General features: G+C 72.1%; 51 protein-coding genes (2 of these 51 running past the window's edge). 24 read left to right on the forward strand and 27 right to left on the reverse strand.

The genetic code is table 11. The features are described 5' to 3' along the window. On the reverse strand, positions 1-151 hold the 5' end (the start) of the coding sequence (locus B0I31_RS13515) for a LacI family DNA-binding transcriptional regulator (protein WP_106615695.1). It extends 842 nt beyond the left edge of the window; 151 of the gene's 993 nt are visible here — the first part of the coding sequence; its start codon is at positions 149-151; its stop codon lies beyond the left edge, outside the window. Positions 152-257: 106 nt separating this feature from the next. Between B0I31_RS13515 and B0I31_RS13520 the strand changes: the two genes are divergently transcribed. Then, complete coding sequence (locus B0I31_RS13520) at positions 258-2,174, forward strand: discoidin domain-containing protein (RefSeq protein ID WP_106615696.1); 1,917 nt, start codon at positions 258-260, stop codon at positions 2,172-2,174. A 247-nt stretch (positions 2,175-2,421) separates the two neighbouring features. Further along, a complete protein-coding gene (locus tag B0I31_RS13525) occupies positions 2,422-3,870 on the forward strand; it encodes a protein adenylyltransferase SelO (RefSeq protein WP_106615697.1) in 1,449 nt (482 codons plus the stop codon). Here the strand turns inward: B0I31_RS13525 and B0I31_RS13530 are convergent. The 5 genes from B0I31_RS13530 to B0I31_RS13550 form a co-directional block, all read right to left on the reverse strand. Beyond that, a complete protein-coding gene (locus tag B0I31_RS13530) occupies positions 3,846-4,085 on the reverse strand; it encodes a hypothetical protein (RefSeq protein ID WP_146173835.1) in 240 nt (79 codons plus the stop codon). The genes B0I31_RS13525 and B0I31_RS13530 overlap by 25 nt on opposite strands. 109 nt (positions 4,086-4,194) lie before the next feature. Further along, positions 4,195-4,995 carry a cyclase family protein gene (locus tag B0I31_RS13535; protein WP_245949867.1) on the reverse strand — a complete coding sequence of 267 codons (801 nt, stop codon included), beginning with the start codon at positions 4,993-4,995 and terminating at the stop codon, positions 4,195-4,197. Between the two features lie 86 nt (positions 4,996-5,081). Beyond that, positions 5,082-6,182 (reverse strand): zinc-binding dehydrogenase, encoded by a 1,101-nt coding sequence (locus B0I31_RS13540; protein WP_106615700.1) that lies wholly within the window; start codon positions 6,180-6,182, stop codon positions 5,082-5,084. Beyond that, positions 6,179-6,595, reverse strand: coding sequence for an acyl-CoA thioesterase (locus B0I31_RS13545; protein ID WP_106615701.1), 417 nt, complete (start codon positions 6,593-6,595; stop codon positions 6,179-6,181). Before B0I31_RS13545 ends, B0I31_RS13540 begins: the two co-directional genes overlap by 4 nt. A gap of 13 nt (positions 6,596-6,608) precedes the next feature. Continuing rightward, the gene (locus B0I31_RS13550) at positions 6,609-9,101 is read right to left on the reverse strand and encodes a LuxR family transcriptional regulator (RefSeq protein WP_106615702.1); all 2,493 of its coding nucleotides are present in this window, start codon (positions 9,099-9,101) and stop codon (positions 6,609-6,611) included. 170 nt (positions 9,102-9,271) lie between these two features. Between B0I31_RS13550 and bdeA the strand changes: the two genes are divergently transcribed. The 5 genes from bdeA to ispH all read left to right on the forward strand — a co-directional run bounded on the left by bdeA (position 9,272) and on the right by ispH (position 16,239). Then, positions 9,272-10,138, forward strand: a complete 867-nt coding sequence (gene bdeA, locus B0I31_RS13555; protein WP_219910696.1) for a bis(hydroxyethyl) terephthalate hydrolase — start codon at positions 9,272-9,274, stop codon at positions 10,136-10,138. Between the two features lie 430 nt (positions 10,139-10,568). Next, a complete protein-coding gene (locus B0I31_RS13560; RefSeq protein ID WP_106615703.1) occupies positions 10,569-11,975 on the forward strand; it encodes a family 2B encapsulin nanocompartment shell protein in 1,407 nt (468 codons plus the stop codon). 30 nt (positions 11,976-12,005) lie between these two features. Further along, positions 12,006-13,415 carry a family 2B encapsulin nanocompartment shell protein gene (locus B0I31_RS13565; protein WP_106615704.1) on the forward strand — a complete coding sequence of 470 codons (1,410 nt, stop codon included), beginning with the start codon at positions 12,006-12,008 and terminating at the stop codon, positions 13,413-13,415. Positions 13,416-13,623: 208 nt separating this feature from the next. Next, entirely contained in the window at positions 13,624-14,664 is a 1,041-nt protein-coding gene (locus B0I31_RS13570; protein ID WP_106615705.1) for a family 2 encapsulin nanocompartment cargo protein polyprenyl transferase, read from the forward strand. A gap of 570 nt (positions 14,665-15,234) precedes the next feature. Continuing rightward, positions 15,235-16,239 carry a 4-hydroxy-3-methylbut-2-enyl diphosphate reductase gene (gene ispH, locus B0I31_RS13575; protein ID WP_106615706.1) on the forward strand — a complete coding sequence of 335 codons (1,005 nt, stop codon included), beginning with the start codon at positions 15,235-15,237 and terminating at the stop codon, positions 16,237-16,239. A 150-nt stretch (positions 16,240-16,389) separates the two neighbouring features. On the opposite strand, the gene B0I31_RS13580 is transcribed toward ispH, so the two are convergent. Together B0I31_RS13580 and B0I31_RS13585 are read right to left on the reverse strand one after the other, a co-directional pair. Then, positions 16,390-18,927 (reverse strand): ABC transporter permease, encoded by a 2,538-nt coding sequence (locus B0I31_RS13580; protein WP_106615707.1) that lies wholly within the window; start codon positions 18,925-18,927, stop codon positions 16,390-16,392. After that, positions 18,927-19,685, reverse strand: coding sequence for an ABC transporter ATP-binding protein (locus tag B0I31_RS13585; protein ID WP_106615708.1), 759 nt, complete (start codon positions 19,683-19,685; stop codon positions 18,927-18,929). Before B0I31_RS13585 ends, B0I31_RS13580 begins: the two co-directional genes overlap by 1 nt. Positions 19,686-20,084: 399 nt before the next feature. Between B0I31_RS13585 and B0I31_RS13590 the strand changes: the two genes are divergently transcribed. Beyond that, complete coding sequence (locus B0I31_RS13590) at positions 20,085-20,429, forward strand: DUF742 domain-containing protein (RefSeq protein WP_106615709.1); 345 nt, start codon at positions 20,085-20,087, stop codon at positions 20,427-20,429. Here B0I31_RS13590 and B0I31_RS13595 read toward each other — a convergent pair. From B0I31_RS13595 to B0I31_RS13605, 3 genes are all read right to left on the reverse strand, one after another. Then, positions 20,382-21,290, reverse strand: a complete 909-nt coding sequence (locus B0I31_RS13595) for an NAD(P)-dependent oxidoreductase (RefSeq protein ID WP_106615942.1) — start codon at positions 21,288-21,290, stop codon at positions 20,382-20,384. The two genes, B0I31_RS13590 and B0I31_RS13595, sit on opposite strands and share 48 nt — an antisense overlap. Before the next feature lie 187 nt (positions 21,291-21,477). Next, positions 21,478-22,209: an anti-sigma factor gene (locus B0I31_RS13600; protein WP_106615710.1), complete on the reverse strand. Its 732-nt coding sequence runs from the start codon at positions 22,207-22,209 to the stop codon at positions 21,478-21,480. Between the two features lie 4 nt (positions 22,210-22,213). Further along, positions 22,214-22,777, reverse strand: a complete 564-nt coding sequence (locus B0I31_RS13605; RefSeq protein WP_106615711.1) for a sigma-70 family RNA polymerase sigma factor — start codon at positions 22,775-22,777, stop codon at positions 22,214-22,216. 179 nt (positions 22,778-22,956) lie between these two features. Between B0I31_RS13605 and B0I31_RS13610 the strand changes: the two genes are divergently transcribed. The 7 genes from B0I31_RS13610 (at position 22,957) to B0I31_RS13640 (ending at position 33,301) form a co-directional block, all read left to right on the forward strand. Continuing rightward, entirely contained in the window at positions 22,957-23,535 is a 579-nt protein-coding gene (locus tag B0I31_RS13610; RefSeq protein WP_181320149.1) for a hypothetical protein, read from the forward strand. Positions 23,536-23,547: 12 nt separating this feature from the next. Continuing rightward, a complete protein-coding gene (locus B0I31_RS13615; RefSeq protein ID WP_106615713.1) occupies positions 23,548-24,300 on the forward strand; it encodes a DUF4142 domain-containing protein in 753 nt (250 codons plus the stop codon). A gap of 167 nt (positions 24,301-24,467) precedes the next feature. Beyond that, on the forward strand, positions 24,468-25,307 hold the full coding sequence (locus B0I31_RS13620; protein ID WP_106615714.1) for a ferredoxin: 840 nt from the start codon (positions 24,468-24,470) through the stop codon (positions 25,305-25,307). After that, the gene (locus B0I31_RS13625; protein WP_181320150.1) at positions 25,304-26,947 is read left to right on the forward strand and encodes an NAD(P)/FAD-dependent oxidoreductase; all 1,644 of its coding nucleotides are present in this window, start codon (positions 25,304-25,306) and stop codon (positions 26,945-26,947) included. The genes B0I31_RS13620 and B0I31_RS13625 overlap by 4 nt, the downstream gene beginning before the upstream one ends. A 196-nt stretch (positions 26,948-27,143) precedes the next feature. Next, positions 27,144-27,866: a D-Ala-D-Ala carboxypeptidase family metallohydrolase gene (locus tag B0I31_RS13630; RefSeq protein WP_106615716.1), complete on the forward strand. Its 723-nt coding sequence runs from the start codon at positions 27,144-27,146 to the stop codon at positions 27,864-27,866. Positions 27,867-28,071: 205 nt separating this feature from the next. Further along, complete coding sequence (locus B0I31_RS13635; RefSeq protein WP_106615717.1) at positions 28,072-32,484, forward strand: nSTAND1 domain-containing NTPase; 4,413 nt, start codon at positions 28,072-28,074, stop codon at positions 32,482-32,484. 4 nt (positions 32,485-32,488) lie between these two features. Then, positions 32,489-33,301 carry a hypothetical protein gene (locus tag B0I31_RS13640; RefSeq protein WP_245949868.1) on the forward strand — a complete coding sequence of 271 codons (813 nt, stop codon included), beginning with the start codon at positions 32,489-32,491 and terminating at the stop codon, positions 33,299-33,301. 9 nt (positions 33,302-33,310) lie between these two features. On the opposite strand, the gene B0I31_RS13645 is transcribed toward B0I31_RS13640, so the two are convergent. The 4 genes from B0I31_RS13645 to B0I31_RS13660 form a co-directional block, all read right to left on the reverse strand. Further along, on the reverse strand, positions 33,311-33,841 hold the full coding sequence (locus B0I31_RS13645; RefSeq protein ID WP_106615718.1) for a hypothetical protein: 531 nt from the start codon (positions 33,839-33,841) through the stop codon (positions 33,311-33,313). A 70-nt stretch (positions 33,842-33,911) separates the two neighbouring features. Beyond that, complete coding sequence (locus B0I31_RS13650) at positions 33,912-35,339, reverse strand: S1 family peptidase (RefSeq protein ID WP_146173836.1); 1,428 nt, start codon at positions 35,337-35,339, stop codon at positions 33,912-33,914. Continuing rightward, positions 35,339-35,977 (reverse strand): hypothetical protein, encoded by a 639-nt coding sequence (locus B0I31_RS13655; RefSeq protein ID WP_146173837.1) that lies wholly within the window; start codon positions 35,975-35,977, stop codon positions 35,339-35,341. The genes B0I31_RS13650 and B0I31_RS13655 overlap by 1 nt, the downstream gene beginning before the upstream one ends. 187 nt (positions 35,978-36,164) lie before the next feature. Then, positions 36,165-36,788 (reverse strand): hypothetical protein, encoded by a 624-nt coding sequence (locus B0I31_RS13660; RefSeq protein WP_146173838.1) that lies wholly within the window; start codon positions 36,786-36,788, stop codon positions 36,165-36,167. 121 nt (positions 36,789-36,909) lie between these two features. Here B0I31_RS13660 and B0I31_RS13665 point away from each other — a divergent pair, with 121 nt between their 5' ends. Beyond that, positions 36,910-37,383, forward strand: coding sequence for a YkvA family protein (locus B0I31_RS13665; protein WP_106615722.1), 474 nt, complete (start codon positions 36,910-36,912; stop codon positions 37,381-37,383). On the opposite strand, the gene B0I31_RS13670 is transcribed toward B0I31_RS13665, so the two are convergent. Then, complete coding sequence (locus B0I31_RS13670) at positions 37,357-38,439, reverse strand: YeiH family protein (RefSeq protein ID WP_106615723.1); 1,083 nt, start codon at positions 38,437-38,439, stop codon at positions 37,357-37,359. The two genes, B0I31_RS13665 and B0I31_RS13670, sit on opposite strands and share 27 nt — an antisense overlap. 168 nt (positions 38,440-38,607) lie before the next feature. Next, positions 38,608-39,342 carry a lysophospholipid acyltransferase family protein gene (locus tag B0I31_RS13675; RefSeq protein ID WP_425444363.1) on the reverse strand — a complete coding sequence of 245 codons (735 nt, stop codon included), beginning with the start codon at positions 39,340-39,342 and terminating at the stop codon, positions 38,608-38,610. Positions 39,343-39,419: 77 nt separating this feature from the next. Between B0I31_RS13675 and B0I31_RS13680 the strand changes: the two genes are divergently transcribed. The 4 genes from B0I31_RS13680 to B0I31_RS13695 are packed head-to-tail and all read left to right on the forward strand — an operon-like array spanning position 39,420 to position 43,304. Beyond that, positions 39,420-40,610, forward strand: a complete 1,191-nt coding sequence (locus B0I31_RS13680; RefSeq protein ID WP_245949869.1) for a PP2C family protein-serine/threonine phosphatase — start codon at positions 39,420-39,422, stop codon at positions 40,608-40,610. Further along, the gene (locus tag B0I31_RS13685) at positions 40,610-42,103 is read left to right on the forward strand and encodes a sensor histidine kinase (RefSeq protein ID WP_106615725.1); all 1,494 of its coding nucleotides are present in this window, start codon (positions 40,610-40,612) and stop codon (positions 42,101-42,103) included. Before B0I31_RS13680 ends, B0I31_RS13685 begins: the two co-directional genes overlap by 1 nt. Beyond that, positions 42,100-42,537 (forward strand): response regulator, encoded by a 438-nt coding sequence (locus B0I31_RS13690; protein WP_106615726.1) that lies wholly within the window; start codon positions 42,100-42,102, stop codon positions 42,535-42,537. The genes B0I31_RS13685 and B0I31_RS13690 overlap by 4 nt, the downstream gene beginning before the upstream one ends. Before the next feature lie 11 nt (positions 42,538-42,548). Continuing rightward, positions 42,549-43,304, forward strand: a complete 756-nt coding sequence (locus B0I31_RS13695) for an alpha/beta fold hydrolase (protein ID WP_106615727.1) — start codon at positions 42,549-42,551, stop codon at positions 43,302-43,304. On the opposite strand, the gene B0I31_RS13700 is transcribed toward B0I31_RS13695, so the two are convergent. The 5 genes from B0I31_RS13700 to B0I31_RS13715 form a co-directional block, all read right to left on the reverse strand. Beyond that, positions 43,297-44,295: an MBL fold metallo-hydrolase gene (locus tag B0I31_RS13700; RefSeq protein WP_106615728.1), complete on the reverse strand. Its 999-nt coding sequence runs from the start codon at positions 44,293-44,295 to the stop codon at positions 43,297-43,299. The genes B0I31_RS13695 and B0I31_RS13700 overlap by 8 nt on opposite strands. 9 nt (positions 44,296-44,304) lie before the next feature. After that, a complete protein-coding gene (locus B0I31_RS13705) occupies positions 44,305-45,543 on the reverse strand; it encodes a glycosyltransferase 87 family protein (protein WP_146173839.1) in 1,239 nt (412 codons plus the stop codon). A 19-nt stretch (positions 45,544-45,562) separates the two neighbouring features. Continuing rightward, on the reverse strand, positions 45,563-46,792 hold the full coding sequence (locus B0I31_RS13710) for a glycosyltransferase 87 family protein (protein WP_245949870.1): 1,230 nt from the start codon (positions 46,790-46,792) through the stop codon (positions 45,563-45,565). Further along, a complete protein-coding gene (gene mptB, locus B0I31_RS41715) occupies positions 46,785-48,569 on the reverse strand; it encodes a polyprenol phosphomannose-dependent alpha 1,6 mannosyltransferase MptB (protein WP_245949871.1) in 1,785 nt (594 codons plus the stop codon). The genes B0I31_RS13710 and mptB overlap by 8 nt, the downstream gene beginning before the upstream one ends. A gap of 281 nt (positions 48,570-48,850) precedes the next feature. Beyond that, positions 48,851-49,114, reverse strand: a complete 264-nt coding sequence (locus tag B0I31_RS13715; RefSeq protein ID WP_106615731.1) for a GNAT family N-acetyltransferase — start codon at positions 49,112-49,114, stop codon at positions 48,851-48,853. A gap of 63 nt (positions 49,115-49,177) precedes the next feature. On the opposite strand from B0I31_RS13715, the gene B0I31_RS13720 reads away from it, so the two are divergent. Further along, the gene (locus tag B0I31_RS13720) at positions 49,178-50,200 is read left to right on the forward strand and encodes an LLM class flavin-dependent oxidoreductase (RefSeq protein ID WP_106615732.1); all 1,023 of its coding nucleotides are present in this window, start codon (positions 49,178-49,180) and stop codon (positions 50,198-50,200) included. Between the two features lie 114 nt (positions 50,201-50,314). Further along, positions 50,315-50,479 (forward strand): hypothetical protein, encoded by a 165-nt coding sequence (locus B0I31_RS40610; protein WP_181320151.1) that lies wholly within the window; start codon positions 50,315-50,317, stop codon positions 50,477-50,479. Positions 50,480-50,489: 10 nt separating this feature from the next. Here the strand turns inward: B0I31_RS40610 and B0I31_RS13725 are convergent, their stop codons facing one another. Beyond that, positions 50,490-52,511 carry a UvrD-helicase domain-containing protein gene (locus B0I31_RS13725; protein ID WP_106615733.1) on the reverse strand — a complete coding sequence of 674 codons (2,022 nt, stop codon included), beginning with the start codon at positions 52,509-52,511 and terminating at the stop codon, positions 50,490-50,492. Positions 52,512-52,649: 138 nt separating this feature from the next. Between B0I31_RS13725 and B0I31_RS13730 the strand changes: the two genes are divergently transcribed. Both B0I31_RS13730 and B0I31_RS13735 read left to right on the forward strand, forming a co-directional pair. Further along, complete coding sequence (locus tag B0I31_RS13730) at positions 52,650-53,420, forward strand: carbon-nitrogen hydrolase family protein (protein ID WP_219910697.1); 771 nt, start codon at positions 52,650-52,652, stop codon at positions 53,418-53,420. Positions 53,421-53,422: 2 nt separating this feature from the next. Further along, positions 53,423-54,250: an SDR family NAD(P)-dependent oxidoreductase gene (locus B0I31_RS13735; RefSeq protein ID WP_106615735.1), complete on the forward strand. Its 828-nt coding sequence runs from the start codon at positions 53,423-53,425 to the stop codon at positions 54,248-54,250. Positions 54,251-54,365: 115 nt separating this feature from the next. On the opposite strand, the gene B0I31_RS13740 is transcribed toward B0I31_RS13735, so the two are convergent. From B0I31_RS13740 to B0I31_RS13755, 4 genes are all read right to left on the reverse strand, one after another. Next, positions 54,366-55,163 carry an ABC transporter ATP-binding protein gene (locus B0I31_RS13740; protein WP_181320152.1) on the reverse strand — a complete coding sequence of 266 codons (798 nt, stop codon included), beginning with the start codon at positions 55,161-55,163 and terminating at the stop codon, positions 54,366-54,368. Then, complete coding sequence (locus B0I31_RS13745) at positions 55,160-56,188, reverse strand: FecCD family ABC transporter permease (RefSeq protein ID WP_245949872.1); 1,029 nt, start codon at positions 56,186-56,188, stop codon at positions 55,160-55,162. The genes B0I31_RS13740 and B0I31_RS13745 overlap by 4 nt, the downstream gene beginning before the upstream one ends. Continuing rightward, positions 56,185-57,186: a FecCD family ABC transporter permease gene (locus tag B0I31_RS13750; protein WP_106615738.1), complete on the reverse strand. Its 1,002-nt coding sequence runs from the start codon at positions 57,184-57,186 to the stop codon at positions 56,185-56,187. Before B0I31_RS13750 ends, B0I31_RS13745 begins: the two co-directional genes overlap by 4 nt. Positions 57,187-57,533: 347 nt before the next feature. Continuing rightward, positions 57,534-57,671 carry the final stretch of an FMN-dependent NADH-azoreductase gene (locus B0I31_RS13755; RefSeq protein ID WP_106615739.1) on the reverse strand. Its footprint extends 480 nt past the window's final position, so only the last 138 of its 618 coding nucleotides appear in the window; the start codon falls outside the window, past its right edge — the gene reads right to left on this strand; the stop codon is at positions 57,534-57,536.

Below are 57,671 nucleotides of genomic sequence, written 5' to 3' on the forward strand. Positions count from 1 at the left end.
GCGCGGCGGACCGGCTGCGCGCCATCGCCTGGAGCACGAGCTCACGCGTGCGCGGTGCCACGTTGACGTGGTCGTTGAGCACCCGGGAGACGGTGGCGATCGAGACGCCCGCCTCGGCGGCGATCTCGCGCACCCGCGCACGCCTGTTCACCTCGGCATCTTAACCGCGTCTTGCACCTTGACTCGCTCGGCACGTCAGGTGTTCCATCACGAAACACATTTTCGGCTTTTGTTACATCTGCGCTCGAAGGAGAGCGATGAAGAGATCCCGGGCGATCGCCCTGACCGCGGCCTTGGTGCTCCCGGTGAGCCTGACCGGCGCCGTCCAGGCGGCGGGCCACGACACGATTTCGGCCCGGGTGTGGGTCACCGCGGTGGACCGGAGCGAGGTGCTGGCCGAACGCCCGCCGGTGGCGTTCCGGACCGGGACCTCGCCGCACCAGACCATCGTGGTGGACCCCGACGTGGCCTACCAGGAGGTCGACGGCTTCGGCGCGTCGATCACCGACTCGTCGGCCGACGTGCTGCACCGGCTCTCCCCCGCGCTGCGCGAGGAAACGATGCGCAAGCTGTTCGACCCGGTGCGCGGCATCGGCGTGAGCTTCCTGCGCCAGCCGATCGGCTCCTCCGACTTCACCGCCGAGGCCGAGCACTACACCTACGACGACGTGCCGCCCGGCGAGACCGACTTCCCGTTGCGCCACTTCAGCACCGCCCACGACGAGGCCGAGATCCTGCCGCTGCTGCGCCGGGCGAAGCAGCTCAACCCGGCCTTGAAGGTCATGGGCACGCCGTGGAGCCCGCCCGCGTGGATGAAGACCACGGACTCGCTGGTGGGCGGCCGGTTGAAGGACGACCCGGCGATCTACGACGCCTACGCGCGGTACCTGGTGAAGTTCGTCCAGGCCTACGCCGCCGCGGGCGTGCCGGTGGACTTCCTGTCGTTGCAGAACGAACCGCAGAACCGCGCGCCCGACGCCTACCCGGGCACGGACATGCCGGTGGCGCAGCAGATCAAGGTCATCGAGGCGCTGGGACCGCTGCTGCGCAAGGCGAGCCCGCGCACGAAGATCCTCGCCTACGACCACAACTGGAGCACGCACCCCAACGACGTCGCGACCACGCCGCCCGGCGAGGACGCGGAGACCGACTACCCGTTCCGGATCCTGGAGAGCCCGGCCGCGCGGTGGGTCGCGGGCACCGCCTACCACTGCTACTCGGGTGACCCGGCGGCGCAGACCGCGTTGCACGACGCGCACCCCGACAAGGGCATCTGGTTCACCGAGTGCTCCGGCTCGCACGGCCCGACCGACCCTCCCGCGCAGGTGTTCCGCGAGACGCTCAAGTGGCACGCCCGCAACGTCGTCATCGGCACCACCCGCAACTGGGCGAAGTCGGTGGTGAACTGGAACATCGCGCTGGACAGCACCGGCGGCCCGCACAACGGCGGCTGCGGCACGTGCACCGGCCTGGTCACCGTCCACCCGGACGGGACCGTGTCCACCGACGCCGAGTACTACACGATCGGGCACTTGGCGAAGTTCGTGAAGCCGGGCGCGCGGCGTGTCGCGAGCACGTCGTTCGGCACCACCGGCTGGAACGGCCAGATCATGGACGTCGCGTTCCGCAACCCGGACGGTTCCACGGCGCTGGTGGTGCACAACCAGAACGACGACCCGCGCACGTTCGCGGTGAACGTCGGCGAGCGGACCTTCGAGTACACGCTGCCCGGCGGCGCCCTGGCCACGTTCACCTGGCCGCGCGGCAAGGCGTTGGACGACAAGCTCGACCCGGTGTCCCTGGCCGGCGCCACCGCCACCTCGGCGCCGACGGGCGAGAACGTGGCCGCCGCCGTGGACGGTGACGCCTCCACCCGGTGGAGCAGCGGTCAGGCCCAGGAGCCCGGCCAGCACCTCCAGGTCGACCTCGGCCGCGCCGCGGCGTTCCGGCGGGTGGCGATCGACAGCGGCGGCAACCTCGGCGACTACGCCCGCGGCTGGCGGCTGGCGGTCAGCGACGACGGCACCGACTGGCGGACCGTCGCCTCGGGCGCGGGCGCCGGCCAGTCGACCACGGTCGACCTGCCGCGCACGCGGGCCCGCTACCTGCGGGTGAGCACCACCGCGGCGGCCGGCAACTGGTGGAGCGTCGCGGACGTCCGCCTGTACCGCTGATCCGTCCCCGGTCGGGGGTCGCGCGTCGCGTGACCCCCGACCTCAGGGAACGGGGATCACGGTGGACCCGCGACACCGGAGGCGCCCGACGACGAGGTCGCGGAGGACTTCAGCCGCCCGCGCGGGACTACACCGTCGCGGTCCAGGCGCGCGAGTTCCTCGACCTGGCTATCGACATCCGCGCTACCCGGGCGAGCGCGATCACCGCGAGAACCTCGTCCAGCACGAACGACGTACCGTTGGTCGGGTGAGCACCCCACCGGCAACCGTCACCCTGAGCGACCACTTCGCCCGCGCGCTGCCCGAGCTGGCCCTCGCCTGGCAGGCCGAGCCCGCTCCGGCGCCGCGCCTGCTCGCGCTCAACGAACGGCTGGCGGGCGAACTCGGCCTGGACGCCGCCTGGCTGCGCGGCCCGGAGGGCGTGCGGCTGCTCGTCGGCGAGCACGTGCCCGAGGGCGTCACGCCGGTGGCGCAGGCCTACGCCGGGCACCAGTTCGGCCACTACGCGCCCCGGCTCGGCGACGGTCGCGCGCTGCTGCTCGGCGAGGTCGTCCACGCCGAAGGCACCCCACGCGACCTGCACCTCAAGGGCTCCGGGCGCACGCCGTTCGCCCGCGGCGGCGACGGGTTGGCGGCGGTGGGCCCGATGCTGCGCGAGTACGTCGTCAGCGAAGCGATGCACGCCCTCGGCATTCGCACGACCCGTGCGCTCGCCGTGGTGGCGACCGGGCGTCCGGTGCGCCGGGAGACCGTGCTGCCGGGAGCCGTGCTCGCCCGGGTGGCCGCCAGCCACCTGCGCGTCGGCAGCTTCCAGTACGCCCGCGCGACCGGCGACGTCGACCTGCTGCGCCGGCTGGCCGACCACGCGATCGCCCGGCACCACCCCGCCGCCGCGGAGGCCGACAACCGCTACCTGGCGCTGTTCGAGGCCGTGGTCACCGCGCAGGCGGAGCTGGTCGCGCGGTGGATGCTGGTCGGCTTCGTGCACGGGGTGATGAACACCGACAACATGACGATCTCCGGTGAGACCATCGACTACGGCCCGTGCGCGTTCATGGAGGCGTTCGACCCGGCCACCGTCTACAGCTCGATCGACCACGCCGGGCGGTACGCCTACGTCAACCAGCCGCGGGTGGCCGAGTGGAACCTGGCCCGCCTCGCCGAAGCCCTGCTGCCCCTGTTCGCCGACGACGAGGAGCGGGGCGTCGCGCTCGCGGTCGAGGCGCTGGGCACGTTCCGCCCGCAGTACAACGACGTCTGGTCGGCGGGCATGGCGGCCAAGCTGGGCCTCGCCGACGCGCCGGCGGAGCTGGTGGACGACCTGCTCACCCTGCTGCGGGACAACCGCGTCGACCACACGTCGTTCTACCGCCGCCTGGGTGCGGCGGCCCGCGGCGACACCGAGCCCGCCCGCGAACTGTTCCTCGACCTCGCCGCGATCGACGCCTGGCTGGCCCGCTGGCGCGCGCTCTCCCCCGACGCCGACGCGATGAGCCGGGTCAACCCCGCCTACATCCCCCGCAACCACCTGGTGGAAGAAGCCCTCGCCGCCGCCACCGATGGTGACCTGGGCCCGTTCGAACGGCTCCTGGACGCGGTGACCGCCCCGTACGACGAGCGTCCCGGCCTCGACCACTTCGCGGACCCGGCACCGGACCACTTCGCCGCCTCCTACCAGACCTTCTGCGGCACCTGAGCCGGCACGAGTTCGCGCACGGCGGCCGCGATGCGCCTACCGCCGCGCCGGTCGCCGAACGGGGACGGCAGGTCGGCGAGCCGGGCCCGCCGCTCGTCGCCGTCGACCAGCCACCCCAGCGCCATGCCGGTGATGTCGTCGTGCGGCGCGACCATCGTGCCGAAGTCGCGCAGCACCTCGGGCCGCTCGGAGGACCGGCCCGCCCTGCCCGGCACCGGCCGCGGCCTGCGGCTGGACGACCGGGTCCAGGCGGCGCTGCCGGCCGGCTGCGGCTGACCCCGGACGACCACCCGACCGGTTGAGCCGGGTCCTGGGCACGACCGATCAGGCGCGGCCGGGACCGGTCTTGGGCACGAAGGCGTAGATGCTCGCGGGCGAGCCGGAGCCGCGCCGGTTGACCGTGCCGCCGACCAGGATGTGGGCGCCCTGCTCGGGCAGCGACGCCAGGTTCGCCAGGATCTCCAGGCTGATCCGGTGCTCGCGGTAGAGCAGCTTGGACACCCGGTACTCGGCGTCCAGCGCGGACTCCGGGCTGAAGGTGTCCGTGCCCAGCGCGCCGCGGCGGCCGAGGCGACCGGTGTCCACCAGCCACCGCACGGCCTCCAGCGAGAACCCGGGCTGGTGCATCCGGCCCTCGGCGTCGAAGTTGAAGAACGCCTCGGTGCCCCAGCGCTCCTCCCACCCGGTCCACAGCACGACCGCGGCCTCGTTCGGGATGCGGCCGTGCCGCCTCTCCCACCGCTGCAGGTCGGCGACGCTCACCTCGTGGTCGGCGCTGCGCGCGGCCTGTTCCCGCACGTCGATCTTCACGGCGGGCAGGAACAGGTCCTCGGCGTCGAGCTCGTCGGCGTGCGGCTGGTCGTCGTTGAAGTGCGCGGGCGCGCCCCAGTGGGTGCCGGTGTGCTCGCCCTGCTGCACGTACTGCAGGTAGAACCCGTGCTCCGGCACCGTGGTCACGGTGGTCAGGGTGAACGCCGGGTCGCCGGGGTAGACGTTGGTCCGGTCCGGGTCGTTGACGTGCGCCAGGTTCACCAACCGGTAGTCGGCCAGGCCGAGCTGACCCGGACGTCCCGAAGCACCCGCCGACCCGCTGCCCGCGATCACGCCGCCCACTGCTGTCGCCACACCCGCGAGCATCGACCGTCTGCGCACCGCCGACCACTCCTCTGCCTAGCCGTCACCCGATCCGGGCAACGGTACCGGCTGGGTGATCACAAGACGACGACCTGCCGGACGGCTTCTCCTGACGCCAAACGGGTGAACCCGGCGTTGATCTCGTCCAGCGTGAGGCGGCCCGACAGCAGTTCCTGCACGGGCAGCTGCCCGGCGCGGTACAGGTCCACGAACCGGGGCACGTCCCGTCGTGGCACGCACGAGCCGAGGTAGCTGCCCTTCAGCGTCCGCTCCTCGGCCACCAGGCTCAGCGCGGGCAGCGTGATCGTGCGGTCGGGGTGCGGCAGGCCGACCGTCACGGTGGTGCCGCCCGCGCCGGTGGCCAGGTACGCCTGCTCCAGCACGGCCGCGACACCGGTGGTGTCGATGACCTTGTCCGCGCCACCGCCGGTCGACGAGCGCACTTCCTCCACCGCGTCGGGACCGCCTGCCACGTCGTGGGTCGCACCGAGCTTGCGCGCCAACTCCCGCTTGTGCGCCACCACGTCCACCGCGATGATCTGTGACGCCCCGGCCGCCCGCGCGGCGAGCAGCGCGGCCAGCCCGACGCCGCCGAGCCCGAACACCGCGACCCGGTCACCCGGCGCGACGCCCGCGCTGTAGAAGGCCGCACCCGCGCCGGTGAGCACCGCGCAGCCGAACAGGGCGGCGATCTCGAACGGCAGGTCGGCGGGCACGAGCGTGGCCGACTTCTCCGACACCACCGCGTACTCGGCGAACCCGGACACGCCCAGGTGGTGGTGCGGGCGCGTGCCGTCGGGCAGCCGCAGCCGCCGTTCACCGCCGAGCAGCGTGCCCGCGCGGTTGGCCGCCGCACCCGGTTCGCACAGCGCCTGCCGCCCCGACACGCACCGGCGGCACGACCCGCAGGCGGGCACGAACGACAGCACCACCCGGTCACCCACGGCGAAGTCCGACGCGCCCGGCCCGGTCTCGACCACCTCGCCCGCGGCCTCGTGGCCGAGCAGCATGGGCAGCGGCCGGAGCCGGGAGCCGTCGATCACCGACAGGTCGGAGTGGCACAGCCCGGTGGCGTGCACCTTGACCAGCAGCTCACCGGCGCCCGGCGGATCCAGCTCCAGGTCGAGCACCTCCAGCGGACCGCCGACCTCGGTCAGCACCGCACCCCTGGTCTTCACGCGACCACCAGCCCTTCCATCGCGGCGCGCAGACCGGCCGGGATCGCCACCGGCTTGCGGGTCTCGCGGTCGGTGAACACGTGTACGAAGTGCCCTTCGGCGACCACGTCGTCCCGTCCTTCCGGGTAGAAGCCGACCTCGTAGCGGACGCTGGAGCGGCCGAGGTGACCGATCCGCAGGCCCGCGTCGACGGCCTCGGGGAACGCGATGGACGCGCGGTAGTTGCAGTGGGATTCCACGCACAGGCCGATGGCCTGCCCGTGGTGGATGTCCAACCCTCCCTCGGTGATCAACCACGTGTTGATCACGGTGTCCATGAAGGCGTAGTGCACGACGTTGTTCACGTGTCCGTACACGTCGTTGTCGTGCCACCGGGTCGGTATCCGCTGCCAGTGCCGGTAGTCCTCGCGCACCTGACCTCCTGAGTCAATCGAGCATCCGGGTCAGCTCGACCCGGGACCGCACCTCGAGCCTGGCGAAGATGTTGCGCAGGTGGTGCTCGACGGTGCGGTGGCTCAGGAACAGCCGCGCGGCGACCTCCCGGTTGGTCGCGCCCTCGGCGACCAGGCGGGCGATCTGCGCCTGCTGCGGGGTCAGGCCGGCGGTGGGGTCGGCGTCGGAGCGGCCCGCGGCCCGGTTGGCGGCGCGGTCGGCGGTCCGGTCGGCCTGGGTCGGGCCGACCGCCTCACCGGCCGCGCGCAGCTCGGCGCGGGCGCGCGCGACCCACCGGTCGGCGTCGTAGCGCTGGAAGATGTGCATCGCCTCGCGCAGCAGGTCGCGCGCGGCGCGGGGCTTGCGGTCGCGGCGCAGCCGGTGGCCGTAGAACAGCTCGGTCTTGGCCAGTTCCATGGCGGTGCCGCTGGCCCGGTGCAGCCGGATCGCCTCGCGGAAGTGCTCCTCGGCGGGCGGGCCGTCGCCGAGCAGGCCGCGGCAGCGGTGCGACAGCGCCAGCCTGGCCGCGCTGCCCGTGGTGCCCGCCCACTTCTCGTACCGCCGCAACGCCCGGTCCCCCGTGGACGGCCGGCCGCAGCCGACCGCGGCCTCCACGACGTGCGGCGCGGCCAGCACCTTGATGCCGGTGTGCACGCCGCCCGATCCGGCGGCCATCAGCCGCAGCCTGTCCAGCGCGTCGGCCGGGCGGTCCAGCGCGAGGTCCACGCAGGCGAACGCCCACGCGCCGAACGTGCCGGAGCGGCCGAGCCCGCGTTCGGCGATCTGCTCGGCGGCGGCGTCGATGCGGTGCATCGCGGTGTCGGTGTCGCCGCGCAGGGCAGCGACCAGGGCGAGGATCGTGAGGTGGTCGACCACGGCGTTGTGCTGGCCGATGGCGGTGGCCGCGTGCACGCCCTCGAACGCCGCCGACAGCGCCGCCGAGTGCTGGTCCAGCAGCAGCGCCGACAGCGCCCGGTAGACCAGCGCCCACGGCACCAGGGCGGTCAGGCCGTGCTCGTGCGCCGCGGTGACCGCGCTGGTGGCCAGCTCGTGCGCGCGGGACGCGTCACCGAGGGTGTAGGCGGCCTGACCGCCCCAGATCTTGGCCTGCGGGTGCGGCACCCGTTCGGCCAGCTCGATCACCGACCGCAGCACGGGCACGGCTTCCTCGTGCCGACCGGCGAAGGTGGCGGCCATGCCCGCGAGGTGGTCCAGGGTGATCCGGGTGTCGTCCGGCTCGTCGGGTCGGCGCAGGCTCGCGGCGAACGCGGCGGTCTCGGCGTACCGGACGTGGTCGCCCGCGATGCTGGCCGCCTCACCGGCGAAGCCGAGCGCGGTGATGGCCAGCGACCGGTGCGTGCCGACGAGTTCGCCCGCCGCGTGCAGCAGCCGGCGCACCGCGACGTCCGGCAGGCCGTTGCCCAGGTCGATGCCGCCGCGCAGCAGCTCGGTGCGGGCCCGCAGCTCGTCGCTGTCGGTGAGCCGGGCGGCGGTGCGCAGCGCGACGCGGGCCCGGCGTGGTGCGCCGGACGCCCAGTGGTCGGTGGCGGCGGCGATCAGGTGGCGTGCTCGGGCGTCGGGATCGGCGGCGAGCGCGGCGGCGCGGTCGTGGTCCCGGGCGGCGGCCGGGTAGTCGCCGCAGCGGCGGGCGCGGCTCGCGGAGTCGGCCAGCCGTTCGGCGAACGCGTCGCGCACCCCCGGCACGCGGGCGGCCTCGTGCCAGGTGCGGCGCGGGCCGCGCGGCAGGTTCTCGGCCAGCGCGGCGTGCGCGGCGTAGCGCAGGGCCAGCGGGATCCCGGTGCGCAGCGTGGAGCGGACCAGCGGGCCGCCGTCGAGCAGCGCGGCGGCCTCCTCCACCGCGGCGAGGTCGAGGTCGGGCATCCGGGCCAGGGCGTCGGCGTCGACCTCGTCGTCCACCACGCTCAACGCCACCGCGAACCGGGCCTGCGGTGACAGGGCGTGGAAGCGGGCGCTGAACCGGGCCCGCAGCGAGCTGTCCTCGGGCAGCGCGTCCGGCGCGGGCGCCGTGCCGCCGAGCTGCTCGGAGGTCAGCGCGCGGGCCAGTTCGGTGAGCGCGAGCGGGTTGCCCCTGGCCAGGTCGGCGACGTCGTCGGCGAGGCCGGGCGCGAGGCCGGGCCGCAGGTCGCGCAGCACGCGCAGGCTGTCGGCGTGGTCGAGCGGGTCCAGCCGCACCCACGGCAGCCCCAGCGGCTCGCCCTCGGTGGCGATCAGCACCGCCACCGGCTCGTCGGCGGCGTGCGCGACGAGTTCCACCAGCCAGTCGGTGTCCTCCAGCAGGTGGGCGTCGTCCACGCACAGCAGCACCCGGCGGTCACCCGTGGAAGTGGTCTCCCGTGCGGCGGCGAGCATCGCGGTCTTGCCCGACCCGGGGCCGCCGCGCAGCACCAGCGCCCCGCCGTGTCCGGCCTGGGCGCGGGCGAGCAACGCGTCGACGGCGACGCGCTGCCGGTCACGTCCGCGCAGCATGTGGCCAGTCTGGCGGGAGGTCCACGGCGAGCGGAAGGGATCGGCGAAAAATTATCTACCAGTGTTAGTTTTCGACCCCGGACCGGTGGTTGCACCGATGCGGAGCGCTCACGTGGTGGCGCAAGGTCATCGCTGTCCGTAGTTCCCTGCCAAGCGAGGTGTACACCGACGTGCAACTCCGCAAACTGATCCCCGCGCTGATCCCCGCGCTGGCCCTGTCCCTGGTCGGCGTGACGCCTGCCACCGCCGCCGAGGAGGAGTTCCGGCGCGGTCCCGCACCGACCAACTCCAGCATCGAGGCGTCCCGGGGCCCGTTCGCCACGGCCTCCACCACGGTGTCCTCCTTGTCGGTCACCGGCTTCGGCGGTGGCACGATCTACTACCCGACCAGCACCGCCGAGGGCACCTTCGGCGCGGTCGCCGTCTCCCCCGGCTACACGGCGGACCAGTCCACGATGGCGTGGCTGGGCCCGCGCATCGCGTCCCAGGGCTTCGTGGTGTTCACCATCGACACCAACAGCCGCTACGACCAGCCCGACAGCCGGGCGAGCCAGCTGCTGTCCGCGCTGGACTACCTGACCCAGCGCAGCACGGTCCGCACCCGGATCGACGCGTCCCGGCTGGGCGTGATGGGCCACTCGATGGGTGGCGGCGGCACCCTGCGCGCCGCCGAGCAGCGGCCCGCGCTCCAGGCGGCGATCCCGCTGACCGCGTGGCACACCGACAAGTCCTGGGGCAGCGTGCGGGTGCCGACCCTGGTGGTCGGGGCCGAGAACGACTCGGTCGCGTCCGTGTCGTCGCACTCGATCCCGTTCTACACCTCGCTGCCGTCCACCCTGGACAAGGCGTACCTGGAGCTGAACGGCGCCAGCCACTTCGCGCCCAACAGCTCCAACACGACGATCGCGAAGTACAGCATCGCGTGGCTCAAGCGGTTCATCGACAACGACACCCGGTACGAGCAGTTCCTGTGCCCGTCCCCGGCGAACAGCTCGCTGATCTCGGATTACCGGGACACCTGTCCGCACGGGGTCTGATCGGCTGATCGCCAGACCCGGGCGTGGCGTCGCGACCAGTCGCGGCGCCACGCCCGTCCCACGAGTCGACCACGCGGTGCCGACATCGAGCCGGCACCGCATTTTTCGTGCCCACTTCCGCGTGAACTTTTCTCCGCACTTGGGCGTTCCGGCAACAGAGAGTTTGCCGTACCACGGTCAACAACACCTTCCGGTGAAATCCGGTACGGCATATGACGTAACCATTCCCACTCGGGGCGAATGCCTCCACCAACGCGCACGAAGATCACCCGTTAATTACTTGCAAGGTGGACAAGGTCCACGGTGAGTACGCACGTCAGGGCCGATTGCCCCTCAGGGGTGTCGTCACATCGGCCGATTCCCGTGGCGTATTCAGGCTCACTACCGTCGTTCCGGACCAATGAGCGAAATCCGATTGGCGGTGTGAGCGGTGACTGTGACCGATTCGGACTTGGAGACCGAGCAGACTCGGTTGAGCCTGAGCACGGCGGCGGCCCGGAACCTGGCGACCACGACCAAGTCCGTTCCCCAGATGCAGGGCATCACCTCGCGGTGGCTGCTCAAGATCCTGCCCTGGGTGGAGGCGAAGGGCGGCGCCTTCCGGGTCAACCGCAGGCTCAGCTACGAGATCGGTGACGGGCGGCTGACCTTCACCAACATCGGTGCGAACGTCCGGGTCATCCCGGAGGAGCTGACCGAACTGGCGCTGCTGCGCGGTTTCGAGGACGTCGAGGCGCTCAACGCGCTGGCCGACCGGTTCGAGCAGCGCGAGTTCGAACCGGGTGCGGTCATCGTGGAGGAGGGCCGCCCGCAGGACTCGGTCTACCTGATCGCGCACGGCAAGGTGAACCGGATCGGCCAGGGCGAGTACGGCACCCAGACCGTGCTCGGCACGCTGGCCGACGGCGAGCACTTCGGCGGCGACGTCCTCGCCGGCCCGCAGGGCGAGTGGGAGTTCACCGTCAAGGCCGTCACGCCGGTGATCCTGCTGGTGCTGCCGTGGGACGTGTTCGAGCAGCTCAACGGTGAGGCGGGCGGCCTGCGCGCGCACATCCAGCGGATGTTCGCGGCGGGCGCCGGCAAGTCCAACGCCTACGGCGAGGCCGAGATCGACATCGCCTCCGGCCACGAGGGCGAACCCGACCTGCCCGGCACGTTCGTCGACTACGAGATCGCGCCGCGCGAGCTGGAGCTGAGCGTCGCGCAGACCGTGCTGCGGGTCCACAGCCGCGTCGCGGACCTCTACAACCAGCCGATGGACCAGGTCGAGCAGCAGTTGCGGCTGACCATCGAGGCGCTGCGCGAGCGCCAGGAGCACGAGATGGTCAACAACCGCGACTTCGGCCTGCTCAACAGCGCCGACCTCAAGCAGCGCATCCACACCCGCACCGGCCCGCCGACCCCCGACGACATGGACGACCTGCTGGCCACGGTGTGGAAGGAGCCGACCGCGTTCCTGGCGCACCCGCGGGTCATCGCCGCGTTCGGCCGCGAGTGCAGCAAGCGGGGCATCTACCCGTCGACCATCGACCTCAACGGCCACCACGTGCCCGCGTGGCGTGGTGTGCCCGTGCTGCCGTGCAACAAGATCCCGGTCACCAAGACCCGCACCAGCTCGATCATGCTGCTGCGCGCCGGCGAGCACAACCAGGGCGTCATCGGCCTGCACCAGACCGGCCTGCCCGACGAGTACCAGCCGGGGCTCAACGTGCGGTTCATGGGCATCAGCGAGAAGGCGATCATCTCCTACCTCGTCAGCGCCTACTACTCGACCGCGATCCTCGTGCCGGACGCCGTCGGCGTGCTCGAGCACGTGGAACTCGGCCGCGAAGACTGATAGTCCCCCCGACAAGATTGGGCAGCTGACGTGACCGTGACAGACCCCGGCCTCGCACCCGAAGAGGCCGAGCAGCAGCGGCACAGCCTGAGCACCGCGGCCGCGCGGAACCTGGCGAGCACCACCAAATCCACCCCCCAGATGCAGGGCATCTCGCCGAGGTGGCTGCTGCGCAAGCTGCCGTGGGTGACCACCCAGGCAGGCACGTACCGGGTCAACCGCCGCCTCACCTACGCGCTCGGTGACGGGCGGGTGAGCTTCACCAGCACCGGCGCCGACATCAGGGTCATCCCGCAGGAGCTGCGGGAACTGCCCGTGCTGCGCGACTTCGCGGACGACGACGTGCTGGTCGCGTTGGCCGGCCGGTTCCGGCAGCGCGAGTTCCAGCCCGGCGACGTGCTGATCTCCTCGGGCGACCGGGCCGAGGAGGTCTTCCTCGTCGCGCACGGCAAGGTGAACAAGATCGGGCAGGGCAAGTACGGCGACCAGACCGTGCTCGACACGCTGGCGGACGGCGACCACTTCGGCGACGAGGTGCTGTTCGGCGACGAACTGGCGTGGGACTACACCGTCAAGGCGATCACGCCGGTGATCGTGCTGACGCTGCCGTGGCGGTCGGTGCAGGAGCTCGGCGAGCACGCGGAGGCGCTGCGGGCGCACATCGACGGGTTCGCGCGCGACGCGGGCAAGCCGCAGAACAAGCACGGCGAGGCGGAGATCGAGATCGCCTCCGGGCACGAGGGCGAGCCGGACCTGCCGGCGACCTACGTCGACTACGAGTTGTCCCCGCGCGAGTACGAGCTGGAAGTGGCGCAGACCGTGCTGCGCGTGCACAGCCGCGTCTCCGACCTCTACAACTACCCGATGAACCAGACCGAGCAGCAGTTGCGGCTGACCATCGAGGCCCTGCGCGAGCGGCAGGAGCACGAGATGATCAACAACCGCCGCATCGGGCTGCTGCACAACGCCGACCTCAAGCAGCGCATCCACACCCGCACCGGCCCGCCGACCCCCGACGACCTGGACGAGTTGCTGTCCCGGCGGCGCAAGACGGGTTTCGTGCTGGCCCACCCGCGCACGATCGCCGCGTTCGGCCGGGAGGCGAGCAAGCGGGGCCTGTACCCGGGCACCACCAACGTGGACGGCACGCAGGTCGTGACCTGGCGCGGCGTGCCGCTGCTGCCCTCGGACAAGATCCCGATCACGCCGCAGGGCACCACGTCGATCCTGGCCATGCGGGTCGGCGAGCAGGACAACGGCGTGATCGGGCTGCACCAGCCGGGCATCCCGGACGAGGTGCAGCCGAGCCTGAACGTGCGGTTCATGGGCATCAACGAGAAGGCGATCGTGTCGTACCTGGTCAGCGCCTACTACTCGGTGGCCGTGCTGGTGCCGGACGCGCTCGGGGTGCTGGAACACGTGGAGATCGGCCGGTCCTGACCTGATCCCGGTCCGTGCTCGACGGGCCTGGACCTGGACTTGGCGGCGCCGTCCCACCCGGCAGCCGGGTCACCACACCCGGCTGCCGCACCGCCTTCGCGCGTACCCGCGCGCTGCCCTCGCGTGCCCATGCCTGGGCCGCCCGTGCCTGCCGCCCTCACGGCGGCCCCCGAACAGGAGTTGTGGCGATGACACAGGAGTTGTGGCGATGACCGACCTCGACGTGAGCCTCGATCACCGGTCCGCGCGCGAGGTGCTGGACTGGAGCCGTGCCGGGGTCGATCCGGCGTTGCGGACGGCGGTGGACCGGTTGCCCGACTCGATGCGGGCGATCGCCGGTTACCACTTCGGGTGGTGGGACGAGCACGGCAGGCCGACCGGCGCGGACGCGGGCAAGGCGATCCGGCCGGCGTTGGCGCTGCTGGGCACGCAGGCGGTGGGCGGGGCGGTGGACGCGGCGCTGCCGGCCGCGGTGGCGGTGGAGTTGGTGCACAACTTCTCGTTGCTGCACGACGACGTGATGGACGGTGACACGACTCGCCGCCACCGGCCGACCGCGTGGCACGTGTTCGGGGTGAACCCGGCGATCCTGGCCGGTGACGCGTTACTGACGTTGGCGTTGGACGTGCTGGCCGGCAGCGGTCACCCGAACGCGCAAGAGGCGATCCGGGTGCTGTCGTCGGCGGTGCAGCGGTTGTTGGAGGGGCAGAGCGCGGACTTGTCGTTCGAGGAGCGCACCGACGTGCAGTTGGCGGAGTGCGTGCGGATGGCCGAGGGCAAGACCGGTGCGCTGCTGGGGGCGGCTTGCGCGGTGGGCGCGTTGTACGGCGGCGGGCGGCCGGACCAGGTCGAGCACCTGCGGTCGTTCGGGGAGCGGGTCGGGTTGGCGTTCCAGTTCGTGGACGACCTGCTCGGCATCTGGGGCGACCCCGAGGTGACCGGCAAGCCGGTGTACTCGGACCTGCAGAACCGCAAGAAGTCCCTGCCCGTCGTGGCCGCCCTGACCTCCAACACCCCGGCCGCCCGCGAACTGGACTCCCTCTACCACGCCGAACAGCCACTCACGCCGACCGACCTGGCCCGTGCCGCGGACCTGATCGAGACCTCGGGCGCCAGGTCCTGGAGCCAAGCCAGGGCCGACGACCTCCTCGTCCGCGCCCGGGAACACCTGCGCGCCGCCGCCCCGTCCGAACGCGCCGCCCTGGAACTGGACGCCGTCGCCCGCCTCGCCACTCACCGCGATCACTGACCGACCACCCCAACCCCCACAAGCCCTTGACCAGCACTTACCTCACCAGCGACCACCACCAAGGGGTGAATCTGAACCCGACTACCAAAGAAAACACCGTTATCCGCATCCTGAAACGTCGGTTGAAACAACGAGGCCGGCAACCAACCGCCCGCCCCGCGCACCAACCACCACCCCCAACCCACCCCGCCGCCTGCCCGACCCCGCCACCTGCCCGACCCGCCCCCACACCGGCCCCGGCTGCCTGCCCCACCTCGCCGCCTGCCCGACCCAGCCCGTGCCCGACCCTGACGGCGTGCCCGACCCGACCCCGTGCCCGAGCTGACGGAACACCGAACCCTCACCGAACCCGCACCGGGACCGACAGCGAGTCCGGAACAGGCGCCGGGACCGGATCCCGCACCGAGATCGGGACTGGGACTGGGCGCTACGCCAAGCCCCGGGCTTGACTGGAGACGACCCGTCCGACCCTGACGGGACATCCGGTCCGACGACGGGACATCCGGTCCGACCCGACCGGATCCCACGCCCGGACTTGACGAGACACCCGACCTGACGAGGAGTCGTGCCGTGGCCCTTCCCGTTGTCCTGCTGGCGTCACCCCGGTCGTTCTGCGCCGGGGTCGAACGTGCCATCGACATCGTCGCCCGGCTCCTGGACCAGCGCGGTGGGCCGATCCACGTGCGGAAGCAGATCGTGCACAACACGCACGTCGTGGCCGAGCTGGAGGCGCGTGGAGCGGTGTTCGTGGACGAGCTGGATGCCGTGCCGGACGGGGCGACCGTGGTGTTCTCGGCGCACGGCGTGTCGCCGGCGGTGCGGGAGGAGGCGGCGCGGCGCGGGTTGGAGGTGATCGACGCGACGTGCCCGTTGGTGACGAAGGTGCACGCGGAGGCGAAGCGGTATGCCGCGCGGGGTGACACGGTGGTGCTCATCGGGCACGCCGGGCACGAGGAGGTCGAGGGCACGGTGGGCGAGGCGCCCGCGCAGACGGTGCTGGTGCAGAGCGTCGCGGACGTGGAGGCGTTGGAGGTGCCGGATCCGGCGCGGGTCTCGTACCTGACCCAGACGACGCTCGCGGTGGAGGAGACGGCCGATGTGCTGGCCGCGTTGCGGGAGAAGTTCCCGGCGTTGAGGGGACCTTCGTCGGCGGACATCTGCTACGCCACCACGAACCGGCAGGACGCGGTGCGTGAGGTCGCGCGTGACTCGGACGTGGTGCTGGTGGTGGGTTCGCGGAACTCGTCGAACTCGGTGCGGTTGGTCGAGACCGCCCGCCGGATGGGGACGCCCGCGCACCTGATCGACGACGTGTCGGACATCCGGGTGGAGTGGCTGGCCGACGCGCGGGTGGTCGGGCTGAGCGCGGGCGCCTCCGCGCCGCCGCGGTTGGTGGACGAGGTGATCGAGGCGCTGGGCGCCTGGGACGTGCAGGTGCGCGAGACCGCGCGGGAGACGATCCAGTTCACGCTGCCGGCGGCGGTGCGGCGGCAAGGACAGGCACCCGGTCAGCCCCTGCCAGAGCCGCGAACACCCGATCGGGCGAAAGGCACAACGGAACCCGACCGGGCGTGAAGCGAGCGCCAGGGCCAAGTCGGACGCCAGGCAAGCGGCAAGGCCCGGCCGGACCGTGAAAGGCGGCAGGCCTGGCCGAAGCGGCAGGGGCGCGAGAGTCGGCAGTGCCCGGCCAGCCCTCCCATAGGACCGGCCGGGCACCGTGTGGCGTCACTCGTACGAGACGGCCTGCAGGACGTTCAACCGGGCAGCGCGGATCGCGGGCAGGATCGCGGCCACCACGCCGACGCCGGCGGCGACCAGGAGGTAGCTGCCGAGTTGCGCCCACGGGATGCCGAGGTCGGTGATGCCGACGTCCTCGAGTGCCTGGACCGCCGCCACGCCGAGCGCCGTGCCGACCACCAACCCGAGCAGCGCGCCGAACACCGAGATCACCACCGACTCGACGGTGATCATCCGCATCACCTGGGCACGGCGCATGCCGATCGCCCGCAGCAGCCCCAGCTCACGGGTCCGCTCGATCACCGACAACGCCAGCGTGTTGATCACCCCGAGCACCGCGATGAGGATGGCCAGCGCGAGCAGGATCTGGATCATCAGCAGCACCGTGTCCAGCTGCGCCGCCTGTTGCCGCGCGTACGAGCTGAGGTCCTGGACGGAAACCTCGGGGTTGTCGGCGAACAGCGGCTCGATGCTCCGGCGCAGCGATCCCACGTCCACCCCGGCGTCGGCCTTCACGAACGCGCTGCTGATCTTCGCCAACGCCAGCTCGTCCACCACCGACCGGGGCAGGAACACGGCGTCGTTGACGACCCTGCTCTTGGCCAGCACGAACGCGACGGTGTACGTGCGCTGCTCGCCCTTGGTCGTCTGCACGACGACCGAGCTGCCCTGCCGGAGGTTCAGCGCGGTGGCGGCGACCTGGTCCAGTCCGATCTCACCCTCGCGGAGCGGGGCGATCGTGCCACCAGCCGCGTCCAGCCCGAAGATGCGTTCCATGGCGGGCACGTCGGTCACCACCACGCCGAACTTCTGCTGCCCGTCGAGCAGCACGGCGTCGTTGTACCAGCCGAACCCGGATTCGACGCCGGGCGTGGCGAGCACCCGGTCCATCCGGTCACCCGCGAACGCGCCGCTCGACTCGCCGTTGGTCGACTCGCCGGAGATGATCAGGTCGGCCTTGATCTGCGTGTCGGCGACCTTGGTGATGCTGGTCGTGGCCGAGGTGAGCACCACGCTCACGCCGGTGATCAGCGCGATCCCGACCATCAGCGCGGCGGCGGTGATGGCGGTGCGGCGCGGGTTGCGGGCGGAGTTGCGGCGGCCGAGCGTGCCGGGCACCGACCACGCGAGCAGCTTGCCGATCAGCGACACCACGGGCCTGCTGATCAACGGTGTCAGCAGCGCGACGCCGACGAACGACACCAGCAGCCCGGACATGATCAGCCACAGCGTGCCGTCGACGAACCCGAGGCCGAGCGCGCCACCACCGACCAGCGACAGCGCGGCACCGGCGACGGTCAACCGGGTCAACGGCCGGTCCGGCGTGGCGGCTTCGCGCAGTGCCGCGACCGGCGGGATGCGGGAAGCGCGCACGGCGGGCAGCAGTGCCGCCAGCACGGTGACCACGATCCCGACCGCGAACGACGAGACGATCGCCGACGTGGGCACCGCGATGCCGGCGAGCTGCATGCTTCCGCCGCCGAACGTGCTGAACAGCGTGGCCAGCAGCGCGCCGACGCCGATACCGGCACCCAACCCGACCACCGAGGCGATCACGCCGATGACCACCGCCTCGACCACGACGGAGGCGATCATCTGCTTGCGGCCGGCGCCCATCGCCCGCAGCAGCGCCAGTTCACGGGTGCGTTGCGCGACGATGATGGAGAACGTGTTGAGGATGATGAAGATGCCGACGAACAGGGCGATGCCCGCGAAGCCGAGCAGCACGTAGTTGAAGAACGCCAGGCCTTCGCCGATCTCGTCGGCGGACTCCTTCGCCAGCTGCTCGCCGGTCTTCACCTGGTACTCGTCACCGAGCGCGGCCTGCACGCGGTCGCGGAGCACGGCCTGGGTCACGCCGTCGTCGGCGCGGACCGTGACGCCGCTGTACGCGCCGGGCGTGCCGAGCAGGAGCTGCTGGGCGACGGGTTCGGTGAACGCGGTGGTCAGCTCGCCGCCGAGGGAGTCGCGGTCGCCGGGGTAGCCGAAGATCCCGGCCACGGTGAACGTCCGCTTCGGTTCCAGCGTGAGCACGGAGACCTGTTCGCCGACCGTGAACCCGCCGGTCTCGGCGAGGTAGGCGCTGATCGCCACCTCGTCGTCGCGTTGCGGGGCACGTCCTTCGCGCAGCTCTTCCTGGCCGCCGTCACGCCAGGCCGTGCCGAGCCGCGGTGCGCCGGAGGTCGTGAGCACCTTGCCGTTCTCGCCGATGGGCCGGGCGGACCCGATGACGTCGCCTACAGCCGTCCGCACGCCGTCGACCGACTCGACGGCCTTGAGGTCGTCGGCGGTCAGGGTGCCGGCGAGCGCGGCCTCGGGGTCGCCCGCGTCGACCTTGGCCCGCACCGCGACCTGGACGTCCACCTCGGAGTAGACGGTGGCGAACAGGTCCTTGAACGAGCGGTCCAGCGTGTCGGTCAGCACGAACGAGCCCGATACGAACATCACGCCGAGCACGACGGCCAGGCCCGACAGGACGAGCCGCAGCTTGCGCGCCAGCACGCTCTTGAGCGTCGCCTTCAGCATCACGCCACGACCAGCCGGTCGTCGCCGTCGAGGGACTTCATCGTGTCGAGCACGTCCGCCGCGGTCGGGTGGTGCAGTTCGCGCACGATGCGGCCGTCCGCCAGGAAGATGACCCGGTCGGCGTACGAGGCGGCGTTGGGGTCGTGGGTGACCATGACGACGGTCTGGTCGAAGTCGCGGGCGGAGCGCTGGAGGAACCCGAGCACTTCCGCGCCGGACCGCGAGTCGAGGTTGCCGGTCGGTTCGTCGGCGAACACCACTTCCGGCCGGGCCACCAGGGCACGGGCGCAGGCCACGCGTTGCTGCTGGCCGCCGGACAGCTGCGTCGGCCGGTGCGTGAGCCGGTCGCGCAGGCCCACGGTGTCGATCACGGTGTCGAACCACGCCCGGTCGACCTTCTGGCCGCCGATGGCCAGCGGCAGCGTGATGTTCTCCTCGGCGGTGAGCGTCGGCAGCAGGTTGAACTGCTGGAAGATGAAGCCGACCTGGCTGCGCCGCAGCTCGGTCAAGCCCTTGTCGCGCAGGCCGTTGACCTTGGTGCCGCCGATCCAGACGTCACCGGAGTCGATCGTGTCCAGGCCCGCGAGGCAGTGCATGAGCGTCGACTTGCCCGACCCGGACGGTCCCATGATCGCGGTGAACCGGCCGCGGTCGAACTCGACGCTCACCCCCGCCAGCGCCGTGACCGCGGCTTCCCCCGTGCCGTAGGACTTCCACACGTCCACCGCTCTCGCGGCGGCCCCCACGTTGCCCGTCACCGGTCCTCAACCCCTCTGCACCCCGGACGACCCTCGCCGTCCACACCGGGTAAATGTGTCGGAAGGGCGGGCGCCGGCGCGTCGGGAATCACCCCGGATTCGAGGTCGGGGTAATTCCCCTAGATCACGGTGAAAACCCCGACACAACCGGAAATCCCTCAATGGTCCCGGCGATCGGCGGCCGAACGGAGGGCGAACGGGAGGTGAATCGGGCCGATCATCCGATGCTTGCGCACACCGTGGACACCGCCCGGAAGCGACCGGCCACGGACCGTCGCGACGACACGCCGACTCTCCCACATGGCGGGAAAATCGAGACAGAGGCGCTGATCACTCGTAGGGTCTACCGGCGTCAGCGACCCTGACCCCGCGTGAACAAGATCAACTTGAGGAGCTGGTGTGTCGACCCTCCGGGTGCGCCCCTACACCAGAACCGGCGGTCGTACGCGCTCCGCGACCACGTTGGCCATCGAGACCATCGTGACGACGAACGAAAGGGCGGCGAGAGACGCCCTCACGTCGACCGCGGAACACCGCGTCATCAGCGATCTGTGCCGGAATCCGCATTCCGTCGCGGAAGTCGCGGCCACACTGCGGTTGCCGCTCGGAGTCGTGCGCGTTTTGTTGGCCGACATGTCCGACATGAGCCTGATCAACGTGCACGAGGATCGCGCGATCGACGAGAAGGGCCGTCCGTCACTGGAGCTGATGGAACGCGTCCTGATGGGCCTGCGCCGAATCTGAGCGCTCCCGCAACGCGTGGACGACCGCGGCCATGTCCTCCTTGCCGTGCCCCAGTTCCACCGTTCGGGTGAACAGGGCCAGGCAGGCGTCCAGCAGCGGTGAGGCGACCCCGGCGGCGCGGGCGGCACCGGCGATCAGCTGGTTGTTCCTGAGCACGTCGAGGGCCGCGGCCTGGGCCTCGAAGTCGTCGGCCAGGAGCTTCGAGGTCTTGGCGCGGGAGACCTTGCTCGACATCGGCCCCTTGTCCAGCACCTCGACCAGCGTGCCGAGGTCGAGTTGGTGCCGTTCGGCGAAGTGGAAGGCCTCGCTGAGACCGGTGGTCATGGTGATCAGGAACAGGTTGACGGCCAACTTCATCAGCAGGGCGTCGGGAACCTGGCCGCAGACCACGACCTCGGCGCACATCGGCGCGATCACCTCGCGCACCCGTGCCACGTCGTCGGGGTCTCCGGCGAGCATGCCGACGAGCTCGCCGGCCTCAGCCGGGCCGCGCGAGCCGGAGACGGGCGCTTCGACGTACTTGCCGCCCGCCGCCCGGATGTCGGCCGCGAGGTCCCGCGAGTAGCCCGGCGACGTCGTGCCCATGTGCACGACCGTGCGGCCGTCGACGTACTCGGCGAAGCGCTCCGTGCGGCGGTCGAGGACCGCGTCGATCGCGTCCTCGTTGGCGAGCATGAGGATCACTACCTCCGCAACGGCGAAAACCTCAGCCGGCGTCGCGGCAACCTCCGCACCCGCGTCCCGCAACGGCTCGACCCGGTGCGGCGACCGGTTCCACACCACGAGCGACCGACCGGACCTGGCCAGGTTGAGCGCCATCGGCTGCCCCATGATGCCGAGCCCGACGAATCCCACCTTCACCGCGACCTCCTCCACACGACGGCACCGCGCCGCCTCCCTGCCGCAATTCAACGCCGTGCCGCTACCGCTGTCTCGACCGGTGGCACGTTCCGCCCGCCGCGAGCGTTCAACTCAGGTGTTCCGAACGTAGGACACGCGCGGGCTGAGCGTTGGACTCTCGCGCGCTGGGCGTTGGACTCTCGCGGGGTTACGAGGTGGGGAGGCGGAGCAGGGTGGCGCCTTCCTCGGCGTCACGCACGACGAACTCCGTGATGTCGTGCCAACGCAGGCCCACCGAGGCCTGCAGCGTCACGGGATCCTTGGCCGGCCCGGGAGACGTGACCAACCACGAGCCGATGACCATCACCTCACCCGTGCGCGACTTCGCCACCAACTCGCACCGCGTGGGCCCCTTGGCGCCCTTCACCTCGACCTGCAACGACGTGCCCCAAGGCTCGGGGCTGGCCGAGAGCCGGCCGGACACCCCGGTCACGGGATCGGTGCGGCTGATGGTGCCCGACGCGTCCGGCGCGCCCTTCGCCACGTTGGACTGCTCCGGCACCGATTGGGTGGTGGGGGCGGCGACCGGGTCGGACGGTGCGGCGACGTTCACCGACACGACCGCGGTCAGCACGATCAGCACCGTCGCGGCGGCGGCGGCCAGCAGTGCGACGTTGCGGCGCTTGCGCGCCCTGGTTTCCGAGACCGAGTCGAGCATCGCGCGCACCGATCGGCCGTCCGGCCGCTCCCCCGCGTTGGCGCGCAGCATGCCGTTGGCGTCGGCCTCGTCGAGCAGATCGGGCAGTTGGGCGAAATCGCGCAGGTCGAGCGCACATCGACGGCACTGGGCGAGGTGGTTCTCGAACGCGTCGACCTCGTCCTCGTCGAGGACACCGAGGACGTACGCCGCCACGTCGACGTGGTTCGGCTGCGAAGTCACCTGCTCAGCCCCGATCCTGCAACGCACGCCGCAGGGCGCGGAGCGCGTAGTACACCCTGGACTTCACCGTGCCGGGCGGTACCCCGAGCACCGCCGCGGCTTCCCCGACGGTCCGATCCCTCAAGTACGTCTCGAGAATAGCCTCCCGGTGTTCCTCCGTCAGTCCGTTCATCGCTTCGGCTACGACTATGGCCGCCAGCGTGCGGTCCGCTTCGTCCCGCTGCGGGGCCTCGTCGGACGGCGTCAACTCCGACTCCTGCGGTCGGACGCTCCGCTTGCGACGGTCGTCGATGACCAGCCGCCGGGCCACGGTGAACAGCCAGGAGCGCAGCAGGACGGGGTCCCGCTCCAGCTTCTCGGCGTTGCGCCACGCCCGCACGAGCGTCTCCTGGACGATGTCCTCTGCCCACTGCCGGTCGCTGCCGGTCAGCCGCATGGCATGCCCGAGCAGCGCGCTGCCGAACTCCTGGTAGAGCCTGCGGATCAGCTCGTCTTCCAGGCTCAAGTCCGGCCAGGTGTGATCTCTTCGGGGGGAAGTGCTGCGTCTGTGCCGCGCCACGCCGAGCATCCAAGCGCGCCAAGGGCTGCCGCGTCGAGGGTTTGGCCGCAAAAAAAGTCGTTGTTTTGTTCGTGAACCGTCACCGCATCGTGTCCGTACTCCACGGTATCCGCTTCAAAGGCACGGACCAGCCACTCGGCGTCCGCTAGTCCTTTCGGCGGACCCGCCGGCAGGAGAAAGGACCAATGATGCGCAGTCGACGTACCCGGAGGGCGTTGCTGCCGGTTTCGGCCGCAGCGGCGTTGGTGCTGGTCAGCGCCTGTGGCGCGGTCGGGATCGACAACGCTGCGAGCCAGAACCCCGCGAACGGCGCCGGTTCCGGTTCGACGACTCTCCAACAACCGCCGGAATTCGGCAAGGAGCCGCACCAGATGCTGTCGGCCACCGAGTCGAAGCAGGTCGGGTGGTTCGTGGCGGACGCGGGCGGCTTCGCGCTGTACCGCTACGACAAGGACACCGCGAAACCGCCGAAGTCCACTTGCGACGGCGACTGCCTGAAGACGTGGCCGCCGGTGCTGGTCAGCGACCACACCATGACCTCCGGTGTCGACCCGACGCTGGTGGGCTCGGTGGCCCGCGCGGACGGCAGGAAGCAGGTCACGCTGGCCGGTTGGCCGCTGTACCGGTACACGGGTGACAAGAAGGCCGGCGACCTCACCGGCCAGGGCAAGGGCGGCACGTGGTTCGCGGTGACTCCCGAGGGCAAGAAGGCGCAGCCGAACGACGGCGCGGCGCCCGGCCAACCGTCCACCGGCGACGGCTACTAGGACGAGAAAACCATGTCAGCAAAGCGTTTCACGGCCGCCGTGCTGGCGCTGAGCCTGCTGGTGCTGCCCGCGCTGCCCGGTGTCGCGCACGCCGACGACCCGCCCGGGGCGGGGCCGGTGGAGCAGACGCCGCTGGGCCCGATCACCGCGCAGGACAAGGAACTGCTGGTCAAGGTGCGGCTGGCGGGCCTGTGGGAGATGCCCATGGGCGAGGAGGCGCAGACCCGTGCGGCCAGCACCAGGGTCAAGGAGGTCGGCGCGCAGCTGGCCAGTGACCACACGTTCCTCGACGAACGGGTGGTGCGGCTGGCGTCCCAGATGGGCGTGGCGCTGCCGGACGAGGCCAACGCCGACCAGCAGTCGTGGATGGCGGAGATGCGGGCGCGCACCGGCGCGGCGTTCGACGACTCGTTCGCCAACCGGCTGCGCGCAGCGCACGGCTCGATCTTCCCGGCCATCGCCACCGTCCGGGCCACCACCCGCAACGAGGCGATCCGGCAGTTCGCCCAGGTGTGCAACCAGATCGTGCTCAAGCACATGACCTTGTTGGAGAGCACCAACATGGTCACCGACATGGGCCTGTCCAAGCCGGTGGCCGCCGGCGTGGCGCCCGCGGCGGCGGTCAGCGCCGACCCGGTGCGCGCCTCGGCGCAGACACCCTCGGGCGGCCCGAGCGCTCTCGCCGTCCTCCTCATGTGCCTGGTGGGCGCGGTGGTGACGATCGCGATCCTGCGCCTGCTGCGGCCCCGTGCCGACGTCAAGTGAAAGGAGGTGGTGGACCGAGCGGAAACCACAGCGTCTCCCATCACGGGAACTTCCACACCCTCGAACCCGCCCGGCAGGTCGTGACCACTCCTGCGCGGCCCGCCGGGCGGGTCGACACCCTCCCACCGCCTGCGAGTTCTCTCCCGCCATCTCGGAGGTAAAGACCAGTGCTCACCCAGGTTCCGCTGCTGATCGCCCAGGCGACCGGCGGCGACCACGACGCCGGAGTGCGCCACGTGGCGCAGATCTCGGCGCGCCTGGCCTACGCGACCACGTGCGCCACCCTGTGCTGGGGCGTGCTGATCGCCACGGGCTGGGCCAACAAGATCTCCGGCAGGCAGGGGTTGCGCAACAGCCACATGGTGCTGGCGACGATGGCCCTGACGTTCGGGTCGCTGCACGCGTTCGCGTTCACCCTGTTGCAGCTCGGCGCTTTCTCGTACTTGAAGCTCCTGATCCCGTTCTACGACGGCGGACTGTTCCGGCACGCCCTGGGCATCCTCGGCCTGGAGATCATGCTGACCCTCGCGATCACCGCGGGTCTGCGCAAGAAGGTCTACTACCGCAAGTGGCTGCGGCTGCACCAGCTGGCCTACGTCGCGGTCACCGCCACCGTGGTGCACTCGTGGTTCGGCGCGATCGCGAACGGCAACCTGGCCGTGCTGTGGTTGGCGGGCCTGACGATCCTGGTGCCCACAGCGACCATCGCCATCGCCCGCTTCCTGCCGCCGGACTGGCTGGTGAAGCTGGGCATGCTGGAACCGGAGCCCGGTTTCGAGCCCGAGCCGGACGGCGCGGGCGGCAGCGCGTTGGACATCAGCGTCGACAACGAGCGCTGCCACCGCTACGGCATCTGCCAGGCCGAGGCGCCGGGGCTGTTCCAGCTGGTCGACGACGAGCGGCTGCGGTACGAGCGCCGGCCGCCGCCCGAGCAGTTCGCCAAGGCGCGGGCCGCCGCGCGGGCCTGCCCGATGCGCGCGATCGAGCTGCGGGAGCGTGTCCGGTGAAGAACGAGGAACGCGTGGTCATCGCGGGCGGCGGGCTGGCCGGCCTGCGCGCGGGCGAACGGCTGCGGGAGCTGGGTTTCCGCGGCGAGATCGTGATCGTGAGCGCGGAGCGGCACCTGCCCTACCACCGGCCTGCGCTGTCCAAGGAGGCCATCAACGGCGAGCTGGTCGCGTCGGACCTGCGGCTGACCATCAGCCGCGAGCTGGACGCGGTGTGGCGACTCGGCACGGCGGCGACCCACCTGGAGCCGGACCGGCGCGTGGTGGGCCTGCCCGGTGGCGAGGAGCTGCGCTACGACGGGTTGATCATCGCGACCGGTGTCGAGCCGCGCCACCTCGCGGGCGCGCCGCGCCAGGACCCGCGCATCCACGTGCTGCGGACCGTGGACGACGCGATCGCGATCAAGCAGGCGATCAACTCCACGCAGGGCCTGGTCGTGGTGGTCGGCGGCGGGCTCATCGGCTGCGAGATGGCCGCGTCGGTGAAGACGATGGGCCGTGACGTGGCGATCGTGAGCCGGTCGTCCACGTTGCTGGGCAGCGCGGTCGGCAAGAACATCGCCGACACGGTCACCGAGGCGCACCGGGTGCGCGGTGTCCGGATGGCGATGGGCGTGAAGATCCGGCACTGGGTGCGGCAGGCGGGCGGGGTGGCGATCCACCTGTCCGATGGGCAGGTGTTCTTCGCCGCGGTCGTGGTGATCGCGGTGGGCGCCTCGCCGTCGGTCGCCTGGTTGCGCGGGTCGGGGCTGGTGCTGGAGGACGGTGTGCTGTGCGAGCCCACGTGCCACGTGGTCGGCGGGTCCGACGTCGTGGCCGCGGGTGATGTCGCGCGGTGGCCGAACCTCCGGTTCGGAGGGCAACCGCGTCGGGTGGAGCACTGGCTCAACGCGGTGGAGATGGGGCGGGCGGCCGCGGAGAACCTGTTGGCGGGCAGGGAGAATTCGCGGCCGTTCACCCCTGTTCCCCGGTTCTGGACCGAGCAGTACGGGATGCGCATCCAGGGGTCCGGCCTGCCCGCGATGGGCACGGACACGACGACGTTGGCCGGTTCGCAGAAGGACCACCGGACCATCACCGGGTTCATCAGCGACGGGCGGTTGGTCGGGATGGTCGGGCTGGACGCGCCGACCGCGATGATCAAGCTGTCGACGGAGCTGTGGCGGCAGAACCGGGTGACCGCGAGCGGCCCACAACGCCGCCCGCCGCAGCACGTGCCGCACACCGCGGCACCCCAGGACGCCCCGCGGTCGGTGGCACCGGCACAAGTGGCACCGGCACCGGCGCCAGTCGCGGCAGCACCAAGTCGACCGCGGGAGTCGGTCCGGTTCGAGGCGCCGCGCACACGGTCGGTGCCGACGCGGTCGGAGCAGTCCCAACGGTTCGAGGCCGTGCGGTCCGAGGCGTTGCGGCTGGAGAACGCGCTGCTGCGCGAGGCGGCGACCCGGGTCGAGGCCGCGCGGTCCGACCCCGGCCCCACCCGCACGCAGTTCTCGGACCCGGTCGAACTGCCCCGCCTACCGCGCCAACAGCAGGAGTCCCAACCACTGCCCTTACCGCCGTCTCACGCGCCGGTCGTGCGATCACGCGGACAGGGCCGGTCGTTGGCGCGCACCGGTCCGAGGGCCAGACCCCGTTGAGACGCGGCTTCGCGGCACCGAAGGCGCGCACGCGTCGACCGGGTCACGTCGTGATGAGGTACAGGCAGTGTTCGACGCCCAGTCGTTCACAAACTATTCGCGTGGTGTGAAATATTCAGACATCCGGGACAGATTGACGCAAGTTTACCTCTCCGCCAGGCTCCAGTCCCGTCCCCAACCCGGTCTGGAGGTCCCTGTGCTCCGACTAGTCTCCTATCTGGCGTCGTTGGCGCTCGTCGCCGTCGTTCTCGTCACCGGTGGCGGCACGGCGCAAGCCGACGGCTGCTACACGTGGAACCGAAACCTGTCCCAGGGCGCGTCCGGCGAGGACGTGCGGCAGTTGCAGATCCGACTGTCCGGCTACCCCGGCTACGGCGCCGTGCTCGGCCTCGACGGCTCCTTCGGCCCGGCGACGCGCTCCGCTCTCGTGCGCTTCCAGCAGGCTTACGGCCTGGCGGCGGACGGGGTGGCGGGTCCCGCCACGTACTCGAAGCTCTACGCGCTCCAGGACGACGACTGCACGCCCGTCAACTTCTCCTACGCGGAGTTGAACAACTGCAACTCGACGTGGGGCGGTGGCAAGGTCTCGGCGGCGACGGCGAAGTTCAACGCGCTGGTGTCGATGTGGAAGCTGCAGGCGATGCGGCACGCGCTGGGCGACCAGGCGATCCGGGTCACCAGCGGCTTCCGCAGCATCTCCTGCAACAGCGCGGTCGGCGGCGCGTCCGACTCGCGGCACCTGTACGGCGACGGGGTCGACCTGGGCGCGGGCCCGCACTCCCTGTGCCGCTTGGCGCAGCAGGCCCGCAACCACGGCTTCAACGGCATCCTCGGCCCGGGCTACCCCGGTCACAACGACCACACCCACGTCGACCACCGGAGCAGCCGCTTCTGGTCGGCGCCGTCCTGCGGCATCTGACCGGTCCGCCAGGGCGGTCATCCGGCAGGCCGCGGGTTTCACCCCTCGCCCCGCGGCGCCGTCATCGCGGGTCCCGCGCGAACCACCCCTTCACGGCGGGATCGGCTGGAGGAACCGGAGGCCGCGGGTGGGCTGCCACAGCCCACCCGCGGCCTCCGGCGCGCCCAGCGGCGTTAAGGTTGGGCGGGCGAGACGAGGGGGCGCAATGGGGGCGCGATCCGGCTTAGCCGACTTCGGTCGGTACGAGATCCGCGAGCTGCTCGGACAGGGCGGCATGGGCGTGGTGCACCGCGCCTACGACACGGTCAACGACCGCGTCGTCGCGCTGAAGCGCCTCTCCGCCTCCACCACCGACCACGAGTACCGCGCCCGGTTCCAGCGCGAGTCGCGCATCGCCGCCGCGCTCCGCCACCCGAACGTCGTCCCGGTCAACGACTTCGGCGAGGTCGACGGCCACCTCTTCCTCGACATGATGCTGGTCGAGGGCACGGACCTGCGCCGCGCGCTGGGCACCAACGAGGTGGACCCGGTGCGGGCGTTCGGGATCCTCGCGCAGGTCGCCGCCGCGCTGGACGCCGCCCACGAGCGCGGCCTGGTCCACCGGGACGTGAAGCCGTCCAACATCCTGGTCACCGCCGACGACCACGCCTACCTGGCCGACTTCGGCATCGCCCGGGAGACCTCGCCCGAGGCCACCGCGCTGACCCGGTCCGGCGACCTGGTCGGCTCGTGGGACTACCTGGCCCCGGAACGGCTGTCCGGTGGCGCGGTCGACGGGCGCGCGGACCAGTACTCCTTGGCGTGCGTGCTGTTCGAGTGCCTGACCGGCCGCCTGCCGCACGCGGCGACCGACCCGGCCGCGAAGGTCGCCGCCCACCTCCTCCAGCCGCCGCCCGCGCCATCGGTGTTCAGCCCGACCGTCACGCCCGCGCTGGACGCGGTGGTCCTGCGCGGCCTGGCGAAGGACCCGGCGCGGCGGTTCGAGTCGGCGACGGCGCTGATCACGGCGGCGCGAACGGCCGCGTTCGCCGGTGAGACCGCGGTGGCCGCCCGGCCGACGTCACCGGCACCGGGTGACGACCAAGGCCGGTTGGTGCGCGCGATCCTGCGTTCCGCCAACCGGCCGCGCACCTCCCGCCCGCACGCGTCCGCCACGCCGTACCCGGGCCTGAGCGGGTTCGAGCGGGACGACGCGGATCTCTTCCACGGCCGCGCGGACGTCGTCACCGAGCTGCTGGTCCGGTTGGCCGAGCAGGTGCGCGGCGGTGAGCCGGTGGTGCTGGTCGGCGCGTCCGGCGCGGGCAAGTCGTCCGTGCTCAGGGCCGGCCTGCTGCCCGCGCTGGCCGGTGAGGCCGACGAGACGTGGCCGCAGGTCGTGCTGACGCCCGGGGTGGACCCGATCGGCAACCTGGCCGCCGCGATGGCCGCGCACACCCCGCTCGGCGCGGCGGAGTGGGCACGGCTGGTCTGGGAGTCGCCGCTGCGGTTCGGCGAGGCGTGCGCGCGCACCACGCGGCCGGTGATCGTGGTCGACCAGTTCGAAGAGGTGTTCAACGCGCCGGAGGCGGACCGGTTGGCGTTCACCACCGCGCTGACCGCCGCACGGCCCGCGATGGTGGTGCTGGCCGTCCGCGGTGACCTGGTGGACCGGTGCATCGAGCTGGCGCCGCTGCGGCCCGCGCTGGCCGCGCCCGTGCTGCTGGGACCGCTGGACGCGACCGGGCTGCGGCAGGCGATCGTCAGCCCGGCCAAGGACTTCGGCGTCGACGTGGAACCGGGCCTGGCGGAGCGGATGATCGCCGACCTGGGTGTGCGCGGCGAGATCGGCTACGACCCCGGAGCGCTGCCCCGGTTGGCGCACGCGCTGCGCGAGACGTGGCTGCACCGCGACGGACCGGTGCTGACGCTGGCCGCCTACCGCCGGGCGGGCGGCATCGACGGCGCGGTGTCGCGCACCGCCGAGGAGATCCACGCCGCGCTGGACCCGGCCGGGCGGCAGGCGTTGCGCTCGATCCTGCTGCGGCTGGTGGCGGTGCTGGACGACGGCGCGGTGGTGCGGCGGCGGGTCGACCCGGCCGAGTTCGCGCCGCAGCGGCACGTGCTGGACCGGCTGATCGCGGCACGGCTGGTGACCGTGGACGGCTCGGGCGCGCGGCTGAGCCACGAGGCGCTGTTCACCGCGTGGCCGCGCCTGCGCGACTGGATCGAGGAGGACCGCGCCGGACTGGTGCAGCACCGCCGGTTCACCGACTCGGTCCGGGCCTGGGCCGAGTCCGGGCAGCACGACGACGACCTGTACCGGGGCGTGCGGTTGACGGCGCTGACCGGGTGGCTGGAGTCGGCGCGCGACCGGGTCCGGTTGCAGCCGGTGGAGCAGGAGTTCCTGGCCCGGTCGACGGCCGCGGAGCACGCGGGTCAGCTGGCGGCGCGCAAGCGCACGAACCGGTTGCGCGGCCTGGTGGTGGCGTTGAGCCTGCTGCTGGTGGTCGCGTCGGTGGCGGTCGTGGTGGCGACGCGGTTGCAGCAGTCGGCACAGGCCGAACGGGACCGGGCGGACCTCGGCAGGCAGCAGAACCTGTCGCGGCAGCTGGCGGCGGAGTCGGCGCTGGCCCGGCTGGTGGACCCGCGGCGGGCCGCGTTGGCCGCGCTCGGGTCCTGGCGGGCGAGCCCGACCCTCGAAGGCCGCAGCGCGCTGCTGTCCGCGATCACCGACGCCTACCGCGGCCGGATGACCGGGCACGACGGTGCGATCAACGCGCTCGCGGTCAGCGGTGACGGCACGGTCGCGGCGTCCGGCGGCCGGGACGGCACGCTGCGGCTCTGGGACCTGCCCGCGCGCCGCGAGCTGGCGGTGCTGGACGACAGCAAGGACGGCTGGTACCGCACGGCGGTGATGAGCACCGATGGCCGCTTCCTCGCGACGGCCGACGTGACGTCGTCGAAGGTCGAGCTGTGGGACGTGGCGGCGCGCAAGCGGGTGTTCACCGTGCCGGAGCGGGCGGTCGACACGGCGCTCTCGCCGGACGGCGGCACGCTCGCCGCCTACACCGATCGCGGCGTGGTGGTGTGGGAGACGGCGGGGTTCACCGAGCGGGCGGTGTTCGTCGTGCCGCCGTCCATCCGGATGGTGATCTCGCCGGACGCGAAGCTGATCGCGACGACCGAGGGCAACGGCGTGCAGGTGTACCGGACGGCGGACGGCGCGCGGGTCGCCACCCTGACCGGGCACACCGCCGAGGTGCAGTCGCTGGCGTTCGCGCCCGACACCGGGCTGCTGGCCAGCACCGGGATGGACGCGGCGGTCCGGTTGTGGGACACCACGACGTGGACGGCGCGCAGGGTCATCGACGCGCCCGAGGCGGGGATGAGCTCGGTGGCCTTCACGCCGTCCGGCTCGGCCGTGGTGGGCGGCGCGGTGGGCGCGAACGTGTACTCGTGGGACGTCGCGACCGGCGAGATGCTCACCCAGTACGCGACGGGTTCGGTGACCACGTTCGCCGTGGCCATGACCGCCGAGGGCCGCACGCTGCTCAGCGCCGACTCGACCGGCGTGATCACGGTGTGGACCTACCAGCGGACGGTGCTCGGCACGCGCGACTACTCCGTCCTCGGGGCGGCCTTCCAGCCCGGAGGGGAACTGCTCGCCACCACCAGCGGCGACGGCGCGGTGCGGCTGTGGGACCACCGGAACTCACGGCTGGTGCACGAGACCGAAGGACACCAGGACGACGCCTACGACGTGGCGTTCAGCCCGGACGGCGCCGAGCTCGCCACCGTGGCCGAGGACGGCACGCTCGTGGTGTGGAAGGCGGACACGGGCGCGGAGGCGCGCCGGTTCTCCCGTCCCGGCACGGAGTTCACCGCGGTGACGTTCAGCCCCGATGGCCGGACGATCGCCGTGGCGGGCCGCACCCCGACCGGGTCGAAGGAAGACCGCGACGAGGTGCTGCTGTTCGACGCGGCCGACCTGGAGCTGACCCAGCGCCGGTCGACCAGGGAGGAACCGCGCAACACGCCGGTCGACGGGCTCCAGCCCAACTACCCGGCCTCGACCTCGTTCAGCCCGGACGGCCGCACGCTCGCGGTGGCGTTGTCGGGCGGCAGGATCGGTCTGTGGGACCTGGTGGACCCCGGCTCGACGTGGACCGTGCTGCCCGGCCACGACGGCATCGCGATCGACGTCGAGTTCAGCCCGGACGGCTCGCTGCTGGCCACGGGCGGCGGCGACCGGCTGGTGAGGCTGTGGCGGGTCAAGGACGGCGTCGAGGTCGGCACGTTCACCGGCAACGACGCGCCGGTGCGCCGGGTCGCGTGGAGCCCGGACGGCAAGACCCTGGCCACCGCGAGCCAGGACACGGTGGTGCGGCTGTGGGAGGTCGACGGCGGGCGGCAGGTCGCGCGGCTGGACCGGCACGGTGCCGAGCTGAACGACGTGGCGTTCGACCCGTCCGGCGAGCTGATCGCCTCGGTCGGCGCCGACGGCACCGCCCGCCTGTGGGAGCTGCGGACCGACCACGCGGTCGAGGTGCTGTGCGGCGCGCTCGACCGGGAGTCGCTGGCCGAGGAGTGGCGTGCGCTGGGGCCGGACCGGGGCGACCCGCCCGGCTGCCCGGAGTAGCGCCGTGCCCAGGGTGGTGGTGCGCGGCGCGGGCCTGGCTTCGGTGGTGCTGGGGCCGGGCGAGTCGCTGCTGTTCGGACGCGCGCCGCACGACGTGGTCGGCCCGGCGCGTCCGGGTCGGGTGGTGGTGGCGCTGCCGGACTGCGCTCCGCACGTGTCGCGGCTCGTCGGCGAGCTGGCGGTGGGCGCGGACGTGGTGTCGCTGAAGTGGCTGGGCGCGGGCGAGGCGCAGCTGTCGAGCCTGTTCGACGCGCCGGGCGGTGCGCGGCGGGTGATCCTGACCCGGTCGGCGTCGGCGCTGCTGGACGCCGGCGAGAACCAGGTGGTGCTGCTGCTGGGCAGGCGCGGCGCCGGGGACGGGTTCGCCGACCTGCTGATCACCATCGACGTGGAGCACTCGCCGGTGACGCCGGACGTGCCGTTCGGGTCGGCGGGCGGCGACACGCGGACCGGCCCGGGGCTGGCGCGCGGCGGGCGGGACTGGTTCGTCGCGCTGGCGTTGTGCGAGCCGTGGCTGGTCGGCGCGGACGACTACCCCCGGCCGCCGTCGAACCGGGAGATCTTCGAACGGGTCCGCGAGTGGCACGGCTACGCCTGGAACCTGCACCGGCCGCAGCGGGTGGACGACGCGATCCGGGCGATCTCGGCGATCGCGTTCGGCGCGGCGGACGACCCGTTCCTGGCACCGCACGAGGGACGGTTGCAGAACGTGCGCTTCGCGGTGGCCCGTCGTGCCGCCGAGGTCCGCCTGGTCACCGCCGCGGACCTGGCCGAGGTGACCAGGACCGCCAAGGCCCGCAACCCACCCGCCACCTGACCCGCCGGGTCAGAGCGGTTCGGTCGCCGGTAGCCGGATCCAGCCGGCGGTTCCGGCACTGAGCACCACCACACCGCCGGACAGCTTCGCGTCCTCGAAGTCGACCTTGCCACCGGAGAACGCCGTGCTCCCGAAGTCGACCACCCCAACGGCCAGGGTCACGTACCGGAAGTCGATGTCTCCCCCGGACATCCGCACGTCGGTGAAGTCGACGTGCCCGTCGCGGATCTCGGCGGTCATGAAGTCGAGGGAGCCACCGGCGATCCGCGCGTCGCTGAACGTGATCTCACCGCCGGAAACCTCCGCGCCCGCGAAATGGGTGTGGCCGCCGGAGAACTTCGCACCGCGGAAGTCGATCCGGCCGCCGGAGAACGTCGCGTCGTGGAAGATCAGCTCGGTCCCGGGCCCGATGTGTACCTCCTTCAGGTCGCCGCCGTCGAACGCGGCCCCGGTGAAGTCGAAGGTGCGGCCGTTCCACGGCACCGGGGCGTCGGCGGCGCAGGTGCGCAGGTGCGCGGCGACGACCCGGATGACGCGCATCGCTGCCCTCCTCCGGTCGGTGACTGCCCATGATCGTGCCGTACGCCGAACCGCGACCACGCCGAACGGGCTAGTCTGCGGCCGGGTCCCGGCGAGACGGGCCGTCGTCCTCCCCCTCGACCTTCACCGTGGGCGCGTCCTCGACCTTGGCCGTGGGCGCGTCCTGCTCGACCTTGACCGTGGGAGCCTCGTTCTGGACCGCGTCGGCGGCCCGCTCGACCGTTACGGTCCCCGCCTCCGCCGGCGGCCGCACGACCGGCGCGGGGAACCCGAACGGCGGCGTGTCCACATCGGACCCCATCACCGGAACCGACCCCGGCCCTGGCCCCACAGGGCCCGTGAGCCTGCGCCTGCGGGACAACGCGATCGCCGTGCCCGCCGTCGCCGTGGCCACGGCGACACCACCGCACAGCACCGCGAACACGATCAGCAGCGTCGTGCCGCCACCGGCCGACCCGCCGCGGTCGACCGCGAGCCGCCGGTACTCGCTCGCCTGCAGGTGACCGGGCGAGGTCGCCAGCACGTCGTCGAACCCCTCCACCGCACCGTCGAAGTCGTCGGCGAAGTAGCTGTCCAGCGCGGCCCGGTAGGCGAGGTCGTGCTCGCCGGGCTCCGCCTTGACGTCCTTGCCCGCCAGCACGTCCAGCAGCGTCGTGGACGCGGCGGCGAAGTTGAACGACTGCGTCTCCCCCGGCGAGCCCTGGCTGACCACGCCGACGACCCGGCCTTCCATATCGACCAGCGGCCCGCCGCTCATCCCGTGCGTGGCGGCGGCGCTGAACTCGTAGAACGGCCGGTCGTTCTGCGTCCGACGCGCCGACACCTGGCCGTTCTTGTTGCTCGGCTCCAGGCTGGGGTCGACCGCCGCGCCCGCCGAACCGGGGTAGCCGATGGCCAGGATGGGCGTGCCGACCGGCGTCTGGTCGGCCCTGATCTCCAACGACGGCAGGTTGTCGCGCGGCACCTTCAGCACCGCCACGTCACCGTCGGTCGGCGCGACGAGGTCCACCACGGTGGCCGGCGCGATGTCGCGGATCGGACCGTCGCCGGTCGCCTCCATCCGCTCGACCTGGATGGCGCGGTCGACCGGGCGGTCCGGGTTCGCCCCTTCGGCGACGGCGTGCTCGGCCAACTGCGCCTTGGCCTTGGCCCGGTCGACGATCCGGCCGGCCGCCGCGAGCTCCTCGATCGCCGCGTCGAACAACGCGCCCGCGCCGCCCTGCGGTCCGGTGTGGACGCAGTGGCTCGCGGTGGCCACGTGCCCGTCCGGCCGGATCACCGCGCCGCTGCACGTCGCCTTCACGACATAGCCCTTCGCACCGCCGAACACCTCGCCGGTGCGCTTGTCCCGCACCCAGCCGTGCCACTCCACGGTGATGAGCACGATCGCCGGCCGGGCGATGGCGGCCGCGAGCTCCTCGGGGCTGGACGGCTGGGCCGCACCCGCGGGCGCGGCGGTGAGCAGCAGCAACGCCGCCGCAGCGAACAAGGCGCGCATCAGCCGTACACCCCGAGCCCGGCGGTCCGCGCCCACACCGACCGGTAGCCGCGGGCGTTGCTCTCCAGGAGCTGGGTGCCCTGGCAGGCGTAGTCGTCCACCTCGTGCCGCAGCTGTTCCGAGGGGATCGTCTGGGTCTCCACCAGACCCCGCTGGTCGTAGTAGGCCCAGGTGAACTCCGACCTGGTCGGGCTGCTGTAGGTGATGGCGCGGTCGGTCGCGGTCCAGGTGAAGTCGATGAACCCGTTGCCGACGAGCCGCAGTTCGTTGCCCTGGAAGGTGCCGTGGAACACCACGTTGTCCATCCGCTCGGTGCCGGTGCCGTCCGGCCGGAACTCGTAGGCCCGGCCGCTCGTGGTGAACGGCAGCGGGTCCTCGTTGGTGTAGAACTTCACCATCACCTGTTCTTCCACCGTGCGCCACGAGCCGATCAGGCACAGCGGCGGCCCGACCGGGCGGGTGGTGTCCTCGCGCACGGTGGGAGAGGGCCGTCCGGCCGCAACGGACGTAACCTGCCGCGGCCGGTCGTCGGCGAGAACCGCGGCAGTCAGCCCCCCACCCGCGAGGACCGCGCACCCGGCGATGACGAACAGCACCACGACGACCGATCTCGCCGGTAACCGAGGGGATTCACTCACCGGGCCATCGTATTGATCGACACACCCTCACCACTCCCGGAACGACCCGGAAGTTTCCACCACGTGACCTGGGCACCGCCAGTCAGACGGCCAGGAGCGCGCAGTCGGGGTCATCCTGCTGATCTGCCCGTTCGGCGAGGACGCTTTTGATCTTTTGCTTTGTCGTGCTTCCACACCCACGCGGACGTCAGCCGTACACCCCGAACAACGCCGTGCGCGACATCGCCGCCCGATACCCGCCCGAGTTGCTCTCGACCAACCGCGTGGCCTGGCAGGTGTAGTCGTCGACCTCGTTCTGCGCCGGGTTCGCCTGCACCGGCTGGGTGCTGAGCTCGCCGCGCTGGTCGTAGAACGTCCAGGTCGCGTCCGACCGGGTGCGCCCGTGGTAGGTGAGGACCTTGTCGGTCGCCGACCAGGTGAACTCGTAGCCGCCCCGGCCCACCACCCGCAGCTCGTTGCCCTGGAACGTGCCGCGCACCACCACGCCGTCCAGCCGCGCGGACCCGGTGCCGTCCGGCCGGAACTCGTAGGTCGTGCCGGCGCTGGTCATCGGCAGCGCGGGCTGGTCGCTGTAGAACTTGATGTTCGCCACCTCCTCCACCACGACCCAGGAGCCGACCACGCACAGCGGCCGCCCGACCTCGCGCGTCGTCTCCGGCCTGGCGGTGGGCGAGGGCTGTCCGCTCCTCGCCGCCACCGGCATCGGCCTGTCGTCGGCCAGGACCGCGGCGGTCAGACCCCCACCCACGAGGACCGCGCACCCTGCGACGACGAACAGCACCACGGCCGGTAACCGAGGGGAATCGCTCACCGGACCATCGTATTGACTCCCCGCCCCACCACACTCGCCCAACCGACCCAGAAGTTCCCCGCGCCCCACCCACACATCCGCCCCACCCGCGCGCTCGCCCCTCCCCCACTACCATGGACGTGTGATCTTCCTCAGCGTGGTCTTCACCCTGCTCGGGCTGAGCACGCTGCTCCTGCGCGACGACGACCTGCTCGGCCTGCCGCCGGCCGTCGTCGGCTCCGGACTGGTCGTGCTGGGCGTCGCAGCCGGCGTGCTGTGGGTCGTGCGACGCCGCCGCCGGTGGGAGCGCAACGGCGAGCCGCGCCCGGTCGGCAACGTCTTCGACCGCGCCAAAGCCCTGCCCCGGCTGCTGCGCGAGCGCAAGGCCTACGGCCTGCCGACGACCACGCCGGCCACGTGGGCGTTCGCCGCGCTCTACCTGGTCTCCCCGATCGACCTGCTGCCCGAACTGCTGCCGCTGATCGGCGTGACCGACGACGCGGGCGTAGCGGTGTGGCTGCTCACCAGCGTGTCCACGGTCACCGGCCAGTACCTGCGGTGGGAGCGCTCGGGCAAGGCGCGCAAGCCGTCAGAACAGCGCCACCGCGAGCCCTAGCGCGGCCACCACGTTCACCGCCGTCGACGCGGCGAACACGCCGACCGGCCGCCACCCGGCCTGCCGCAGCGCGCCGGGCCGGAACTCCAAGCCGATGCTGACGAACGCCAGGATCAAGAACCACGTCCTCAGGTCGTTGACCACCCCGATCGCAGCCTTGCCCGACGCGGCCGACACCGTCGACAGGTAGACCGTGGCGATCACCGAGGTCGCCAGGAAACCGAGCACGAACTTGGGGAACCTGTCCCACAGCTGCCGACCGGCCGACACGGAGGGCGAGGTCCGCTCGACCTTGAGCGCGAAGTAGGCCGTCAGCCCCACCGCCACCACGCCGAGCAGCGCGTTCTGGGTGACCTTGACGATCGTGGCGATCTTGAGCGCCTCCTCGCCCGCCACCGTGCCCGCCGCCGTCACCGCGGCGGTGGTGTCGATGTTGCCGCCGATCCACGCGCCGGTGACGCGCGGGTCCAGCCCGAGCGCGGTGGCCGCGAGCGGCAGCAGGAAGATCGACGGCAGCGCGAAGACGATCACCAGGCTCGCGCTGTAGGCCAACTGCTCCCGCTTGGCCTGCACCGCGCCCGCGGCGGCGATGGCCGCGCTGACACCGCAGATCGCCACCGCGGCCGACAGCAGCGCCCTGAGCTTGTCGTCCAGCCCGAGCCGGCCGCCGAGCCACCAGGAGAAGCCGAACACCACGCTGATCAGCACGACCGACTGGACGATCGCCGGCCCGGCCGCGCCCACGATCACGGCGAGGTTGATGGACGCGCCGAGCAGCACCAGCCCGGTCTTGATGAAGAACTCGGTGCGGAACCCGCCCGCGAGCCGGTCACGCCACCCGATCGCGGTCAGCGCGGCGTTGCCCAGCAGGCCGAGCAGGATGGCGTAGACCGGGAACTCGACCGCCGCGCCGACGCCCTCCCAGCCGGTGCCCTCGCTCGCCTCCGGCACCGCGGTGGACACCCACCTGACCACCGCGGACAGCGCCACCACCACCAGCACGCCCAGCGCCGCGAACAGCAGCGGCGACCTCGTCGTGCGCTCCCCGGTCGTCATCACGGCACCATCCCGGGTGCGATGACGCCGAGCAGGGCCAGCGCGAACAGCACCAGCCCGACGACCACGGCCAGCCAATCCTCGTCGAGACGACGGTCCGACATCGCTCACGCTCCACCACGTGGGAGAGGAAGGATGACCAGAACGTAACGCCCCCAACGCGAACCGTCAGTGGCTCCCAGGATGTGGGAGATCACGTACACCGGTGAGCAGCGTGGTCACCGCGCCCATGATCCGCGCGGTCGCCTCGTCCAGCACCGCCTTGGTCGGCTCCAGCCCGTACAGGTCGGACAGGTCCACCTCCGCGCCCGCCACCACGGACACCTTCCGCCACGGCCGCGGCACGAACTTCCCCGGCGGCAGCAGTTCGCGGGTGCCCCACTGGGCCACCGGCACCACGGGCGTGCGGGTCGTCAGCGCCAGCCGGGCCACGCCGTTCTTGCCGCGCATGGGCCAGCCGTCCGGGTCGTTGGTGAACGTCCCCTCGGGGTAGACGATCACGCACTCCCCCGCCTCCAGCGCCGTGCTCGCGCTGTCCAGCGCCACACCGCCGCGCACGCTGCTCCGGTCGACCGGGATGTGCCGACCCGAGGACATCACCCAGCCGATCACCGGCGCCTTCCACAGGCTCGCCTTGGCCAGGTACCGGGGCACCCGGCCGGACGCGAGGGCGAACGCGGTCAGCGTCACCGGGTCGGCGAAGGACAGGTGGTTGGACGCCAGCAGCACCGCACCCTCGCGCGGGATGTTCGTCCGACCCGCCATCCGCATCCGGACGAACAGCACCACCAGCGGCCACAGCAGGTCGATCGCCACCGAGTACCAGAAACCGCGGCCCCGCCGGGGCAGACGCGTCGTCAGCGCCACCATCTGGGAGAACGTCACACCGGGATCTTCGGTCATCACCCCGGACGCCGTCACCGCGCCCCACCGCACCGCCGTCACCCCGGTCTGATCGTGTTCGACTAATCTCCTCCTCCGTGGCAGGGCTCCCCACACCGCGGACCGCGGTGAACCGGATCAACGTGCTCCTCGTCGAGGACGACGAGGGGGACGCCGTGCTGGTCGAAGCCCTGCTGGAAGAGGTCGAGGCGGACGTCTCCCTGCACCGGGCGCGGACCCTGCGGGAAGCCGAGGGCCTGCTGTCGAAGGCCGACTGCGTGCTGCTCGACCTCGGCCTGCCCGACACGACCGGGCTCGACGGCCTGACCAGGCTGCTCGCCAACCCGGCGGCGGTGGCGATCATCGTGCTCACCGGCCTCAACGACGAGCACCAGGGCACCCAGGCGGTGGCCCGGGGCGCGGAGGACTACCTGGTCAAGGGCCAGGTGGACGGCGTGGGCCTGGCCCGCAGCATCCGGTACGCGGTCGGCCGCAAGCGGGTCGAGGAGACCCAGCGCCAACTGCGCGACGAGCAGCTGCTGGCGGCGGAGAAGACCCGCCTGGAACGCGGCCTGCTGCCGTCGCCGATCATCGACGGCAACGACATCGGCTGGGAGGTCAGCTACCGCCCCGGCGGCAGCCGGATGCTGCTGGGCGGCGACTTCTACGACGCCGTGCGCACCGCGGACGGCACGCTCCAGCTGCTGATCGGCGACGTGTGCGGGCACGGCCCGGACGAGGCCGCGATCGGCGTGTTCCTGCGCATCGCGTGGCGCGCGCTCGTGCTGGCGGGGCAGGAGCCGTCCCGGGTGCTGCGCACGCTGCACGAGATCCTCGAGCACGAACGCCACCAGCCCGGCCTGTTCACCACCGCGTGCATGGTGACGATCTCGCCGGACCGCCGGTGGGCGCGCGTCTACCTCGCCGGGCACCCGGAGCCGATGCTGCTGGTCGGCGACCGCGTGGTGGAGCTGCCGCGCGACCGCGCCGGGCTGCCGCTGGGCGTGCTGCCGGACAGCACGTGGAGCGGGCTCGACGTGCCGCTGCCGCCGGGGTGGTCGATGCTGCTCTACACGGACGGCCTGGTCGAGGGTCGCGTCCACGGCGACACCGAGCGGTTGGGCTCGGAGCGGCTGATCGACCTGATCGGCGAGATCACCAGGAACCGGCCGGACTGGGCGCGCACGCCGAAGACGCTGCTCACCGACCTGATCAACCAGGTCAAGGAACTCAACGGCGGGGAGCTGGACGACGACATGGCCGTGCTGCTGATCTCGGACCGCGCCTGATGGACTACCGCACCCGCTGGCCCGCGAGCAGGCTGCTGATCGCGGCGGTGACCGTCCTGATCGTCGTGTGCGCCGGCTCCATCGGCAGCCTCGGCGTGTCCATGACAGGCCTGACGAAAGCGCGTTGGCTGCTGCTGGACCGGATCCTGCCCGCCGGGAACCTGGTGCGCGAGGTGGACACCGCGCTGATCGACCAGGAGACCGGTGTGCGCGGCTACGTGCTCACCGCGAGGCAGGACTTCCTCACCCCCTACACCGAGGGGCAGGCGATCGAGCAGAGGGACATCGCCGCGGCCCGGGACCTGCTCGCCACCGTGCGGCCCGAACTGGTGGACGACCTGGACGAGCTGGAGCTGCTGGCGGCCGACTGGCGGCAGGGCTACGCCGAGCCGCTGATCGGGCAGGTGCGGCGGTCCGGGGCGCCGCAGGCGGTGCTGGCCGACCCCGGGCGAGGCAAGGAGCTGTTCGACCGGGTCCGGGTCGCCGTCGACGCGCTGGGCGACAAGCTGGACCAGGCCGCCGTCGACGCCAGGCTCGAGCTGGACCGGGTGGCCAGCCGGCAGCTGTGGCTGCTCGGCGGCCTGGGCCTGCTGCTGGTGCTGATCATCGCCGGGGTGGCGGTGATGCTGTACCGGATCGTGATCGCGCCGCTGAGCGGGCTGGCCGCGGACGTGCGGCAGGTGTCGTCGGGCGACTTCGCGCACGAGGTCGAGGCGGGCGGGCCGCGCGAGACGGTGATGCTCGGCGAGGACGTCGAGACCATGCGCGTGCGCATCCTCTCCGACCTGGAGGACCTGCGCCGGTCGAACTCCGAGCTGGAGCAGTTCGCCTACGTCGCCTCGCACGACCTGCAGGAACCGCTGCGGAAGGTGGCGAGCTTCTGCCAGCTGCTGGAGCGGCGCTACTCCGGTCAGCTCGACGAGCGCGGTGAGCAGTACCTGAAGTTCGCCGTCGACGGCGCGAAGCGGATGCAGGTGCTGATCAACGACCTGCTGGCGTTCTCCCGGGTGGGCCGGATCACCCGCGAGCAGACCCTCGTCGACTGCGACGAGCTGGTCGACCAGGTGGTGGACAACTACTCCGAGGTGATCGAGCGGACCGGCGCCACGGTCGAGGTCGCGGACCTGCCGACGGTGCGCGGCGAGGAGTCGCTGCTGGGCGGCGTGTTCGGCAACCTGATCAGCAACGCGCTGAAGTTCCACGGCGAGGAGCCGCTGCACGTGCGCGTGGACGTGGAACGGACGGGTGAGTTCTGGACGTTCACGGTGAGCGACAACGGCATCGGGATCGACACCGAGTACGCTGAACGGATCTTCGTGATCTTCCAGCGCCTGCACCACAAGGACGACTACCCCGGGACCGGCATCGGGCTGGCCATGTGCCGGAAGATCATCGAGTACCACGGTGGCACGATCTGGCTGGACACCAGCGGGAACGGCACCGGTACCACCTTCAAGTTCACGCTGCCGGCTGTAGAGGACGACGAGCAATGAGCAATCCGCTGAACGTGATCGACGTCCTGCTGGTGGAAGACGACCCCGGCGACGCGCTGATGACGCAGGAGGCGTTCGAGCACCACAAGATCCGCAACCAGCTGCACGTGGTGCGCGACGGCGTGGAGGCGCTGGAGTTCCTGCGCCGCCAGGGCCAGTACGAGGACGCCCCGCGGCCGGGGCTGATCCTGCTCGACCTGAACCTGCCGAAGATGGACGGCCGGGAGGTGCTGGCCGAGATCAAGGCGGACGAGACGCTGCGGCCCATCCCGGTGGTGGTGCTGACCACGTCGGAGGCGGAGGAGGACGTCATGCGCAGCTACAACCTGCACGCCAACGCCTACGTCACCAAGCCGGTCGACTTCGACCGGTTCATCGAGGTCGTGCGGCAGATCGACGACTTCTTCGTGACCGTCGTGAAGCTGCCCCGCTAGGGTCCGCGCCCATGGGCACGGTGACCTCACGGGACGGCACGACGATCGGGTTCTCGCGGGTCGGTGACGGTCCGGCGGTGGTGCTGGTGGACGCCGCGTGCTGCTTCCGGGGAGGCGGTCCGATGCCCGCGCTCGCGGAGGCGTTGACCGGCTTCACCGCGTACACCTACGACCGGCGGGGCCGCGGCGAGAGCACGGACCGCGCGCCGTACGCGATCGAGCGCGAGGTGGACGACCTGGCGGCCGTCCTCGAGGCGGCCGGCGGGTCGGCGTACGTCCACGGCTTCTCGTCGGGCGCGGTGCTGGCGCTGCACGCGGCGGCGGCCGGGCTGCCGATCACGGCGTTGGCGCTGCTGGAGCCGCCGCTGTCGTTCGAGGAGCCGACCGGGCCGGACGTGCGCGACGAGATCGACGCCCTGGTCGCGGCAGGTCGACGGGGTGACGCGGTGGCCCGGTTCCAGGAGGCGTGCGGCATCCCCGAGGAGTTCACCGCGGGGATGCGGCAGTCACCGGGTTGGCCGGCGCTGGAGGCGATGGCCCACACCACCGCCTACGACCTGACCATCACCGGCACCGTCCCGGACCTGGCCTCGGTCACCGCGCCGACGCTCGTGCTGGACAGCAGCGGCAGCGACGAGCGGCTGCGCGGCTGGGCGGACGGCGTCGCCGAACGCCTGCCGAACGCGCGCCGCCGGACGTTGGACGGCGACTGGCACGGCGTGGCGCCGGACGTGCTGGCCAAGGCGCTGGCCGAGCACTTCAGCTGACCGAGTAGCGCACCGCGCCGTCGTCCACCTCGGAGGTCAACAGCCCGCGGTGGACCAGCACGTCGAGGTGCGCGGCCGTCTCGCCGGTGGCCAGCACCTGGTTGAACAGGTCCAGCTCGGCGAACGTCCGGTGCCGCCGGGTCCAGCCGAGCTTGCGGGCGGTCTCGAAGGCGGTGCCGGTGCCCGCGCGCACGGCGTCCAGCGTGGCCGTCAGGCGGTCTTCGTGGTGGGCGAGCAGTTCGTCCACCCTGGCGTGGCTGGACTCGGTGACGGGGCCGTGGGCGGGCAGCAGCCGCAGGTCCGGGTAGTCGCGGACGAGGCGCAGCGAGTCGAGGTAGTCGCCGAGCGGCAGCGCGGGCCGGGCCGGTTCGAAGCCGATCGACGGCGTGATGTGGGGCAGCACGTGGTCGCCGGAGAACAGCAGCGACGACTCGACGTCCAGGAAGACCACGTGCCCGCGCGTGTGGCCCGGTGTCGGCAGCACGCGCAGGACCCGCTTCTCCAGGGCCAGGTCGGACTCGTGGAGCCACTCGTCGGGCTCCTCGTAGTCGCGCAGCTCGGCCTCCCCGACCGACTCGACCACGGCCCGCCACCGGTCGGCCAGGTGCGGCGCGCCCCAGGTGGCCAGGTCGCGGAAGCCGTCCCGGCGTCGTCCGACGATCCTGTCCAGCGACGGCTGCTCCCCCGCGCCCAGCGCGATCTTCGTGCCGAACCGGCGGCGCAGCGCCACGGCCATCGTGTAGTGGTCGCGGTGGACGTGGGTGACCAGGAAGCGGCGGACGTCCTCGAAGCCGTGGCCGAGCGCTCCCAGCGCCGTTTCCAGCGCCGTCTCGCCCGCTTCCAGCGCCCAGCCGGAGTCGATCAGCACGAGGCCGTCGCCGTCGTCGAGCGCGTACACGTTGACGGTGTGCAGCCCGTCGTTGGGCAGGGGCAGCGGTATCCGGTGGACACCGGGCGCGACCTCGAAGACTCCGGGTTCGGTCCACTCCATCCCCGGATACTACTTGCCGGTAACCTCAAGGTGGTCGGCCAGTGGCGACTCGGTTCGACCACGCCGCGCGGCCTTCAGCAGGAACGGGATCACGGCGAGCGTGAGCAGCGCCAACGCCGGGTAGGCCCAGCCGATGGCGGACAGCCAGCCGGGCCGCGGGATCGTCCAGATCGTGGGCTGCCGGTCGAGCTGGAAGGCGATCAGGTCCCAGAACATCACCGGGCACCACAGCACCAGCAGCACGCCCCGCACCCACGGCACGACCCGGGTGTGCACGAGCCAGATCAGCAGCGGTGCGATCCACACCCAGTGGTGGTCCCACGAGATCGGCGAGAGCAGCAGCCCGAGGACCTGCACGACCAGCACGCCGATCAGCACGTCACCCGCCCGCACCGCCGCGCGCAGCGCGAACCCGGCCAGCACGAGCGAGATCACCACCGCGACCACCCACGGCCACGTCATCTCGACGTCGTAGCCGAGCGTCCGCGACAACGCGCCCCGCAGCGACTGGTTGTGCGCGGTGCCGATCGGACCCACCCGGTCCGCCGCGCCGAGCAGCTCGAACCAGTAGTGCCTGGCCTGCGCCGGGTCCACCAGGAAGCCGAGGCCGACGCTCACCGCGAACGCGACGACCGACCACACCGCCGCCGCGAACCTGCGGGTGGCCAGGAAGTACAGCCCGGAGATGGCCGGCACCAGCTTCACGCCCGCCGCCAAGCCGATCCCGGTGCCCGCGAGCCGCGAGTCCCGGGCCGTCATCGCGCCGAGCACCACCGCCGCCAGCAGCAGGTTGACCTGCCCGAAGTCGAACGTGTGCACCACCGGTTGCAGCCACAGCAGCACGGCCGTCCACAGCAGCGCCCGGCGCCGCCACAACGCCGCGTCCGCCGTCCAGCCCTCCCCCGCCACCAGGCGCAGGGCCACGCGCACCATCCAGTACACGCACAGCGCGGACAGCAGCCGCAGCGCCCACTGCGCGGCGACCCACGGCAGCCACGTCATCGGCAGGAACACCAGCGCGCCGAACGGCGGGTAGGTGAACGGCAGCGGGAAGTCGGGCGGCGAGTTCGGCGAGGTGACCTCGTACAGGTCGCCGGAGAGCACGTGCGGCGCCAGCGCCCAGTACACGTACAGGTCGATCGTCTCGTTGCCGAACCCGGTCACGATGGTCCAGGTCCGGCCGAGCGCGGACACCACCAGCAACACCGGTGCGACGGCCAACAACCACCGCTCCGCGTTCACGAGCACGCGCACAGCGGGGGACGGATCACGGGACACTGGGTTCGACCTTCGACGTCGTGGGCGGCGTGGCGACCGGCTCGGTGCGTGCGGTGCGCAGCGCCGGCGGCATCACCGCGAGGGTGAGCAGGCCGAGCAGCGGGTAGCACCAGCCCAGCGCGGCGAGCGGCCACGGCCGGGGGATCTCCCAGATGGTCGGCTGCTGGTCGATCAGGTAGGTGATCAGGTCCGCACCGGTCACCACGACCCACGCGGCGGCGACCGCCAGCACCGGCCACGAGCGGCGGGCGCCGTGGACCGCCCACAGCACCAGCGGGATCACCCACACCCAGTGGTGGCTCCACGAGATCGGCGACAGCAGCAAGCCGAACACCTGCACGGCGACCACGGTGGCCAGCACGTCACCCGCCCGCACCGACGCACGCAGCGCGAACGCGGTCAGCACCGCGGACACCAGCACCGCGAGCAACCACGGCCAGCTCATGCCGACGTCGTAGCCGAGGGTCCGGGACAACGCGCCGCGCAACGACTGGTTGATCGCCGACCCGACCGGGCCGACCCGGTCGGCCGCGCCGAGCAGCTCGAACCAGTAGCGCCACGAGTCGGAGGCGGAGGCGGCGAAGCCGATGGCCACGGTGGACGCGAAGCCCACCGCCGTCCACGCCGCGGCCTTGAACCGGCGCGTCACCAGGAAGTACAGCACCGAGATCGCCGGGGTCAGCTTCAGGCCCGCCGCGACACCGACGCCGAAGCCCGCCACCAGCTGCCGGGTGGCGACCACGGCGGCGAACGTGCCGGCGATCAGGACCAGGTTGATCTGGCCGAAGTCGAGCGTCTTGCGCACCGGTTCGCACCACAGCGCCAACGCCGTCCACAGCAGCGCCCGGCGCGACCAGGTGGCGTCGAACCGCTGCCCCGACCTGGCGGCGACCAGCGTCAACGCCGTCCGGACCAGCCACCACAGGCACACCAGGGACAGCACCTGCCACACGATCCGCGCGGCCACCCACGGCAGCCAGGACAGCGGCAGGAACACCACGGCCGCGAACGGCGGGTAGGTGAACGGCAGCGGGAAGTCCGCCGTGAACGGCATGTCGATCGTGTAGAGCTGATCGGTCAGCAGGTTCGGCGCCAGGCTCCAGTAGACCTTGAGGTCGATCATGCCCCAGCCGGTCGGCGCGCCCAGGCGCCAGAAGTACCAGCCCAGCGACAAGCACAACACCAGCGGCGCGAACCTCAACACCCGCTGCTCAACCACCCGTGCTCCCGCGCTTCTTCCCGGCCGTGTCCGGCTCCACGCCCACGTCGTCGTCCCCGGCGTCCTGGGGGTCGTGGATTCCTTGAACGTCCGGCGGCCGCCCGGTGTCGGGCGACGCCTGCTCGACCACGTCCGCGACGTCGATGACCTCGACGACTTCGGCGACCTTCGTCGACCGGCCCGGGTCACCTGGCTCGCCCTCGTCACCCGACCGGTCCGGGTCGCCCGACCGCGCCCGCAGTTCCGCCAGCAGCGACCACATCGACGGCCGTTCGAGCAGTGCCCGGCCGACCCACACGCCGACGAGCACGGTAACGGCCAGGTAGGACCACCACACGACCGGGTTGGCCGAACCGTAGTGCCACCGGGCGACGATCGTGCCGTCCGGGAGCGTGATGAGGACCATCCAGACCGAGAAACCGGCCGCGACGGCGAGCCACCGGTCCTTCCAGGCGAAGGCGGCGGCGAGCGCCAAGGTCCAGGTGAAGTACCACGGGAGCACGGACGGCGCGAGCACGGACGCGGCGAGCAGGGCGATCGCGGCCCGCCGCACGGCCTCCACACCGCCCGCGCGGGCGAGCCACCACTGGCGGACCAGCACGGCGGCCAGGACGTACATGCCGGCGGACCGGAAGAAGTCGAGGAAGCCCTCGTACTCGGCGCCCGGGAAGTGGCGGCCGACCGAGTGGTACAGCAGTTCGGCGACGGCGCAGGGCAGCGACATCCAGGTCAGCAGCGGGGTCTGGCTCTGCAGCACGTTGATCCAGCCGAGGTCGACCCCGGCGACGATCGTGGACAGCGCGAAGACACCGGCGAACGTGATGCCGCCCACCAGGCACGCCTGGAAGAACCGCTGCCGGGCCGGGCCGGACAGCCGCGCGACCCACACCCAGATCAGGAACGGCACCACCAGGACGGCGGTGGCCTTGACCGCGGTCGCCAGGGCGATCACCGCGATGCCGCGCACGTGCTTGCGGTCGAGCACCATCAGCACGCCGACCGCCATCAGGCCGACCATCAGGATGTCGTTGTGCGCGCCGCCGATGCCCACGGCGATCACGAACGGGTTCGCCACGGTCAGCCACAGCGCCACCGACGTGCGCCCGCCGAGGTGGCGGACCAGTCCGGGCATCGCCCAGGCGAGCAGCCCGAGGCCGCTGAGCACGGCGAGCCGCATGAGGACCGCGCCGATGATGACGTTGTCCCCCGTGATGGCGACCACACCCTTGGCCACCAGGAGGAACAGCGGCCCGTAGGGCGACGGCGTGTTCTGCCACAGGGACGCCACGTTGCCGCCCAGCGACAGCGGCAGCACCGACGCGCCGTTCGTGTACGGGTCGAACCCGTGCAGCGCGACGGCGCCCTGGGCGAGGTAGCTGTAGACGTCCCGGCTGTACAGCGACGGGCCGATGAGCAGCGGTGCGGTCCACGCGGCGGCGGCCAGCACCACGCCGCGCCCGTCGACCTGGCCGGCCCGCACCATCCGCCCGAGCCGGACCCACGAGTAGACCATCAGCGCCACGCCGACGAACACCACGGCGGTGGCGAGGTCGCGGCCGTGGCCGTACCGCACCGCGTTGAGGATCGAGCCGGTCAGCAGCGGGTCGCGCCGCAGCACCGCGCCCGCGCCGACGCCGCCGACCGCGATCAGCAGCCCGCCGAGCGCACCCAGCCGCAGCAACCGCGCGGGTACCTGCCGGACGACGGCAGCCCACGTACCTGCCCTGCGAGCCGGGCCGCCCGTGCGCGCGCCACTCTCGCTCACCTCAGCGGTCACAGCCAGGCCCACTCCGTCGGTCTCGTGTTCGGTCCTCTTGCCGGCGATCGGTCGAGCGTGCCGACGACGTCACCATCATGGCGGGGATCAAGGACGAGGGAGGCCACGGTCGATAATTTTGACACGATCAGCTACCACTGTTGACCAAAAGCGGACTACTTGGCCGTCTTGTTACCGCTCAATGTGATGATTCCCACTGAGAAGCAACCTCGACGTGGTATGTGCTGGTCAACAGGGTACCCGAGGCGGTTCCGGCGGATACGTCCGGTCAGGACGTGGCATCACGCCAGTTCCGGGTGCTTTTCCAAGTAACCGCGCACGAACGGGCACTGCGCCACCACGGTCAGGCCCTTGGCGCGCACGTCCTCCAGCGCGTGGCGGACCAGCTTGCTGCCCAGGCCCTTGCCCTCGACGGCGACCTCCGTGTGGGTGAACGTGACCACGCCGTCCACCGCGGTGTACTCGGCGAAGCCGCCCAGCTCACCGTCCAGGCGCACCTCGTAGCGGGACTGCTCGGGGTTGTCGGACACGGACACTGCGGTCACGGGTGCTCCTCCACGCTCGGCTTTGGCGGGTGCCACGGTAGTCGTGGCGTGCAAGATTGTCGGATGGACGTGTATCTGCTGATCCTGGGCGATCACCTGCCCAACCCGTACACCGGCCGGGCGGTCTCGGAGTGCGACCGGCTGGGGGCGATGGTGGAGCAGGCCGTCGTGGCGGAGGAAGCCGGCTTCACCGGGGTGGCGATCGGCGAGCACCACTTCACCCGGTACATCGTCTCCGCGCCCGAGTTGCTGCTGGCCACGATCGCCGACCGCACGTCGACGTTGCGGCTGTCCACCGGCGTGACGCTGCTCGCGCACCACGACCCGGTGCGGGTGGCGGAGAACCTGGCCACGTTGGACGTGCTGTCGCGGGGTCGGGCGGAGCTGATCGTGGCGCGAGGTGTGTCGCAGCGCACGGATGTGGCGTTCGGGGTGCAGGACGACGTGCGGGCGCGGTTCGACGAGAACCTGCGGCTGCTGCTGCGGCTGTTGGAGGAGAAGCACGTCACGTGGGAGGGCAGGTACCGCAGTCCGCTGGTGGACGTCACGACGACGCCGCGCCCGGTGCAGCAGCCCCGGCCGCTGGTGTGGATCGGCAGCGGGTCGGCGGTGTCGGCGGACCTGGCGGTGGAGCTGGGGCTGCCGTTGATGCTGCCCAGCACGTTGCGGGACCCGCGGACGCACCGGCCGGTGGTGGAGCGCTACCGGGCCGCGATGGGCGGTGGTGGGCGGGTGGCGTTGCCGAGCCACGTGTACGTGGCACCGACCGCGGGCGCGGCCCGTGCCACGTGGCGGCCCCACCTGGCCGCGTACGCCGAGTTCGCCGACCCGTGGCGCGGTGACGGTGACGTGGACGTGGACCTGCTGATGGAGGGCGCGGCGGTGTGCGGCGACCCGGCGGAGGTGACCGACCGGCTGAACCGGCTGACCGAGCTGCTGTCGTTGGACGCGCAACTGGTCATGGTGGACATAGGGGGTCTGCCGCACCAGGCCGTGCTCGACGCGATCCGGCTGTTCGGCCGGGAAGTCCTGCCGAACCTGAACCCGGCGCCGTCCCGGGTCACCGACCCGCCGCGGGCGTCCTGAGCGTTGAATTCAGGGGTCCTGGACGTGGGACACGGTGGTCCTGAACGTACGACTCACGCGTTATGGATGTAGGACACGCGGGTTTTGGGTAGTCCGGGGGCAAGGAGGTCCACCATGGTCCAGCCCCAACCGCCCGAACCGCGGCCCGTGCCGGTGCCCGATCCGGTGCCCCAGCCGCCGCGCGAGCCGTCGCCGGCGACCGAACCACCGATCCCGCCCACGCCGGAGCCGCCGTCGCCCAACAAGCCCGCGCCGAACGAGTCACCGCCGAACAGGTGAGGAGGCGGGATCAGCCCGGGTCGGCGCCGTCGGTTCGTGCCGGGGTGCGCACGACGATCAGCCGTCGAGTGGCCCGGGTCAGGGCGACGTACCGCTCCGCCGGTGTCATCCGCTCCGGGTCGACCACGACCACCGTGTCGAACTCCAGGCCCTTGGTCGCCCGGGGCGTGAGCGGGCCGGTGGGGGTGATCACGGCGAACGTGCCGGTGGCCGGGCGGAACGACTCCGGGTCGGCGCCGGTGACCTCGACCGGTGGTTCGCCGTGCCGCACGGACGTCGGCGGCACGGCGGTGGGGTCGACCTCGGCCAGCGCGTCGGCGGCGTAGGCCATGATCTCGGCCGGTGTGCGGTAGTTGACCGTGAGCCCGCGGTACTGCCAGCGGTCGCGGGCGAGTGGTTCCAGCGCCCGTGACCAGTCGCGGGCGCCCGCCGCGGACTGGCGCTGGGCCAGGTCGCCGACGATCGTCATGGACCGGTTGGGCGCGCGCCTGGCCAGCACCCGCCAGTCCATTTCGGACAGTTCCTGCGCCTCGTCGACCACGATGTGGCCGTAGGTCCACTCGCGGTCGGCGGCGGCGCGTTCGGCCGTGACGCGGTGGTCGACGGCGGTGTGGCGGTCGGCCAGCCACTCGGCGTCCACCAGGTCCACGGCGCGCAGGTCTTCCTCGTACATCTCGGCGTCGCTGTCGATCACGTGCAGCACGCCCTGCGCGTACTCGACGGCCTGCCTGCGCTGCCGCGCCGCGCGCCGTTCGGCCCGGCCGTCGTCGCCGAGCAGTTCGGCGGCCTCGTCCAGCAGCGGCACGTCGGAGACCGTCCACGCGCGCGGGTCGTCGCGGTGCAGTTCCGGGTAGCCGAGGCCGAAGCAGCGGCCGGCGTAGAGGTCGGCCAGGAGCCGCTGCGGGGTGAGGAGCGGCCACAGCTCGTCGACCGCGCGCCGCACGTCGGGGTGGCCGGTGAGCTCGCGGCGCACGTCGGCCGCCAGTTCCGGCCAGTCCTCGCCGATGAGGTCGAGCGCGGGTGCGACCAGGGCGTCCACCAGTGCCCGGTGGAACACCGGCCGGGCCTCGTTGTGCTTGAGCCCGGCGTCCCGCGCCCGTGCCCTGGCCCGCGCGGCGATCTCGGCGGTCAGCTCGACGGTGACGTCCTCCAGTTCGACCGGAATGGGGTCGGCGGGCACCTCCTGCCGGTCGGCGACGGCCTCCGCCAGCAGGTCCACCGCCCGGAGGCCGCCTTTGAGGGCTTGCAGCTCCGGGGTGTCCTCGCGCTCGGCGCGGACGCCGGGGAACAACTCGCCGGGCGTGGCGAACACGACGTCGGTCTCGCCCAGGGACGGCAGCACCTCGCCGATGTAGCGCAGGAAGCCCGGGTTCGGGCCGACCACCAGCACGCCACGCCGGGACAGCTGTTCGCGCTGCGTGTAGAGCAGGTAGGCGACGCGGTGCAGCGCGACGGCCGTCTTGCCGGTGCCGGGACCGCCCTCGATCACCAGCACGCCCCGGTGCGGCAGGCGGATGACCTCGTCCTGCTCGGCCTGGATGGTGGCGACGATATCGCGCATGGTGGCCGAGCGGGGCGCGTCCAACGCCTCCAGCAGCGCTTTCGAGGTGAGCTGGAGTTCGTCGTCGTGGAAGCTCTCCAGGTGCCGCCCCCTGGTCCGGAAATGGCGGCGGAGGGTGACTCCCTCGGGGTTCGCCGCGGTCGCGGTGTAGAACGGGCGGGCAGCCGGTGCGCGCCAGTCGGTCAACAGCGGTTCGTAGTCGCGGTCGGTGTCGAACAAGCCGATCCGGCCGATGTAGACGCGGCCTCCGGCGGTGTCGATGCGGCCGAAGCACAGGTTCCCGTCCGCCACGTTCAGGCGGCTGACCTGCTCGGACAGTGTGCGCACGGCGACTTCGCGGTGCCAGCGCTGCTCGTGGCCGTCCTTGAGCGCGGCGTCGAGCCCGGCCTGGGCGGCGGCCCGTTCCCGCTCCAGCCGATCGTGCAGGAAGGCGATCCGCTCTCGCTCGGCGGACAATTCCCCGGTGGTCACGCTTGCCCCCTGTGATATACTGGGATTGTCTCCACTCCGCCATTTCCGGCGAAATCAACCTTTATGTTTACCACATTTCCGGCGCGCGTTTCACGGTCACCGCTCCGAGTCACCTGATGGCGTGAAATGATCGGTCGCGTGGAATCCGACGAGTTGGTGGTCGCCGTCGCGCAGCACGCGCCCGTGCCCGGTGACGTCGCGGAGAACGCGCGCCGTGCGGCCGCGGCGGTGGCGGAGGCGGAGGGCGCGCGGCTGCTGCTGTTCCCCCTGCTGTCGTTGTCCGGCTACGACCTGGGCCGGCTGGCCGAGCCCGGGTGCTGGGTCGGTCCCGACGACCCCCGGCTGGACGTCGTCCGCGAGGCGAGCCGGGCGCACGGGGTGACGGCGGTGGTCGGCGCGGCGTGGCTCGGTCCCGATGGCCGGCGGTTGCTGGCGTCGGTGGCGCTGTCGCCGGACAGCACGGTCGAGGTGGTCGGCAAGCAGTACCTGAGCCGGGCCGAGCGGGAGCTGTTCGAGCCGGGCGGATTCGGGCCGCCGCTGGACGTCGCGGGGTGGCGGGTCGCGCTGGCCGTCTGCTACGACGCGGCGGCGCCGGAGCACGCGGTGGAGGTGGCCCGGCGTGGCGCGGACGTCTACGCGGTGTCGGCGCTGTACACCGAGGGGCAGGAACGGCGGCTCGACGTGCACCCCGCGGCCCGTGCGCTGGACCACCGGATGTACGCGCTGGTGGCGAACCTGGCCGGGGCGGGCCCGGGCTGGCGTTCGTGCGGGGGCAGCGGGGTGTGGCACCCGGACGGGCGGCGGGTGGCGCGGGCGGGCACGGGACCGCGGGTGGTGACGGCCCGGTTGGCGCGCGCCGACTTGGACCGGCTGCGAGCGGACGACGTCACGGCGGGGTATCGGGGGTAGGCGTGGGCGTGCTGGACGGCAAGGCCGTGATCGTGACCGGCGCGGGTCGCGGGTTGGGTGAGGCGTACGCGCGGCACGCGGCGGCTGCGGGCGCGCGGGTCGTGGTGAACGACATCGAGGGCTCCGACGAGGTCGCGGCTTCGATCGTGGACGCGGGCGGTGAGGCCGTGGCGCACACGGGGTCGGTGACCGATCCCGCGGTGGCGTCCGCGCTGGTCGAGCTGTGCGCGTCGGCGTTCGGGCAGGTGGACGGCCTGGTGAACAACGCGGGCGTCACGCACTTCGCCGAGCCGTGGGACGACGAGCCGGACGTGCTGCGCTCGGTGGTCGAGGTGAACGTGCTCGGCACGATGTACTGCGGCACGGCGGCGGCGAAGGTGATGCGGGGCGGCTCGATCGTGAACGTCGTGTCGGGCGCCATGCTGGGCCGTGCCGGTGCGGCGGCCTACTCGGCGTCGAAGGGCGCGGTCGCCTCGCTGACCTTGTCGTGGGCCGGCTCGCTGGCCGCGCGGAACATCCGCGTCAACGCCATCGCACCGCTCGCGTGGACCCCGATGATGGACCTCGACCCCCGCGCCGGGCAGATCAGCTCACCGGACCAGACCCCGGCCAGGATGGCGCCCCTGGTGACCTACCTGCTCAGCGACCGGGCCAGGAACGTGACCAGCCAACTGATCCGCTTCCTGCCGGACAAGCTGCACGTCGTCTCCCAGTACGCCGTGAAGCAGCCGGTGCTGACCCGGGAGTCCTGGGACGTCGACTCCATCGCCGCCGCCTTCGAGTCCGACCTGACCGCCGAACCACCAGGCCGTGCCCGGTGGCAGGTCTGAGTCGCCCCTGAGGTCACCTCCGTGACCGGCCACGTCCTCGCCACCGGCACGGGCTTCGACCGCGGACGGGACCGGCGCTCGACCACCCGGCGGTTCCCCGGTGCCCAGGTGGTCCCTACGCGCTGACGCGCTGCCGGCGCAGCGGCACGACCAGGGGAGTCTCGGTCTCCGGGTCGGCGATCACCCGGCACGGCAGGCCGAAGACGTCCTCCACCAGCTCCGCGGTGACGATGTCGGCCGGCCTGCCCTGGGCCACCACGCCGACACCGGGTTTCATCGCGATCAGGTGGGTGGCGTACCGGCATGCCTGGTTGAGGTCGTGCAGGACGGCGACCAGCGTGTGGTTGCCGTCCTCGTGCAGGTCGGCGCACAGGTCCAGCACCTCGACCTGGTGCGCGATGTCGAGGAACGTGGTCGGCTCGTCCAGCAGCAGGATCGGCGTCTGCTGGGCCAGCACCATGGCCAGCCACACGCGTTGCCGCTGCCCGCCGGACAGCTCGTCGACCAGCCGGTCGGCCAGGTCGTGCACGCCGGTCAGCCGCATCGCGGCGGCGGTCGCCTGCTCGTCCTCGACCGACCACTGCCGCAGCAGCCGCTGGTGCGGGTACCGGCCGCGGGCCACGAGTTCGCCGACCGTGATGCCGCCGGGCGCGATGGAGGTCTGCGGCAGCAGCCCGAGCCGGCGGGCGACCTCCTTGGAGCGGTACGTCGAGATCGCCTCACCGTCGAGGTACACGGCGCCGGTGCGCGGTTTGAGCATGCGCGCCAACGCCTTCAGCACGGTGGACTTGCCGCAGGCGTTGGGGCCCACGATGACGGTGAACGAGCCGTCCGGGATCTCGACGTCCAACCCGGACACGACCACGCGCTCGTCGTAGGACAGCGTCAGTTCCGAACCGCGGAGCCTGGTCACGTCGTGCTCCCCTTCCGCCACTCGTGGGCCAGCAACCACACCAGGTAGAGCCCGCCGATCGCGCCGGTGGCGATGCCGACCGGCAACTGCGTCGTCGGGAACAGCCGTTGCACCGCGAAGTCGCTGACGACCAGCAGCAGGCCGCCCATGAGCGCCGCCGCGGCCAGACCGGGCCCGGACGCCCCTGTCAGCCGGCGGGCGACCTGCGGCGCGGCCAGCGCCACGAAGCTGATCGGCCCGGCGGCGGCGGTGGCGACGGCGGCCAGGCCCACGCTCACCGCGAGCAGGGCCAGGCGGGTGCGCTCGGCGTCCACGCCCAGCCCGGTCGCGGCGCTGTCGCCCATCTCCAGCAGCGCCAGCCGCCGGCCGAGCACCAACGCGCACGGCAGCAGCACGGCGAGCACGGCGGCGACCACCTGTGCCTCGTCCCAGCCCCGGTTGTTCAGGCCGCCGACGAGCCACGCCTGCGCGGCCAGCGCGCTCTCCAGCGTGGCCCGGGTGATCAGGTAGGAGTTGACCGCGAGCATCATCGCGCTCACGCCGATGCCGATGAGCACCAGCCGGAAGCCCTGCACGCCCTGCTTGAGCGCCAACAGGTACACGGCGGCGGACGTGAGCAGGCCCGAGGCGGTCGCGCCGAGCGCGGTGGCCGTCATGCTGCCCTGGGCCAGCACGAGGACCGCGATCGCGCCGGTGGCCGCGCCCTGGGTGAAGCCGATGATGTCCGGGCTGGCCAGCGGGTTGCGGGACAGGCTCTGCAGGATCGCGCCGCTGAGCGCGAGCGCCGCGCCGACCAGCAGGCCGGTGATCAGGCGCGGCAGGCGCAGCGTGAAGACGACGAAGTCGGCGTAGCCGTCGCCCTGCCCGACGACCGTGGCCAGCACCTCGCCGACGGTGAGCGGGAAGTCGCCGGTGACCATGGTGGCGACGGCGGCGACCACGGTGAGCACGGCGATGGCCGTGCTGACGCCGAGGGCGCGTTCGCTGATCCGCAGCGAGACGACGGGGGTGCGGACGGTCCTCACAGCGTGGCCGGCTTCCGTCGCCTGCACAGCGCGATGAACACGGGTGCGCCGATGAACGCGGTGATGATGCCGACCTCCATCTCCTGCGGTGCGACGACCACCCGGCCGACGACGTCCGAGCCGAGCAGCAGGATCGGCGAGAGCACCGCGGAGTACGCCAGCACCCAGCGCTGGTCGCTGCCGCCGATCATGCGGGCCACGTGCGGCACGGTCAGGCCGACGAACGCGATCGGCCCGGCGGCGGCGGTCGCGGCGCCCGCCATGAGCGTGACCGCGAGGACGCCGAACGCGCGGGTGCGGTTGACGTTCGCGCCCAGCGCCTTGCCTGTGTGGTCGCCCAGCGCCAGCACGTTGAGGTTGCGGGCGAGCAGGAACGCGATCAGGATCCCCGGCAGCACGAACGGCGAGACCTGGCCGATCAGCTCGAAGTCGCGGCCGGCGAGCGAACCGACGTTCCAGAACCGGAACGAGTCGAACGTGTGCGTGAACAGCAGCAGGATCGCCGAGACGTACGCGTAGAGGACCGCGGTCAGCGCCGCGCCGCTGAGCACCAGCCGGTCGGGGGTGGCCGCGCCCCGCCCGGCCGCGCCGAGGACGTAGACGACGGTCGCCGTGCCCGCCGCGCCGGCCAGCGCGAACCACACGTACCCGGTGGGGCTGGTGATGCCGAAGAACGCGATGGCGGACACGATCGCCGCCGCCGCGCCCATGTTCACGCCGAGCAGGCCGGGGTCGGCGAGCGGGTTGCGGGTCAACGCCTGCATCACCGCGCCGGCCAGGCCGAGCGCCGCGCCGACCAGCAGGCCGAGCACGGCCCGGGGCACGCGGACGTCGCGCACGATGGCCGCGTCGCCGGTGCCGTCATCGGCGAGGAGCAGCGAGAAGGTGTCGGCGAACGGGATGCTCTTGGTGCCGATCCACAGGCTGAGCAGCACGATCAGGCCCAGCACGCCGATCGACACGAGCAGGCCGACCCCTCGCACCGCTTCGCGCGACACCCGCACCTCCCGGAAGTTTAGGTAAGGCTAACCGACACACGGCGCAAGTCGATCGCCCGGTCAGTCGCGGTGCCGTGGACGGTGGGCGCCCGGTGACACCGCTGCTTCGGGCTCGGGGCGCGCGCCCGACCGGTTCGCGGTGATGGCGCGCAATCGCTGCCCGAGGGGCACGACCCCCGGTGGCCGGATCCCCCGCGGCACGCCGGCCGCGGGGGATCCGGCCCCGGTCACGACGTGCGGGTCGTGCCCCCTCGGTGAGGGGCGGGCCGGCCGGTGACGTAGTGGCTGTAGACGCCGAAGTCCATCGGGTCGCGCCCCCCGTGCGCGGACTTCGTGAACCTCGGCTTTCAGAAGCTCTCGGCCGCGCTCGCCGCGTCCTCGTGCGCCTGCTCGCGCCGCTGCTCGACGTCGGCCGCCACCAGGTCGGGCCGGAACTCGACCTCGACCACGTCGGTGATCCCGGCCCAGCGCAGCCAGCCACCGAA

It is taken from the genome of Saccharothrix carnea (genome assembly GCF_003014735.1).
Classification (GTDB): domain Bacteria; phylum Actinomycetota; class Actinomycetes; order Mycobacteriales; family Pseudonocardiaceae; genus Actinosynnema; species Actinosynnema carneum.

Excerpts from the sequence above, each read along its gene's own strand:
- B0I31_RS13520 (WP_106615696.1), top strand. The coding sequence starts at position 258 with ATGAAGAGATCCCGGGCGATCGCCCTGACCGCGGCCTTGGTGCTCCCG.
- B0I31_RS13550 (WP_106615702.1), bottom strand. The coding sequence starts at position 9,101 with ATGCTGCGCGGACGTGACCGGCAGCGCGTCGCCGTCGACGCGTTGCTC.
- B0I31_RS13570 (WP_106615705.1), top strand. The coding sequence starts at position 13,624 with ATGACCGACCTCGACGTGAGCCTCGATCACCGGTCCGCGCGCGAGGTG.
- B0I31_RS13580 (WP_106615707.1), bottom strand. The coding sequence starts at position 18,927 with ATGCTGAAGGCGACGCTCAAGAGCGTGCTGGCGCGCAAGCTGCGGCTC.
- B0I31_RS13605 (WP_106615711.1), bottom strand. The coding sequence starts at position 22,777 with ATGCTCGGCGTGGCGCGGCACAGACGCAGCACTTCCCCCCGAAGAGAT.
- B0I31_RS13610 (WP_181320149.1), top strand. The coding sequence starts at position 22,957 with ATGCGCAGTCGACGTACCCGGAGGGCGTTGCTGCCGGTTTCGGCCGCA.
- B0I31_RS13615 (WP_106615713.1), top strand. The coding sequence starts at position 23,548 with ATGTCAGCAAAGCGTTTCACGGCCGCCGTGCTGGCGCTGAGCCTGCTG.
- B0I31_RS13635 (WP_106615717.1), top strand. The coding sequence starts at position 28,072 with ATGGGGGCGCGATCCGGCTTAGCCGACTTCGGTCGGTACGAGATCCGC.
- B0I31_RS13645 (WP_106615718.1), bottom strand. The coding sequence starts at position 33,841 with ATGCGCGTCATCCGGGTCGTCGCCGCGCACCTGCGCACCTGCGCCGCC.
- B0I31_RS13650 (WP_146173836.1), bottom strand. The coding sequence starts at position 35,339 with ATGCGCGCCTTGTTCGCTGCGGCGGCGTTGCTGCTGCTCACCGCCGCG.
- B0I31_RS13670 (WP_106615723.1), bottom strand. The coding sequence starts at position 38,439 with ATGACGACCGGGGAGCGCACGACGAGGTCGCCGCTGCTGTTCGCGGCG.
- B0I31_RS13675 (WP_425444363.1), bottom strand. The coding sequence starts at position 39,342 with ATGACCGAAGATCCCGGTGTGACGTTCTCCCAGATGGTGGCGCTGACG.
- B0I31_RS13685 (WP_106615725.1), top strand. The coding sequence starts at position 40,610 with ATGGACTACCGCACCCGCTGGCCCGCGAGCAGGCTGCTGATCGCGGCG.
- B0I31_RS13690 (WP_106615726.1), top strand. The coding sequence starts at position 42,100 with ATGAGCAATCCGCTGAACGTGATCGACGTCCTGCTGGTGGAAGACGAC.
- B0I31_RS13695 (WP_106615727.1), top strand. The coding sequence starts at position 42,549 with ATGGGCACGGTGACCTCACGGGACGGCACGACGATCGGGTTCTCGCGG.
- B0I31_RS13700 (WP_106615728.1), bottom strand. The coding sequence starts at position 44,295 with ATGGAGTGGACCGAACCCGGAGTCTTCGAGGTCGCGCCCGGTGTCCAC.
- B0I31_RS13720 (WP_106615732.1), top strand. The coding sequence starts at position 49,178 with ATGGACGTGTATCTGCTGATCCTGGGCGATCACCTGCCCAACCCGTAC.
- B0I31_RS40610 (WP_181320151.1), top strand. The coding sequence starts at position 50,315 with ATGGTCCAGCCCCAACCGCCCGAACCGCGGCCCGTGCCGGTGCCCGAT.